Below are 57,671 nucleotides of genomic sequence, written 5' to 3'. Positions count from 1 at the left end.
GATACCTTTGTATTCTCATTTCAGATAGGTGATGGAGATATTAATTATGTTACAGCAGATGAAATTTCGCCATTAGTTGAACCAGAAAAATTTCTTGGCACAGAGACACATTCTTTATCCAAACTGGATGCATGGAGAAAAGCAGTAGCATCCGTAAGGAGAAAGAATGCAGCAGATGATGTGCCATATTTATATATGCTTTCGACAGATGGATTTTCCAACAGTTTTGTGAACGAAGAGGAGTTCCATAAAACCTGTAGAGAGTATTATAAAATGATTGGCGAGCATGGATACGAGGCGGTAAGAGATAATCTTGAAAAGTGGCTCAAGGAGACAAGTGAGCTTGGATGCGGTGATGATGTCACTATGGTTATGGCTTATATAGACAAATAAAGGAGGAAGCGGATGTGATTGTAGACCGCTACTATTATGCACAACTGAATAAGCAGGAACAAGCGGTTTACAAGGCTTTCTACAATGGATTGATGGCTCATGAGGACGTCATTCCAATTCCAATCAAGGGACAGTTAACAAAAGAAGTATTCAACAAAATATTCCGAGCAATGACAAGGGACAATCCGTTGATATACTATGTCAATCAATCTGCCTGCAACTGGGCGACGGATGCATTTGGTCATACAGCAATCTGTCCACAGTATTTTTACAGCAGGGAAACCGTCCGAAAGTACAATCGTAATATAGAAAACGCAGTGAATAATCTGGCTGCACAGTTAAAACTGACAGAAGGCACAGATTATGAGAAAGAAGTAAGAGTCCATGACTGGTTCTGTAAAAATGTGAAATATGATTTTAAAGGCTCAGACATGGACGAACCGACTAGAGTAGTTCTCTCACATAACATTGTAGGAGTTTTTGCAAAGCAGAAAGCCCAGTGTGAGGGAATTGCCAAAGCTGTAAAAGTATTGCTGAACGCGGTGGATATTAAGTGTATTGTGGCTACTGGAGAAGCAGAGGCAAATGGTAAGAAAGAACACCATGCTTGGAATGTTATTGATATTGATGGGAGTCCATATCAGGTGGACGTGACATGGGATATTGGAGCTTCCAAGGGAAGAATTGCATATGATTATTTCAATGTAACAGATGAGATTATAAGCAGAACACATAGCTTTGAAGATGAGATGCCGAAATGCATTTCATTAAAAGATAATTATTTTGAAAGAAACAGGCTGACATTTAGAAGTAGAAGTCAGTTGATAGCATATATAACACAAGAGATAGAGCAAGGTCGGAATAAATTATATTTTCGGATAGATGGTTTATTTCCGAAACTAAGACGGTCAGAGCTTGCAGGTATGGTTGCAAAGATTGCAGCAGGAGGACAGAGCAGAGCAGTTAAAGTCCAGCAGATTCCAAATGAGAAGGTGGGAACTTACTGGATTAGAATATATTGAAAAATGATACTAATGAAATTACATTAGATGGAGGAGATAGAGAAGATGGAATACTGCGTTTTGGGAAAAGATAATATAACCGGTAAATCTGCAGAACAGGTCATAACATTAATGTTGCATGAGTATTCTCGTCAGTTATATGGATTTACACGTGCTGAGTTTGATAGCATAGTGGAATATGATGTACTAATTATTATGGCATCTTACTATACTAAGATAAATGCACAGCAGAAAAAGGTAATTATAAGTGCTTTACAGGAAGAGTTTAGCCTTTGTGATTTGGAAAGTGTTTTAGAAAATTTGGCAATGTATATAGATGACAAATTATATATGCCACTTTCCTGTAAGCTAATTGATAAACTAGGCGATAGCAGAGCGACAACAGTTATATATGAAACTTTATTTAAGTGTTGTTCAAATATGCTAAATGGATATTGGAATCAAAGTAATTCGTATTCCAATTATTTAGTTCTGCTTAATGTTGGTTTTTTTAATGCTATAGCATATAAATTACATTTAAGAGATAGTTATTCAGTTTCTATGGAAAATCTTTATGACCAGACAGGATATGATGAATTTGTAGAGTCATTGTATGAAAAGCATCTGGATGATATTGGATGGGATGCAGATGTGGAACTGGATGTTATAGATGAGCTGATTAATGATAGTAAAATAACTAGTACTTTTGATAACGGAACTCAAGAAGAATACATGCATGCTGTTGAATCAATGAAGAATATTTGCAGAGAGCATGTGGTTACTATACATAAAGAAAATGAAGCAGAGGGTTTTACTCGTATTGTACAGAAAACTGGTATTCGTGAGCTGAAGAGTATGGATATTCAAGGTTTTGAATGTCATTTTTGTGAGGCAAAATTTAGTGATGAAAAATACATTATTGTATATCAGAAGAAAACTCATATTAATGAAATCATTGATAAAGAGGATGAATGGAGCAAGTTTCAAAAGGAATTATATTATGATGATATACGTCAGGATAACAGCAAGGCGATGGTATATATCGTCTATATTTTAGATGATAATTCTGACAATATTCCAATTCAGATTATTGAGAGTAACAAGACCTACGGAAGAAAGTATGTATTTTCTGAGGATGAAACAATTACATTTATTAATGGAATCGTGAAAACATCCAATGAAGAAATTGGAGCCTCTCCGGTGCAAGAATGGGATCGTATTTTAAGAGAAGAACATTTAACAGCATGTTTAACCGAATCATATGCTGCAAAGAAAGTAGAGAATTACTTGTCGGGGCAGCGATTTGATGCAGATTATGTGCAGGATGATGATTATTCTATTATGAATCATTCTGAGGTTACGCAGATAAAGTGGGTTAAATCTTTGGATACAACGGGATTTAGAGATTTTTGTTTTGATAAAAAGAACATGACATTTGGTCAGATTAATCTATTTTATGGTGCGAATGGTTCGGGAAAAACATCAGTATTGGAAGCTATTGAGTATGCACTTACATCAGAAGTGCGACGGGTGAAGGATTTTAAAGTTAAAATGCCAACGGATAGTTATCCTGAGTTACATGTATATGATACAGAGGCTGGAGTGCGCACATTTACACCTGGGTTCTCAAAGAAGAATAATAAAGAAATAGAGCGTGTGTGGTATGGTGTTCCAATAGGAAGAACGAAATCCAATCTGAATGAAAATTTTAATCGTTTTAATGCATTTGATTCAGAAGCAGCTTATAAGTTTATCCATGAGTCTGATAACAGTGAGGATAGTTTTGCTTCAATGTTTGGAAATCTCATGTTTGGTGAAACTGTTGTTGATCATGAGAAGAAATGGCAAAGATTTAAAAGAGCATTTAACGAACGATATACAGAACTGAGAAGTGAATTAAGTGAAGCTCGGAATATGGCGCAGTTCTATGAGGATAGTCTTGCAAATAAAACAGATAATTCTAAGTCGGAAGAGATAGAAAAAGGAATTATTACTCTGAAAATGCGTGGTCGTGCATGTTTACCAAGAGGAGCATTTGATAGATATTCTAAGATTCTAGAAGAGATGAAATCAATTCGTAAATATGTGGATGTATTATCGGCACATAACTTGGAAGAGATGACTTTTGAGAGTATTGCTATGCAGACAGCTGAGACAAAGAAAAGGAATCTTCTTTATACAAGACAACGCAAAGATAAATCTGAGAAAATCACAAAGCTCACAGAAGAAAATGGAATTATAAAAAAGAAGATTTTTGATGAAAGTGAGAAGCAGACTGAAATTCAGCAGAGGATAGATCGTGTTAATATAGATATTAATAACTGGACAATTGTTCAAAATGTGCTAAGCCATAAAGAAACTATTGAATTAGTAAACGAGCTTTTAAGCGAATTAACACAGATTGAAAAGGAAATGTATTATATTTCTAAAATTGAACAGAAACCTGTCATTATTAAATTTTTAAAGCTTGACGATTATGAAGAATTGTCAGATGAACAAAAGCAACAGTATGAGGAGGAACTGAACGAGACTAAAGAAAAAAGACGCCAGATTGAAAATAGATACAATGAAGAGAAAAAAGCATTTGGTGAAAAAGAACAGCAAGCAATTGAACTTAGAAAAATCGGTAAAATCCTTGTGACCGATGCAAAATGTCCTCTTTGCGGTCAGGAGTACGATAGCACACAGCAACTGCTTAATATCATTGACAGTGCTGTAGTTATTGATGATAAGATGGATGCATTAATTAGAGAAATTCAAGAACTAAGTACGCATATTATCAAATTAGAGAAAATTCTAGATCGACAGCAATTGATTGATAAAGCGAAAAAAGAACTGTTGGAACTGGAAACCGTAGTGCCAATGGTAGAAAAATGTGGCTCAGACTATAATAAATTGTATGACTATGTGGCATCTAGGGCTGAGAAGGAGAAAAGAAAAGAAGAAATTATTGAGCAACAGACAGCTCTTGATAATCAAGGCTTTTCAGTAAAGAACATAAATGCATGTAGGGAGTACACGAGTACAGATTCTACATACCTCGAATATAAAAAAGTGGGGAAAGGTACCTATGTAGATTTTCTTCAGAGCAGATTACAGCAAATTCAGAAAGAATTAGCATTATCTGAGGCGACTATTGAAGAACAGAAAAAGAAGATTCAACAGAATGAGCAAGCAGAAGAACTTTTTAGAAATGAGATTCATACTTTAGAATCACAAATAGAAGCGCTTGATGTGGATAAGAATCGGGATATTGAGCAGGCACTGGAAACAATAAAAACAAAATATGAATTGATGGATGAAGAGATTTTTGACAGTTGGCTATCTATATATCATTCAGTATATGACAAGTGTGAATTAGAGGTAGAACGTCTGGAATCTGAAAACTCAATTGCATTTGAAAGACAGATGTTAAAAGAGTATAAGGATACAATCAAGAAAACTGAGCCTATGGTTGAACGTTGTGCAAGTGCAGTACAAGCTTTTGAAAAAATGCCTTCTCTAAGTTCATTCGTAGAAAAAGGTATTCGTAGCAATATTCAACAAATTAGCAAATTCTTTAAATGGATGCATCATTCTGGGGAGTTTGAAAAGTTAGATATCGACGATAAGGGAATTTATGCAGTTCGTGGCTTAAATAAACAGGAGGTAAGAACATATGAAATGAGCACAGGGCAGAGATCTACTATTGCTATGGCTGTAATGTTTGCATTACATATGGCAGCTCCGAATGCACCACAGTTCTTACTTTTGGATGAGCCATTGGCAACAATGGATGATACACAGGTATTAAATGTCTTAGATATTTTGAAATCTATGGCAGAACAAAACACACAGATTTTCTTTACTACTGCGAATGGTATAATGATTAATCTGTTTAAAGAGTGTTTTAAGAATACTACATTTGATTATAAGGAATATCAATTTGTAAAAAGGGTAAATCGTCCTTCTGAGATTAAAGAAAGCAGTATTAATGATACAAAATCTATTGAAGAACTTACTTTGGATGATCTTACACTTGATTTCCATCAATTTGAACAGATTAGAAATATCCTTCGTAAAAATCAGGAAAAACTGGTTGCACGTGAAGATTGGGAAGAGCTTCAAGAAGAGACTGATGTGGTTAGTGAGACTGACTCACAGGTACAGCCACAGATAATTCAAGAAAAACAGGAAAACTTCTATATGATTTTAGAGAGTGAGGAAAGAAGAGTTCTGGATGTACTGGTAGCAGATCAGCCTGAGAGTGTAGCAACATTTTTGAAGTTAGTTTCTCCATTCCCAAATTATAAAATAATTTTGGAACACATCAATGAAAAAGCTTTGGACTTCTATGAGGAAACAGTCATTAATACAGATGAAATATTGCCTTATGTAGAGGAAGATTATCTAGCAGAGTTAAAAGAACAGCATGATGCTTATTATAATAAAAATAAGGCTGAGCTGATGATTGAAGAACAGCGTCGTTTTGCTGAAGAAAAAAGTGCTCAATTGGAAGATAAATTGAAAAAGTCCGAGACAGAAAGGCAGAGGCTTGAAGAAGAACGCCGTGTCGCAGAAGCACGTCGAGAGTTGGAAGAAACAGAACGTACAAAAGCAACTGAGGCACAAAAGCGTGCAGAAGAACAGAGACTCCGATTAGAAGATGAACTTAAAAAGGCAGATACCGCCCGTCAGCAACTTGAAGCCGAAAGGAAAAAAGAGGAAGAGTTAAGAAAGGCAGAAGAAGAACGTAGCTCTCAGTTGGAAGAAAAACTGAGAAAAACCATAGAAAAATCTCGTCAAAAAGAGGAACAGCGTAAAGCAGAGAAAGTACGAAAATTAGAAGAATTGCAACAGGCAGAATTAACTAAGGCTAAGCAGGAGGCTGAAAAACAGAAGATGCATTATAGACAGATGAATGTTTGCCAGTATTGTGGTGGCTCATTCATCGGATTATTTAGTAAAAAATGCAAGGTTTGCGGAAGACCAAAAGATTATACGTAAAAGAGGTGTATTTTGATATGGAAAGGCATATACCTAAAAAAACATATAGAAACATCATGAACTCTCTCGGGGGCGGTACTGTCCCTCGAGAGGGCTTAGGTTATATTGCTGTGGGAAGAGAACAAGAAATTGATTCTCTTCTTCGTGATACAGAGATTATTCAAGATGGTGGAGCTACATTTCGCTTTGTAGTAGGTGATTATGGTAGTGGGAAAACTTTCTTGCTCCAGACAATAAAGGAATATTGTGTAAAAAATGATTTTATTGTTGCAGAAGCAGATTTATCTCCTGATAGGGCATTGATTGGCAATTCTACAAAGAAAAAAGGACTAGCTACATACCGAGAATTAATGTCAAATGTATCTAATAAGACAAATCAGTCGGGGCGAGCGTTAACAAAGGTGCTAGAATCTTGGGTAAATAATATGTTCGCACGTGCCGCAGCTCAAATGACTCAGAATCCTTATGGCGAAACAAATATCGAACATATAGCAGAAACACTTATGCTGGAAGACTGTGCAAAATTACAAACTTTAGCATATGGATATGAGTTTACAATGGGATTGAGACTTTTTTGGAAAGCAAGCAGAACTTCAGATATTAATGAAAAGATGACTGGTCAAGAAAATGTTCTCAGATGGTTTAGGGGTGAATTTAAGACAAATCAGGAAGCAAAAAAAGAATTGGGAATAAATGCAATAGTAGAGGACGGAAATTGGTTTGATTATATTATGCTGTGGTCGCAATTCTTTGTCCTTGCAGGATATAAAGGGTTCATTATCCTGATAGATGAACTTGCATATATTTGTAATACTGCAAATGGTATAACTCGCCAGAACAATTATGAAAAAATCTTAATGATGTATAATGCTGCACTTCAAGGTAAGGCAGAGTATCTTGGAATAATAATGGGTGGTATTCCGAAGAGTATCTATGATAAGAAAAAAGGTATTTTTAGTTATGAAGCAATGCGTTCACGTTTGTCTACAGGTTCTTATCAAGATACGGGAATCATAAATATGATGACTCCGATTATAAAAGTATTTCCTCTGACTAAAGAAGAAATGTATGTACTTTTGGAAAAACTTGCTGAAATACATGCCCAGTTGTATGAGTATGAGAAAGTGATTACAGAAGATGAAATGATTGATTTCGTGAAACTGGCATATCTGAAAAGAGAGACGACATTTATTACACCACGAACAATGATACGAGATTTTATTCAAATTCTAGATGTGAAACGTCAAAATCCGGATAAAGGAATTAGGGATATTCTTTCTGCATATAAGTTTGCAGTTGATGAAGAACAGACCTATGAAGACAATGATTGAAAGAAGGTGTGTTTATGAAAATTGCAGATTTCAATATATCAGCAAGAGCGAAAAGTTGCTTGTTAAGGGCAGGCTATTCGGATATTGAGGATTTGCAAGGAATAAGCAATGATATACTTTTGAATATTAAGAATATAAATTTGAATTGTGTATCTGAAATTCGCAATGCTATAGATAGTCTACAGTCCATGAAGGACAAAAGAGATTGCACAAGGTCAGATTGAACTTAATAAACTAAGTATTGGAGAGTGAACATTATGTGGCATACAGCAGAAATGGTTAAAATATTTGAGAAAATGACAGAAGGATACGGATACGATATATATCAGAATAGAAAACTGTGTGTCGCATTATGCAATGATTTATTTGCCGATTATTCAGTAGAAAAGAATATTATGCAGATGCTTTTTCGGGCTGGGCTTGGAGAGGCTATGAAGGGAGTCCCATTTAAGAGTGAAAGAGAGCTTAAAATGGGACTTTCTAATATCGAGAAGTTTTTAATGGCGCAGGCGATTGAGAGTAGTGTCAGGGATGATGTATTGGATGTAATGCGACTGGCATTTGTGGAAAAAGGAGTAAATTCCGAAGTAAAAAGTGCATATCAGCCCGTGATTTCAAAGAATTTCAATGATTCACATTTTAAGATGACATTGCCTGTAATAAAGGAGTTTGCAGATAGAATAGAAGCATCATTTAAGTTTCTCTATGTTAATAAGGGTGAAGAAGTGGATTCAGTTCTCGAAAAGTGCATTATAACAGATAAATTTGGAAAAATGCATTCTTCAAGAATGGATTATGAGTTATTGACACATGATAGGTCAAAGAATGTAACGATTAGTATTCCGGAAGATGATAAGAAAAAATTTATAAGTGGATCAACAATCGAATTTATCTTTCTGTGCAGCAATCATAAGAAAATTACGACATCCTATAAAATTAACATATCTAAGACAACTATGTTGATGCAGGTAGCAGTGTGTCAGATGACAGAAGCAGAGTATAATAGGACAATTGATATTGTTGGATTGCTTATTAAAACAATGGACAATGGAGCAAAAAGTACAAATACCATTATGGCAGATGGAAGCAGTATGTCTGCGACTAATGAGCAGCCAGCATATACTTCATCAGATATAAAGGAATACTCTGATGCATTAAGAAGAGAAATTCATTACCTGAAACAAGGAAAAGGTAAAAAATATAAAATTGTAAATGGAAACAAACTGGTCAAAAGTGATAAAGGAATCTACACTTATCTATTTGAGATGGAAACAGAATTGCATCTGCCCGATGATGCACCGGTTGTAGTGGAGGCAGCAGGTGGATTGAGAGCAGTAGGTTCGGTTTTATCTTGCGAAGATTTTCAGATACTTTTGTTGTTGGACAGAGATCTGAATGATAAGGTAAGCTCAGCATATCTGATGGTAGAGCCTTGGAAACTTCTTGAAGCGTTAGGCAAGAAGATGAATTCCCTTAATCCTAATATTAATAAATTGGCAATTAAAATAATGGAAGAGGGACCGGATTTATCAACTGACACAGACATTGCAAATGTACCGAAAGGACAGCCGGCAGTAGAACACAAACTTGAGACAGATGATATTGTGACAGTTTGGGGACCACCGGGAACCGGTAAAACATATACAATGGCAAAGATTGCAAACAGTTATATTGCACAGGGTAAGTCTGTTCTTATTGTATCTCATAGTAATGTATCAGTCGATGGTGTGATTAAGCAGGTTGTGAAAATGCTTGGAACGGACAAGCAGTCTGTTTTGGAGGATGGAAAGATTTTGCGTTTTGGATATGTAAGAGACGATGAACTTTCTCAGAATCCATATGCTACATCATTCAATTATGCACTTAGTAAATGTGACAGTTATGCGCAAAAAGAGTCTTTAAATGAAAAAGAGGAATCTTTTGTAAATAAATGAATATACAGGGGATACTAGGAGGATTATATTATAAAAAGTAGTAAAATATTCAAAAGGGACAGAGACATATTATTTAGCAAAAACAGAAGAAGATTAGCAAAGAGAAAATATCCATGCAAATATTTGTAGACGCAGATGCCTGTCCGGTGGTGGACATCATAGAAAAAATTTCTAAAAAACATCATATCTCCGTAACCCTGCTATGTGACACCAATCATGTCCTGCACTCGGATTACAGTGAAGTGATCGTGGTGGGTGCCGGAGCAGATGCGGTCGATTATAAATTGATCAGTATTTGCCATAAGGGAGACGTTGTCGTGTCGCAGGATTATGGGGTGGCTGCAATGGCGTTAGGAAAAGGAGCGTATGCCATTCACCAGTCCGGTAAATGGTACACAGATGACAACATTGATCAAATGCTGATGGAAAGACATCTGAATAAAAAAGCCAGAAGAAGTTCGAATAAGAATCATTTTAAGGGAACGAAAAAACGGACAGAAGAGGATGATGTGAGATTTGCACAGTCATTTGAAAAACTTCTGCTGATGGCACAGGAAAGAAGAGAGTCAGAATGAGAGAAGTGAAAACCGGAAGATATGGAGGAATTTAAGATGATGCACGAAAATGAGAAAAAAGAACAGTTCAAATCCTATGTGAGTTTTTATAAAAGTATTATAGATCAGGACAGATGTGCGGTTGTGATCTGCAATCTCAAGCATGAGATTATTTATATGAATCCGGCGGCAGTGTTGAATTATGAGAAATGGGGTGGGGACAAGCTGCTCGGAAGAAGTCTCTTAGGGTGTCATAATCCAAAGTCGGGAGAAAAAATCCAGCAGGTGCTTGACTGGTTTGCAGCGGATGGAAGCCACAACATAGTTTACACATCTCATAACGAAAAGCAGAATAAGGATGTGTATATGGTGGCATTGAGAGATGAAGGAGAATTGATCGGATATTATGAGAAGCATGAATACAGGAATGCAGAGACCATGAAACCATATGATCTGTGGTAAAGCGAAAAATGCAATGACATAAACAGGGGAGGCAGTTCAATGCAATTACCATATTCTGAGGAATTGAATATTGAGTATTTAGGGCAATTATTCAGGAATACAACGGAGTGTTACAAATTTTTCTGGTTTAAAGCAATTGTGAAAAAAGTAACAAAAGGAAAACTGGAATTGACCTATGAAGAGTTAGTGGATGAGATGATCGCGGACGCGTGGTACATGGTAACGGAGTATCATCTGAATCTCGGACCAAAAGATACATTAGAGAGTCTGGTCACGCTGATAAAGCAAAAGAATCCGGAGTTAAAATCCAAAGATGAAAAAACGGTTATTATAGATTTTTTGAAAAATACGGAGGACAAAGAGCTGATCAGTAAAAAGCGGGCATTGACCTATAATGTACCGTATCGTTTGCAGTCTCCTTTTTTAGAAAATCTAAAAGGAAAGGATTGGAATGTTGGAGAAACTAAGTTAATAGAAAAAATCAATCAGGAAAACCGCCTGATCTATTATTTTACAGCATTGAACGGTCTTGCAACGAAAATTATCATACAGAAAGACTGGGCAGAATATATCGTAAAAAATCAGCAGATTATCTGGGGCTGGCTTGAATACAATATGATCTTATACATTCAAAAACGCAATCCGAATGTTCCGGGAATTGCAGATAAACTGTATCCGCCAAAGGAGCGTAAACTCGAAAAAATAAAGAACTACTGGAAACTTATTTTATCCTTAGAACCGATCCGTGAAATCTATGGGGATGAGATATTGACGGTGCAGAACATTTCTATCGATCATTTTGTACCATGGTCCTATGTGGCACATGATGAAATGTGGAATCTGAATCCTACGACAAAGAGCATCAACAGTTCTAAAAGCAACAATTTGCCGGATTGGGATACATATTTTAAAAAACTTGCACAACAGGAATACCATTCATATCAGTTGATGTGGAAAAATGACATAGTTCATAAAGAATTTGAAAAATGTGCAAAAGAACATATCAACAGTGACGATATTCGCTATCGTGTTTATAGAAGAGGACTGGAGTATCCTGTATTTGCAGAAGAATTGAAGTCCATTATTTTGCCGGTATACCAGTCGGCACAGAACTGCGGATTTGGCAGGTGGAAGTATTGAAAAGAGAAATATTAGAAGAACTGGATACAGAAATCACCATTGGAGAGTTAGTGGAAACGATAGAATAGACTATCCGACATTTCATCTTTCGATGGATTGCTTCTGGTGTGAGGTAATAAAAGGGGATTTGGTGTTAAAAGAACATCAGGCAGCACGATGGTTAGATCAAAATTCTTTAAATGAGGTCGAGTGGCTGCCGGCAGATATTGCACTGATTGACAGATTGCAGAATCGGGATGGACTGAGATAGGGAAATCTTTGGAATAAAACATATAGCAATCGACAGATTGAGTTGCCAATTGCTATATGAAAAAAATATTTCATATGATCATTAGTCAAAGAAGGACAAATCTAATCGGACATTTTCATCGTCAAACACCAGGAACGGTTTTGAAACAAATTCTACTTCCTGTATTTTACCATCTTCAACGGTAAGAGAGGAAATGAGATTGCTGGAACCCCAGCCGTTTTTAGCCCCCCATTCTAACATTACTGAAAAACTCTCGGTTAGAGGAGCGGTATTTGTCAAAAATTGATGTAACTTATACACAACGGAATTGGCATCAGCAGGATGGTTTTCGCTAAGGATGACCGGTTGACCCAAAAGGCTGCTAAGGAAAGGATCTGCTGTCTGTTGTGGAACATTACAGATTGCCGTGATGATCTTAAAAATTTTATTTCGAAATACAAAGTAATTTCTTTCTAAATCAATGAATTTACCGCCAAATGATTGAACAACTAGGTTTTTTGAGTTTTTCTTAATATCAAACGCAATACGATCTGCGGTTATATTAAAATAAAACGATTTAAGAAGCTCTGTTTCGCTTTTTTCTAAAAATAGCATATGAATATGTTCCCTAAGAAACAGTTTATCAATAGGCAATTGCATGTGTTTCAAAGAATATGAGGTTGCAAGTTCAGGGAATTCCTGGAGGCATTTGGTTTTAAACTTTTGTATAAAAAAAACAGTTGCATGCATTGTCAGTTGCTCGAACTTTTCTGCTGATATTTTCAACAACAGGTAAGTATATTTTCTCCTTGTAATGTATTTTGCGAGTGTCGTGCCAATGGAAAAATCAAATACATTTCGGATGTGAACGAGGGAATATCCCAGTGTTTCCTTAAGTTGGGCATATACTTCATTATTGCTCAAAAAGGAAGATTCTGGAATCATATATTCCAAGGTGTCGATAACATCACAGGTTAAATTGTATAAGGTGTCAGGAGAGAGTTTAAATAAATTCATATAGTCATAGCTCCTTTCTTTTTATGTTTCAATTTTGCCATGATGTACGGGCTGATTTTGTGGAACTTTTTTGCGCAGATTTGTCCGAATAACGTTAGATCCTGGGACAAAATAAATTGAAAAACTCTGTGCATAAAAAATCCGAATGCCAAATAAAAAGAAAAGTATGTTATTTACTTGTTTACATAAAAATAGTTTTGGAAAAAAATGTTTTTTTATTCGTCTAACTGATAAAATTAAAATATTATTGAGATTATGTAACAGAAGTTATATAATAAGAATTACATAAAGGAGCTTATATATGCCGCCGAAAGTAAAGATAACAAAAGAAATGGTTTTAAATGCTGCATTTGAAATTACAAGAGCAGATGGAATTGAAGCAATCAATGCAAAAAATGTAGCAGCTTATTTAAAATGCTCTACGCAGCCGGTCATGTATAATTTTGCAACGATTGAAGAACTGAAATTAGCAGTCTTTGATCAGGCATTTGAATATATGAAAAGGAAGGTTGTTTTTCCAAAAGGAAAAAAGAGCGAATATCCAATGAGAGAAGTGGGACTGGACTACATTGCCTTTGCAAGAAGCGAACCGAACATATTCCGATTACTTTTTGAATCGTCTTATGCAGAAAGGTGTCCGGTAGATGATCTGGGGATTGATCTGGATTTTCAGCCGGTAATTGAAGCGTTTGCAAAATTTTTAAATATAAGCATCGAGGAAGCAAGAGCAGAGTGGCTGATACGTTATTTTATGGTCCATGGACTTGCCTGCCGGATAGTAAATCAAAAGGTGGACTATTCGGATGAACAGCTTTTAGAATTCATGGTTCGATTTGATGCAGGAAGGCAGTAGGATGAGGCGAAGATAAAGAGAGACATGGCAGATTGTAAATAGCCAGACGCTAAGACGCAGAGCTGAAATCACAGAGGTGATTCGGTGCTGCGTTTTTTGTTTTTAATAAGTATAAAAGTGATGCTAGTCAGACTAAAATAGGAATTTTTAAAAAGCGTAGTTAGAAAATATGAAAAATTCTGTAGGTACAACAGAAAAAATTAAGACAGAAGAAAGTGAGGATAACAAAATGAAAAACCTTAAAACATTACAAACTCTTTCTAAGATGGGGAAAATATTGAGCAGGATAGCATTTGTCTTTGCGAGAATAGGAGCCTGCGGCTGTATTATAGGGCTGCTCAGCTGTAGTTATGGTGCGGAGTTGTCAGGAGAAAAGCAGGAAATGGAAGAGGAGTAAAGTTTTAGGATATAGCTAAAATATAAAACTGCTTTGGGGATTTGGGGAGATGTTAGTGATCAGAAGAATTTTGTAGAAATGCAGAATCCTTTTTTGATTGAGGAAGCATTGAATAGTGGATAAAGAACGTAGATTCGAAGTCCGAGGGGTGATTATGGGACACCTTCATTTTTATAATAGGAATCAGATAAAAGCGAACTGCTTTCTGATCCTTATTTTTTTAGGATAAAAGAGGCGTTAAAGGGTAGGTTAGGAGGTGCCTATGGGAACAGATTCTTTGTACTACATTATGGATTATAGTGGAAATTATTATAGAACAAACCAGGCAGACCAGCTGGTATCCGTAGTCAGTCAACAGGATGCAATGGTATTTACATTTGCGCAGGCAAACAGCCGGATATGTGTTGGGAAAAAGGCAGCATTTTATTGCATGATACCGATAGAAGATAGCGAAGATGAAACAGATGCAGCAGAATGTGAAGAGGTTAGTCCTGCTGAAGAAATGGGAGTGAATGATATGGAAAAACAGGAAAATACAGGTGTCGAGGAATATTTTTCACCGATAAAAGAACTGACATATGATGAATTGACGGAACAGGTTGAGAAGGATGTGTCCTCGTATGATCTGTCTGAGATTGACTGGGCAGAGTATTTGACACATTTTACTTATCTTGTGGAGGGACTTAAGGATTATCGGGAGGATCTGGCAAGTAAACACTCCGATATTGATCAGAAAATCTGTGATATTCTCCATTATATCGAACTGTGTGAGACAAATGATGAGGAAGCTATAGATCTGATCGAGCTGCTAAGAGTTTGCCGGGAAAACAGAAGAGAAATTAAAGACGAATTGCAACGTATAGAGTATTTTCAGAATAATTTTGGAACAAGTGCAAATGCGGCAAAAGCAAAGCAGGCTCTTAAATGTATAAAAGGACTTGAGAACAGAAAGTACAGGCCAAGAAAATATGAGAAGTTATTTGAAAATTGTATTTTAAGGGATAAGGATCCGAGCAAAGCGGAATTGCGCGGAATGCAGATAGGTTATGAAGACAGAAAACAAAAGTTTAGCATGGAACATACATATACATACGAAGGTGGTGAAGAAACAATGTTTGAGGAAAGAAAGGAAACGCCCTATGATGGAAAAGAAAATGACTGGCTTGCATTTGCCAAACAGCAGGCAGAATTTTATAAAAATGCCGGGCAGTATATAACAAATCTCCAGCTGGATATAAGAGAGCTTGATGATGAGATTGAAGCCATCCTGCTTAAAGCAGAGGATGCCCATTGCAATGCGGCACAAGGATATAAAGTATTCAAAAGGCTTAGGGAACTCAGGATAGAGAAGAAAGCGAAAACGAAGGAATTGAACTGCCTGTATGCTCTGACAGATTATATGGATTGTGATGCTCTTGCTGATACATGTGAGGACAATCTTGCTGAGATAAAGGGCATTATGGAAGTACAGGAGGCAAATGATGTGACGAGGATACAGCCGGTAGAGAATGGAGAAATACAGGTGGTTGCAAATATTAAAGATATGGTTGGATAAGAGGGGAGAGTAACTATGACAAACAGAGAATTACTAAGAGAAATCTACAAAGAGAGTAAAGCGATTAACAGAAATATTCAAAGGGTAGCAAATGTTGGGTTGCTGGGAATATTTGAAAGAGTTGCCAAAGAGGCAGAAAAAAATGATGATGAGGATGGAAAGTTTATTGTAAAGGTTGGAGCATCTTTAATTGTTGTAACTGAAATATTTTTGCTACTCAGGGATATTATGGATCATCAGAAATTTAAAATGGAAGGGGAATAGGTTAATGAAGGAAAAAAGAGAACTGTATCGGAGAAAAATGGAAAAAACAATATATACGGATATAATAGCAGAATTGGAAGAAGCGATTGTATTAAGTAATAGTGGGAAAGAAAAGGAATCCAATGATGCTGTAAACGCTATAAAAGAAACATTGGAAAAAAGAATATATGAAATAGAAAAAATGAAAGAAGCAGAGTCAGTGAGGAATATTGATAAAATATTTTTTCCGTATCATGGAGAGGTATTTGCTGCAAATGACAAAATATGTATACGGGTCATTCAAGAAAGCGAGAAAAATGATTACATAGCTGTTTCCTATGAATATAGTTGCATGAAAGGTGTATTTAAAGAAAAAAATTTCAGAGATGAATTATGGAAAAGTTTTATGAGTAAGCAATCCTTTGTATGTAGCATATATGATCAGGCTACAGGCAATTATTTAGGGTATTGCTCAATAAAAGATTTAAGAAAACAAGACTGGGAACTTGCAATTGAATTAAAATCAGAATGGTGTCATAGAGGATATGGAACAGAGGCAGTATCTTTATTTTTAAGAAAATTAGGAGTCCTTACGGGAAACAGATTCTTTCGGGTGAGGGTGGACATTGATAATTATGCCTCACAGGCACTAATGAAAAAGCTGGGTGCATATCCAAATGGAATCAGCGAATTTTTGCTAAAGGGAGAGGAATTAGAAAAATTCAGAGAAAAGAATAAGGCTATGATAGATGATAAGATACGGGCTGTTGCAGAAGAATTCTGTATGAATCCGGAAGATATCCTTGGCTATGTTTTGGAATATCGTATAGATATATCGGTTTTGATGCTGACAAGGAAGAATTGAAACAGATGGAGAGGTTACGAAAGGTATAGTCGGAGAAGTAAAAGAAGAATGACATGCTAATTTATGGTTTGGATATTTTTCTATAGAAAAACAGTAATATATTAGTGGCATTTTGGTTAGAACACTTGTCGAGAAGTTTGCTCTTTCTCAGCAGACGGGATATTTGGCTTGTGAATATCTTGATGCAAGACTTATTCGTTTTGAGGCAATTGAATATTTTGTTTTGAGTCGGAGAAAATTTTATGATTTATTGAATAATACGGATGGAGAAGATTTTCTGGCATACTACGGAGAACGCAAATTGATTCTCAGTGTAGCTTTTGAAAGGTATCTGCGTAACCATCCAGAACTAAGGAGGCGGGTATAATGGCAAAGGCAGGAAGAGGGCAGACAAGGCGAGATTCCAAACGTAGAGTATTAAGACCGGGAGAGAGTGTAAGAGCAGACGGAAAATATTAATGTACAGATGCCCAATATTACCCTCATGTATGCCGACACACCTATTGTTCGAACATGGCAAAATCGGGAATGAATCCCAAGACGTTACAGTACCTCATGGGGCATTCGGATATATCGGTCACAATGAATGTGTACACACATATCCGATTCGATGATGCAGAGGAAGAATTGAAACGAATGAAAGAGTTTAGGAAAGCACAGGCGGAGGTTGAGCAGAAAAAAGAGAAAACGATGATGTCGCAGAAGATGTTTAAGGTAATTTAATATGGAAGATAGGTAACGCTCTGGTTTTATAGCTGGGGCGTTTTTTCTATGGAAAAGAAGAGAAAATGACGATATAATATAATATAATAAGGGTGTGGTTTTGATATGAGATAGTAAGAATATTTAATAGAGGTAAGGGAAAATTAAAGTAAGAAAGGGATTGTTTAGCATGAAAAATAAATATGATGAATTTTATTTTGAGAATGATACAAATTACCCAGCAAGTGTTTATTGGGATTTATATGATAAAAATCAGATGGAAGCAATAAGAAAATATGACGGGCATATGTTTTGCCCTATTTGCAAATTGGCTCCGCTTACTGTTGCAAGAGGAAATCAACGAAGATACTTTAAAGTGATAGAGTCAGATACGGAAAAGCATGATATAGATTGTCCTTATAGGCATAAAATGGCATCGAAAAAGGAAACAAACAATTTTTATAAGGATTTGGACACAACAGATATTAGAAATCGTTTGATAAGTTGTTTAAATAGGATGCTGAAAAAAGTTTTTAACAATATGGATGGTAATGGTTTGCTGGTGCGAGGAGAGAAGAAAAGCAAAAATAATTTCTTCGATTTTAATGGCAATGGTGGTGAAAGAAAATATTTGCCACATAAGAATTTTAATTCTGGGAATTTGAAAGAGGATATGGATATACAGAAAATTTATTATGGAAAATGTGCCTTGTACATTTACAAATATATCCCTAAAGGTGGGGCAGATATAAAAATGTATTATCTTAAGATTTTAAGTAGGAATAGTAAAAAACAGATATGTGAGATATCAATATCTCCATATGTGTATAATTACTTAAGCAATGAATTAACTGATATCCCAGAGGAGAGGGATGAAGCATTAAACTATTATCTTTGCTTTTCTGGAATTTTGGAAAAAAATAAATATTCTTATAAGTGCAAACTGAAGGACTCAAGATTGTTGGTATTAGAAAAAAAATAACGTTCTGGTTCTGCTGGAGCGTTTCTCTGTAAAAAAATGTTGTAATCTTATAATATATTTTACAGATTGTTATGCAAAAGGGGTGAGAAACATTAGGTACTTGTTTTGGAATATGTATAATAAGAATCTTATCGGTCCGTTACAAGATTTGATATTGGAAAATCAAACAGATATTGTTGCTTTGGCTGAGGCAAAGAAGATAGATATTACTTCACTTATAAATAGTCTAAAAACAAATGGTAAGGAATGGAATGATATTCGGATTAGTACACAAAATGATATAAGAGTATTAGCTAGGAATGGAATAGATATAATTCCATTTAAAGAAGAAAATCATTATTCTATTTATAAAATTAAAAAGAATAGTAGAGTAGATTGTTTGCTTGTTGTTGTTCATCTTTTAAGTAAAAAGTCAAAATCAAATGAAGCACAATATAATCGTGCCAATCATATAGCAAGAGAATTGAATAAATATGAACAAGAAATATTTAAGAGTATGGAAAAAAGAACAATTATTGTGGGAGACTTTAATATGCAACCATATGAAGCAGGAATTTGTAGTGGTTATGGATTTAATGCGACAATGTCAGCAAACCATGCTGCTAAAATAACGCGTGAAGTTGATGGCGAAATAGTGTATTTTTACTACAATCCAATGTGGTCATTGATGGGGGCTAATAAACTTGTTCAAGGCACATATTATAATTCTAGTGACAAAGATGATCATGCAATATATTGGTATTCTTTTGACTCGGTTTTACTAAGACCATGTTATATTGAAAAATTTAGTTGGAACTATTTTGAAATAGTTGAAAAAACAAAAAAATATAATTTTGTGCCAAATACAACAATAGATAAGGAAAGATTTTCTGATCATTTACCAATAAAGTTTGAAATATTAGGAGGTTGAAAAATGGCTATAGATTTATGGGGATTTAAGGATGTCAAAGATTTGGAAAAAAATACAAGTGATTTTCCAGAAACTATTCTCAAGGAGCAAATTTCAGCTTTAGGTGATAAAACGGGGTTTGTGTTATATGGAAAACCACTTTATATGAAAGTTAATACTTATGAAATAGAATATAAAGCGGCAACAATATTTAATGTAGTAGTTCCAGTATTAGATGATTATAGCAAGACTATCATGATTATGTATTCAAATTTTGAATGCAATTTTCCAGTAGCGATTACGGTAGGAAAGGATTTTACAGATGATATGGAGTGCTTTGAACCATCATATGAATGCAATAATATTGATGAATTTAAAGAGGCATTGAAGAAAATTTTATGCTCTGATGAAGTAATGAGTGTAATTAAAACATTATATTCTAAGGCAAATATGTTGGGAAATTAAAATCGAACCCAAAGACATTACAATATATTATGGGACATTCAGATATAGGAGTTACCCTTAATACATATACTCATTTACAGTTTGAGGATGCCTTAGAAGAGATGAAAAAGGTTGTGGGCTAAAAGGTTTGAAAATAGCCCAGTATTTAGCCCAAACGAAGGAAAAGTTATGCAAAGTTATTCCAAAATATTCTAAAAATGTGAACAAAAATACTATCATAGAAATATTGCGGAATTGTTGTAAGTGCTGAAAATACAGTAAAATCAAGCATTTTAGGAGGTTTAATATAGATGATAAAAATACTATTTGTATGCCACGGTACTCCAGTTTTATGATAATGCATACCTTCGCAGACTGGGGCAACACAGGGCAATATATGGCAGAAAGCCTTGGAATTACTACGGTTTAGACTACTAAGGCTCATGGGCGGAATCGAGATAAAGGCAAAGGTGTTGGGATAATTCCTTAGTAGTAATGGACTACTAAGCGATGGCACACATACAAAACTTTGAACATAAAAAGCCACAATCGTTGGGAGCATTGCTGCCGGAATTGTGGGCTTTTTATACGTTATAAGCGTTTGAGCTTTTTGTAACTAAGAACTCGTTTTAAAGATTTTTTTAATATTACAGTTTACGTCCAATATCAGCAAAATAATATTACCATCTATTTTAAAGATGGTAAAAAATCAATTTGCACTGTGACAAATGATACCAAACCAGGCATGGTCTATAGACATTACATATATTCCGATCAGGCGTGGCTTTTTATATCTGACAGCCATTATTGATTGGCACAGCCGCTGGGCAGACAACATTATGATTGAGCGCTGGTTTCGCAGCTTCAAGTATGAAGAAGCCTACCTGACACAATACAAGAACATCAAAGATGCCAGAACTGCCATCGGACAGTATATCCGCACTTACAACTTTGAACGGCGTCATTCTGCACTTGATTATAAGACACCGGCTGAATGCTACTATCCGGCAATGCTGTTGCCATATGTAGCTTAGCATAAATGGAACAGGGGGAGAGTTCCTCTACTTTCCCAGTGTTCCCTGTAACTGATCAACCATATCAGTTCATTATAAAAATCTCAGATTTTGTCTTGACAATTGAGCCACTATAAATATATCATTAAAGAAAAAACTTATATGGGATCGAATAAAAATAAAGGTTACGTATATGATGCAGACAGGCTGTATTCCTCTCAAAAGGATAAGGAAAAGCAACTCCAGTTGGAAAAGGAAAGCCGACATGGATGAAAAGCCAATGAAAGCTAGAAGAGGAAAATTGACGGTGTAACTTATTTGCTGGTTCCGATGTCTGCTACTTCAGATATTTAGATAGATGGTATAAGATTAAGATAATTTTGGAGGACTTTATGAAGAAGAAAAATATTTTTGCAAAAAAATAATCGTAGCTATTTTGATAATGCAGATGATAGTTATGACCTGTTTATCAGTGATGGTAATAATGGAAATTACTAAAAATAGCAAAAATACTGCAATCAACAATCTGCAGACAATCGTACAGGAGAGAAGCCAGATTGTGGATAATTATGTACAGGAATCCGAGGTGATTCTGTCAGCATACAGTAAGGCAGGAGAAGTTTTGAATGTCCTCAAAAATCCGGAAAATAAATCAGCAATTGATGCGGCACAGAAATATACGGAATCTTTTTCTAAGGATATAAATAATCTGGAGGGATTGTATACAAGTGAATGGAATACCCATGTACTTGCCCATACCAATGCCGAGGTGGTTGGTATTACTACAAGAGAAGGAGATTCGTTAAAAGCATTACAGGATACACTGATTGCTACGGATGGGGTATATAATACAGGAATCATTATATCACCGGCAAGCGGCGATCAGATTGTCTCCATGTATCGGGCAATCTATGATGAAAGTGGGAATCCTGCAGGACTTGTTGGGGGTGGAATTTATACTAAGGGGCTTGTGAATAAGCTGGACAGCCTTGGAATGAATGGAATGGAGCATGCGACTTACTGCATGATTAATGTAAAGGATCATAAATATATTTTCCATAATCAGGCGAAAATGGTTGCCAAAGAAACAGATGAAGAGTATCTGCTGCAGTTATGTGAGAAATATAAGGATACTGCGAATAGTGCCGGTGGTTATGTAGAGCACAAAGAGAATGGAAAAGACTATATTGACTCTTATTATTATATGGCAGACCGTGGATGGCTGTTTATGATTAATGATGATGAAGATGAATTATTTGCGGCTGTTGTTTCTGTAAGAAATCAGTTGTTGATTATGTGTGCAATCATATTACTGATTCTTGGTATAGTATCCGCTGTAATTATCACCAGAATGATGTGTCCTATGATGCCTATTGAAAAAGGTATAATAAAGTTACAACAGTTTGATTTAACATCTAACGATGATATTAAACAGCATGAGATACATAAGGACGAACTTGGAAATATTTCAAAAGCTATAGGTAATTTAATTACATCATTAAGAGGTATGGTACAGACTTTGATGGAGTGTTGTGGCACTTTAGAAGAAAATGCTCACAATCTTCATGGTTCTGCAATTGAAATGGTAGATAGCACAACAGACCAAAATGCTGCTACACAACAATTATCGGCATCACTAGAAAATACCAATAAAACTGTAGATAATGTATATAAAGAGGTAAAACATATTAATGATATTGTAGAAGCCATCGCTTTACAAATTACAGAAACATTGCAGATGAGCAAAAAGGTGAAACTGGATGCGGACGATATGTGTAATAATGCACAGCAGGCATATGAAAATGGAAAACAAGAACTTGACAGCACCAGATTATCCGTAGAACATGCCATTGATAGTTTGAATGAATTATCTAAAATTAATCAATTAGCAACTGAAATCCTAAGCATCGCCAATAAAACGAATCTTCTTTCCCTGAATGCTTCGATTGAAGCAGCAAGAGCAGGAGAAGCCGGAAAAGGCTTTGCGGTTGTAGCAGAGGAGATCGGTGCATTGGCAGATACTTCAAAAATGACCGCAATAAATATTCAAACGATAAGCAATGAAGCAAACAATAGTATTGAGGTGGTAAACAATTGTTTTTGTAAGATTATAACTTATATGCAAAACAGTGTTGTAGGACAGTTTGAAAGCTATGCAAAACAGTCTGATAACAACAGTGCAATAGCAGAAAATATCCAAAACTTAATGGAAGAGATTACAAAATCCATTGAAACAATGATTACTTCTACATCCCAGATTAACAATCATATGGAAGAAATTCATGATATTACAGCACAAAATCAGAATGCGATCGATAGTATTGTAGAAAAAAGCGAAAAACTCTCTGATGTTTCTGATACAATTCAGCATCAGGTAACACAGAATCAAACAATTGCAAAACGAATTTCTGATATTGGAAATAAATTTACAATAAATTAACAAGCAATAATAATTGAGCTACTTAAATAGACCTCAGAAAATATAGAGAAGAATGAGTCTTTCGATTTTTAAAGACCTAACAAATGCAGAGGATGTGTCAATAAACATTTCAAATAAAAGATGTTTAAATAGACAAACTATCTCTGATATGCCAATCGAAAATATGAGACTGTTTCAAGTTTTGTGTAAACGTTAAAAACTGATATAAGATTTGTGAATAGTTACAAATGGGCAGAGCCGATTTTCCGGATTCTGCCCATATCTGCATTGTATAACTATTGTGAATTAATAACAACACATGTAATAAAACAAATGAAAAACAATGATAAAACAAAACAGGTGAACTTTACAATCGCCATTTATATTTGTAGAGAATATCTCCGTAATAAACGCAATTTTAGTCCACTTGATGTGATTAACCTAATAGAAAAGCATGTATTACCAGTAAGACCTGGTCGAAAAGACCCTCGCAAAGTCAAACCCCAGGCACCTGTAAGCTTTCTATATAGAGTGGCTTAATCATAGATAATTATAAGTTTTTTTGACAGATAAACAATCTGTCTTTTTGTTGTACTGCAAAATAGACAAAAGAAAAAAACACATCATATTTATCAAACAATTGCAAATATGATGTGTTTTATAATTATGTCAAAATTCTTAACTTAATGACATTGCCAGGACTGCCCTCCTGGTCTTTTTGTTGTTGTTCCACTTGGATCAACTTTTATCATTCATTGCCTACTGGCATTATAGCATATGCAAAAAAGTAATTCAATATGCTTTCTGGAATGGTTTTAAGACTGAAAAAGCAATCAAAAATGTTTCTATTTCCGAAATTCTACATATACCACAGATGTGCATGGAAATTCCAGCTCTACAAGCAGTCTTTACATTGACATCAGCAACATATGCATGGTATGGTACAAATAATAAGGTAGAGAGGCAACTATCACGAAGAGCAGTCCTTCATCTCTATTGATTCAAAGAACACAGGAAAGGGAAGAGTAATTTTAGCTATGAAAAAGAGTCTGAGAATGACAGAGGGAAGTATCTCCCAAAAGATCATTTTTTTTGCAATTCCATTGTTTCTGGGAAATCTGTTCCAGCAATTGTATAATACTGCTGATTCCCTGATCGTAGGAAATTTTCTAGGAAGTAATGCACTGGCGGCAGTCAGTTCATCTGGAAATCTGATTTTTCTGATGGTAGGTTTTATTAACGGCATTGCCATGGGTGCAGGTGTTGTTATTGCACGATATTACGGAGCCAAAAAAAGAGACTGCCTGCAAAAGGCAATCCATACAACGGTTGCATTTGGACTTGTGACCAGTGCTGTGCTGACAGTTTTGGGAATGTTTCTGGCACCAAAGATCCTGGTATTGATGGGAACTCCTGCGGACGTGCTCCCGGAATCTATTGTGTATTTCCGTACATATTTTGCAGGGTCTATGGGTGTTGTCATGTACAATATCTTTGTTGGAGTTCTGCAGTCGGTCGGTGATGGACGCCATCCACTGATATATCTGATTATTTCTTCCTGTGTCAATGTCGTTCTGGATATTTTCTTTATCGCAGGTCTTGGCATGGGAGTCGGATCAGCAGCACTTGCAACCGCAATTTCACAGTTTGTCAGTGCACTGCTCTGTATGGTTCATCTGCTGCGTGTGGAAGAAGAATACCGTCTGGAATTGCGAGAGATTCGTTTTGACAGTTCTATGCTGAAGCAGATCATCCAGAATGGTGTACCATCCGGTTTTCAGAATTCAGTGATCGCGATCGCGAACGTCTTTGTACAGTCAAATATAAATGCATTTGGAAAAATGGCGATGGCAGGATGTGGTTCCTACTCCAAGATAGAGGGATTCGCCTTTTTGCCGGTGACCTGTTTTACAATGGCTCTGACAACCTTTGTCAGTCAGAATCTGGGTGCAAAACAGTATGACCGGGCGAAAAAGGGAGCAAGATTTGGAGTTCTCTGCTCGATTACTATTGCAGAGTTGATCGGTATTATCATATATGTGGCAGCACCGGTACTGATCACAGCGTTTAACAGAGATCCTGATGTTGTACATTATGGAGTCATGCAGTCCAGAACAATTGCGTTATTTTATTGTCTGCTGGCGTTTTCTCATTGCATCGCAGCAGTACTTCGTGGATCAGGTAACGCATCCGTTCCGATGATTGTTATGCTCTGTGACTGGTGTCTGTTTCGCGTAATCTACATTACTGTGGCAGTTCGTATTCTCCCGGATATACGAGTGATTTTCTGGGCATACCCATTGACTTGGGGTATCAGCTCCGTGATTTTTCTGTATCTGTTCTTACGTGGAAAATGGGTTTACGGATTCGAGAAATCCTAATCGCAAGATTTAGTACAAGTTAAAATGAGAAATTTCTCCCCATTTTAACTTGCCAGAAGCTCCGCCTTAGTGTGTGATCTTTCATATACTCGTTCGAATTCATCTGGTGACATAAAGTCGCAATGGCTGTGAATTCGTTTCGTGTTGTAAAAAGCTTCCAGATATTCGAAAATCAACCGGTAGGCTTGCTTGTAGTCGCGGATTTTAAAGCGATTGAGCCATTCACGCTTGATAATAGAATGAAAGGATTCAATGCATGCATTATCCCATGGGAATGCTTTCTTCGAATAACTGCGCTGCATGTTTTCGGTTGCTTTTTTATATTCCTTTGCAACATACTGGCTCCCACGATCTGAGTGGATGATTAATGGTTGATCAATATTTCGGCGGGCTTTGGCTTTGTTTATAGTATCAATCACGCAGGATACTCCCAGTGTTTCTGAAAGTGTCCAGGCAATGATTTTTCTGGAAAATAAATCCATAATACTGGTCAGATAGACAAATCCGTCTATTGTCCAAACGTAGGTGATATCCGAACACCAGACAGCATTCGGGCGATCAGGATTAAACTGTTCATCAAGGATATTTTGTAATTCTGTGCTGAAATCAGAATCTTTTGTAGTGATTGTCCATGGTTTGCTCCACTGAGCACGGATTCCCATTTGGCGCATATATGTACCAACAGTTCTTTCCGAAATGACTTCACCGGTTTTTCGCAGTTCTGCAGTGATTTTCGGAGCACCGTAGTTCTGCTTGGAATCATCATAAATATCCTGTATTTTTGCTTTTACAGCTTCACGACGTTTTTCTGTATCAGAAGGTACGTGGTGGAGCCATGCAAGATATCCTGAGCGAGAGACACCTAAAAATTTCAACATTCCGGAGACGGAAACCCGGCGTCTGGCCTTTTTGGCAGCTTCCGTCTTCTCAGACACTTCAAGGTAAATGGCATCCGTCATTTTCCCAGAATGTTGATTGCTTTTTTTAATACATCAAGTGCATCTTGGGCATCACGTAATTCACGCCTGAGGCGGGCGATTTCTTTCTGCTCATCAGATGCGTAATTACCAGAACCGCGGACAGGAATATCGCCTGATTCCCGGAAGTCTTTCAGCCATTTTGTTAATGTGCTGTATCCAATGCCAAGATTTTCTGCACATCCACGTACACCGAGTTCTTTGTGATCCTGATAGTACCGGACTGCATCAAGTTTAAATTGTTTGTCATGTTGCTTTGCCATATGAGATCCTCCTTCAGCATGTCTCTATTGTATCATGCTTATGTGTATTTGGAATTTCTCATTTTGGCTTGTACTATTTATATTCTAGCACCAGAGAAACCAAAGACCAAGAGTCAGGAAGCAAGTTTATAAAGGTTTATGGAAAGAGCAGGTAGCAATCTATCTGCTTTTCCTGTTATGTGGTTATCGTAAGCCGAGAAGGTTAAGTGACGAACAAAGGGAACAGGCAAGGTTACGGATGGAGAAAATCAATTCAGATGATAATTGTCGGGAAGATTAGAGTCCAGTCGCAACATTCAGAAGTCCAGTCACAACATTTCCGAATTTAAAGAAAGAAATCTGCCGATAATATAAATGAACAATAGATGATGTTATCCATATTTGATAATGAACCATGAAAATGAGGTGGAACAGTTGAACATAGCAATTTGCGATGATGAGGAAAATATACGCATTTACATACGCAAGCTGATACAGAAGCAGGAACCTTTTTGTAAGATAACAGAGTTTTCATCGGGCAAGGAATTATTGGAGTTTCAGGATGAGACAAATGCAGAAGAAATAGACATACTTTTTCTGGATATCTCTATGGGAGATGAGGATGGAATGACTGTGGCAAAGCAGCTCAGGAGCCAGATGGAAAGCAAGAAAGAAGCAGTGTGGGGAAGCCTGCCGCTTCTGATATTTGTAACGGGATATCCGGAATATATGCAGGAGGCTTTTTCCGTTAATGCTTTTCAGTATATTGTAAAACCGATTCAGGAAAGCAATTTTGAGCAGGTTTTTGCACAGACCATACGGGAGTATCAATATTTGATGGCAAAGAAAAAGGAAAAACCAAAAGAAGTATTAGTTCGGAATGGAAATAGAACAAGAAGTGTTTCAGCAGATGATATTTACTATATTGAAAGCAGTAATCGAAAAGTGACCTTGTATTTGCGGCATGAAAAAATTGAATATTATGACAAGATCAGCTCACTGGAAAGCGAGCTTAAGCCGGATTTTTTCCGTATACACAAAGGGTATCTGGTCAACATAAAATATGTGGAACGATATGACCGGACAGAGGTGAAAATGAGAAACGGGGACAGTCTGCTGATATCCAAGTATAAATATCAGGACTTTGTAAAGCGTTATTTGGAATACATTTCGGAGGAAAGATAATTGAGTCAGGTTACATATGAAATCATTCGCAAGCTTTTTGAAATCTATCCTATTATTCTGCAAATCGTTCTTTTTCTGGTATTGTGGAATGTATTTTTTCGGTGGGAGAAAGGGATATGGATTGTTGCAGGAATATTGGCAGTGATGAATATCTGCATGGGGCTATGGCTGGAAAAGCCGGGGGTAATACGATATACAATGTCCGCTGTCATTGTGTTGGGATATTGTTTTTGCAAATACCAAAAACATTTGGAAAATGCGGTATTCATACTGCTGCTGTTTTACAATTTTCATGCGTTAAGTTATTTGATTGCAGACAGTATTTATCAATGTACAGTGGAGAGCATATTTAGAGGGTTGGATGTTCTGAGTGAGGAATATATATTTCGGGTTTATCTGGGTATGGCGATAGGTATGGGCATCCTGCTTTTATCGTACACGTTGGTATTCCTGATTATGACAGGTGTCGTGATAAAAATCGTAAAGAAACCGTTTATGCTGAGATGGCAGGAAACGATATTCCTTTCAGTACTGAATATTGTAGGGAGTATGATTGTAGGAATAAGCGTAGACCTTTCCGTAGTGCAAATCGAGGGTGGAGTTTTTCTGTTGTATGATGACAAGCAGGAAATGTTGTGGAAATTACCGATAATTGCGGTTCTTATCTATGTGGGGGAAATTTCGGCAATATACATCTACCAGAATTACAGGAAGCTTCAAAAAGAACGGCAGAAACATTTTGTGGAAGAACAACAGGTCAAAGCCATGAAGCAGAGACTGGAAGAAGCAGAGAACTTCTACGGGAGCATTCGCAGAGTAAGGCATGAGATGAAAAACCATATGACGAATATAAAAGGGCTGGTGGCAAGTGAGAAATATGATGCAGTAGAGAATTATATCGAAAAACTGGATGAAACCATACAGACTATGGACTATAAATTCAATACAGGAAATGCGGTCACAGATGTGATTATCAATGATAAATACCAGAAAGCGGAAAATGCAGGTATTTCGTTTCAAGTAAAATTTAACTTGGGGGAAACAGACACAATTTCTGCATTTGATATAGGTATCATTCTGAATAACCTTTTAGACAATGCCATAGAAGCCTGCGAGAAACTGGAGCAGGAACAGCGATATATCAATCTGACTTTAAAGAAAAAGAATCATTTCCTACTGATTGAAGTGGAAAACAGCTTTGATGGGAAAGTGATATGGGAAGATGGAGGTATCGTCCCGATGACAACGAAACAGAGCGATCTGCCGGATATTTTGATGGAGCATGGAATAGGGTTAAAAAATGTAAAGAATGTGGCAGACCATTATCTTGGAGATATGGATATCAAAATAAAAAACGATGTGTTTAAAGTCACAGTAATGCTGCAGCAGAAGAAAATAAAATAAAAAAATATGAAAAAGGAAGGAGAATGTAGTAATGGATGTAGGTTCAGTTTATGGCAGTTATTATGAAACAGCAAAGAGTTACATGGGTTTGAGGAAGGAGGAAAAACAAGCGGGATTTGCGGAAAAGGTCACAGACAAAAGTCAGGTTTCCTCGGAAGATATGACCTTGGAGGAATACAAGGAGTATTTTAATGAAAAGATGAGTGGCTTGTATACCCACCCTTCGCAGCGGAATAGAAATGATATTATAGATATTACGGATGCCGCTTATAAAAGAATGCAGACTGATCCGGAATATGAGAAGAAAATATTAGACGCTTTAGCGAAGAATAAGGCAGTTAATTTTGGAAACTATATTCCACAAATATCATATATGCATATAGATGATACATATGAGAAATGTTACGGCTATACGCAGGGCATGAAGGAGAATGACGGTTATTCCGGGAGTTCCTCCGCAAAGGGAACTGATGCCGGACGGCAGAAAAAGGCAAGGCAGAAGGAACTGCTGGAAGAATATTTGGAAAAGCGGGCGCAGATGAAGGAATTTCAGCAGGAGGCGTTGGAAGAAAAGATTGCAAAGCAGGAATTGGAGAGGAGCAGGCTGACAAAGGCATGGAGCAGTAAGAGGCAGATGGCGATGGCTTCCAATGCTTATGACGCAAATGTTATGACGGAAACCGCGACAGGCAGTGAGGTATAGTGTAATGAATGGTGTATCATTATCAAACCAAGTAATCCATTGGAATGAGTCAAACGCTGCATCACCAAGAAATGTTTTGGGATTAATAAGCGGATGCTTCACAAAGAAGTCTTTTAGTGTAGGAATGAGTAATTTAGCATCATGAACGCACTTATCTTCATCAGGAGAATCAGATTTCTTTTCTACCACGATTTCAGGATGTGAGATCATAAAGTTTTTGTTATAAAAAGATATATGCCGGATGATGCCAAGACCATTGGTGACAATGCCAAACTTGAAGACATAGCAAAAATGACCATTAATGTATAACTGCTTAATTTCAGGATTTGCGGAAGCGTGTGTTGGCATAGAACCATAAGCTGCTTTGTAAGGATCATAATTCTTATCAAAGTTGTTAGCTTTGGCATAAGCTTTGAGCTGCTTGATAATACGATTTGCGTATTTCGGATTATTTTCAGCAACGAAAGCCTCAATACCAGAAGAATCAAAGATAGTCATATCCGCTTTGGCAGAATCAATAGCATGACAGACTGGTTCGGTTAAATCAACAAGGTTATCAAAAACAAGCTGAAGGTCATCAATAAAGTCCTGTTTGAAGCGGGTGATTTTAGAAGCATCCGGAACTTTGGTGAAGCCACAGAATTCACGCAGCGGTTTTGAATAAGCAAGAAAAGTTAAAAGAAGCTGGTCTGTGGGAATAGAAAAAATATGCTGAATAATCAAAGCCCATAGCAAAGCGTTTAAAGGGTATTTACGGGCTCTGCCCGTTGATGCATAGAAATGATTTCGAAAAGAAATCGGAATAATCTCATCAATATCGATGTGGTTTTCTAATAGAGATAGAAATACAGGTTTGTCATTTTCAAATTTATTTTGGCAATCTGAAAAAATATCTGCCAAAGAAAGCTGTTTATATGGTATCATAGATGTCAGAATAACTCCTTTCTTGGATGTATGGTTTATAGTTTCTGGTCAACTCTATTATACCATATCCGGTGAGGGGTTATTTGTTTTTTGTAGTTAAAAAATGCCGTATTTATGAGGCTTGTGGCGTTTCACAAACGCCTATCAAATTATTCTATTAAGGAGGGCGAGTTTATGTCAAAAATCACAGATTATGGATTTTTGTTTCAGCAAATGTTTGGAACAAAAGGCACAAAAAGTACAAGTGCAATAGGTAGCTTTCAGCTGTCGCAGTTAAACAGCAGCTCTATACAGTCGCAGTTAAAAGCGGCGGGTATTGATACGAACAGTGCCCAATATAAGGCTGCAATAAAGCAGATGATGTCAAATGCAAATGGGTTAATGTACACAAATATCCAGAGCATTAAAAATTTGATGAAAAGTTACGACAAAGATGGAGATTACATTGATCCAACAACGGGATTAGCAGGTCTTTTGCTAACAGATGAAAATGCAAGTAGTCAAAAACGTATTATTTCCATTCCGGAAAGCAGCAAAGATGAAATGTTTGAGCAAACGAAAAAGGAATTTTTGCAAGAAAATGGCGTCCTGAATGGAGATACGACAAAACGATCAGATGTATATACAAATATGTATCGCAAGGTACAGAAAAATGACCAATTAGCAGCGGGATATACTATGCAGCAGTATGAGCGTGCATATCGGCAGGCATTTATATCCGCAGCAAAAGCTGCTGATCCAGGTTGGGAAATAGGGAAGCCAGTCTCATCTGGGACATTAGACGGTATCACAAGAGAATCCGTGGAAGCTAATTTAAAGAAATCAGGCAGTTCACTGGCACAGGTGTCAGTGGATACAAGGATATAGTAAATTGGTTTTATGTGGCATATATTTCACTAATTATTTCAAATTAGGTAATTGCGAAACTCGCGATGCTCGTTCGCAATCTCGAACTAAACGGGGAAGAATTCGTGCAGAGCACGAATTCTAAGATAAGAAGTGGATAACTACCAGTTTTAGGCGTACTTTAATAAGCCATAGGCTTTATAAAGTTGGTAAGACCTAAGCAATGAGTGGTTTCAGACTTCGTATGTATTCATGATGTTTGATTTTGTCTGCAAGAACAACTGTAATGAGTGGACTGTCTAAAATGGCAGGATTAGTAAATGGTCAATCATACGAGGAGAAAAATGTATGTCAATTAGTATTTCCAATTATCCTGTACATTTGCAGGATGGCTTTAAACCTAATAGAGAATGTTTGAAATCTCAGGGAAGTCAAAGTGAATACCAGAAAGTATTTCATAGGGATTCCTTAGAAGTTTCCCAATTATCGAAAAACAGGGAAATCTTAATGGATAAAATTAAGCATACAGTGGTGCAGTCGGCGGCATCACTCAGCGATATGAGAGCTGGAATATTAAAGGAAATCAGGGAAGAAAAAGGGCAGTATGGCTATTCGGATGTTGTGAATGCTTGTGGGCTGAGTTATGCAAGGCTGTATTCTGAAATTGAACAGCGCTATGAAAATGAACAGTATTATAAGGTAGATGGGACGCCGCTGACAAAAGAAGATGAGATAGAGTGGCTGGATATACAATTTGAGCAGGAAGTGGCATGGCAGAAATCCTGTGCCAGAATAACAGCCCAGGGGCAGGTCATTCAGGGGAATATTCCTGAAATGCCAACAGAGGAGATGGAAGAATTGGAGGACAGCTTTTATCAGGCTAAGGATGCCTATATGAAGCTGTACCGAGAAAACAGACGGGCAGAGAGACCGCTTGTTTTGCAAAGTTATATGTTTGGCAATAGCCAGATGTATCAAATATTGAATAGACTAGGAAATTTACAGGAGAGGGTGGTATAATGCAAGTTAATTCGTCCAATGGTTCATTACAACAAAGGTTCTTTTCTGGAACAGGCAGTATAGGCGGCATCCATCTGCCGGACTTCAATGACAAATATATTTTCTCTAAAAAGAAAAGCGGTGTTAGTGATAAAGAATACCGGAAGCAGATCAGGGAACAAGCTTATGAGGATTTTGAAAAAGGGCAGTTCCAAAACAAATCCGAAGGATTTAATAGGCTGATGAAAAGCTACACATCGGAAGTGTCCCCGGACAGAAAAGGGATTATTACTTCCGGGCTGAAAGCTATTTCAAGGAACAGACAGAATGTGCTGAAGCCAATAGATTTTGTGGCAACGCTGCTTGAAGGGAAAGTGAAATATCAGAAATTGCCGTCAGGCAACAGCGATTACATAGAGTTTTACGATAAGAATGGGGAGATGGTCGCGACTTATTCCAATAATGGGTGGACGATGTATACCACCAATGCGGAGGCATCCAGACAGACGGAAATGTGCATGATCTACAATGAAGCATGGGGGAATGCAAAGAGAGGGATTCCGCTGGCAAGTGAAGAGACGGTAAATGTGGATAATATGCAGAGTAGCTTTGATGCCAAGGCATAGCAGAAAATTATCCCTAATAAGCCACAGAGGACGGGCAGGGCAGTTCCTGCAACAATGAAATAGAGCTGTCTGCCGGATGTGCTGATGTAATGAAGAAATTGTTGTTACTTGTAGTTCTCAATCTTGGTTTACTGAAAACATAAAAGAATGTGCCACAGAATTAAAGAGTGAGGGAAAGCAAGTAGCATATATCGTATGCAACGAAAAAGTAATTTCCGTTATAGGATATATGGAAAATGAATAAGAAAAAACAAACAGCAGATAACATACTGCTTGGCTGGATATGGGAATCATTCTTTTGAATTTTCCAGAACTTAGGCAGTATATAAAAGTAATAAGGCAGGTGATGTGTATGGGAAAATGTTAGTTCTGACATTTGAAGATAATGAGGATGATATGATGAAGCGCATTTTATCGTTGATAAATACCAGAGAAGAAGTCATTCAGATGTCAGGTATGAACGAGCATCTGTTGAATTTCAAAGGTCTTATGATAGATGAGGTTCAACGGGTAATCATTCGGGAAAATCAGGAGATAGAGCTTACATATACCGAGTTTGAAATCTTGAAGCTTTTTGCAAAGCATCCGGGAATAGTGTTCAGTAAGGAACAGATTTATGACATTGTGTGGAAAGAATCCTATTCCGGCGATTACAACATCGTCATGAGCCATATCCGGAATATTCGGGAGAAGATAGAGGATAATCCTAGCAAGCCAAGCTATATACAGACTGTTTGGGGAGTTGGTTATCGGTTCAATAAAAATTTAATAGCATAGAAACAGGCAATTAAGAAACAAAATCTTGGTTGTCTTTTTTATTTGTAAAAACATTTACAGTGACAGGTGCAGAAAGGAGACAGGAGTACATTGCAGAAATCAAAACGAATACGGGCAGTAATGATAAAGGTTTATAAGTGAATATCGTAGTTATGCAAAGGCAGTCAATAATGGCTGCCTTTTGTCATGCAAAAAATAAGCAGATGGAGGAAATACTATGGCAGAATCTAAAACAGAAAAACAGAAAGTACAGGAAATAACGGAGAAGCTAGAGCAGGGTATCAAGGAGCTTTTTGAAAGCGAGAAGTACAAGACTTATCTGAATACCATGTCAAAATTCCATAATTACAGCTTTAACAATACTATGTTAATTGCGATGCAAAAGCCAGACGCTACGTTAGTGGCCGGATTCAAGGCTTGGCAGAAGAATTTTGACAGGCACGTTAAGAAGGGGGAAAAGGGTATTCGTATCCTTGCCCCAGCACCCTATAAAATCAAAGAGGAGAGGGACAAGATTGATCCGGTCACACAAGAACTTTTACTTGATAAGGACGGAAATCCGCAGAAAGAAGAAGTCGAGATAACAATTCCGGCATTCCGGGCAGTATCCGTTTTTGATGTGGCGCAGACAGACGGAAAGCCGATACCGGAACTTGCGGCAAAGGAGCTTCTTTCAGATGTGGAAGGGTATCAGGATATGATTCGTGCAGTAGAAGCCATTTCACCAGTACCGATTGAACTGGAGGAGATAGCCGGAGATTCCAAAGGCTACTATGACAGGGAAGCAAAGCGGATTGCGGTGCAGGAAAACATGAGCGAGGGCCAGACCTTAAAGACCATGATCCATGAGGTGGCTCACTCCAAGCTGCATAGCAAGGAAGTGGAGCAGGATGAGCAGATGAAAAAAGACCGCAATACCAAAGAAGTGGAAGCTGAGAGCATAGCTTATACAGTATGTCAGCATTTTGGAGTGGACACTTCCGATTATTCCTTTGGATATATTGCCGGATGGAGCAGTGGCAGAGATACCAAGGAACTGAGAGCTTCCATAGATACGATACGGAGGACAGCTTCGGAGTTGATTACCGGGATAGAGGAACAATTACAGGAATTACAAAGGAACAGGGAAGTATCACAGGAACAGACAAAGGAAAGTATTCTCCTCATACAGAATACTGACCTTTCAGAGTTCAGTCTGCTTGATGTATATGGCATGGACAGACCGGAACTGATGCAGGCATTGTCAGAAATGACAGACGATGACAAGTTGAGCATACAGGCATATTTGGAAAGCAGGGGTGCATGGACAACGGAAATCGGCAATCAGGATTCCAGAGAGTACGGAGAGTATCATCTGGATGTGCGTTATAACACAGATACAGATGAGCTGATTGATATGAAGGAGAGAAAGGCGGTCTATGATAAGGCAATGGAGCCGATCAATGCCGATGATGTGGTTGTTAAGTTCGCTTCAATTTTTGAAAGCGAATGGGAGGTTTTGAAAATCACAAATATGTTGAGGGATGATGTCAGAAAAATGCTCAAAGATATGGCTTCTCTTGATGAAAAAGAATGGGATGGCAATTACCTTTCATATATGGAAAAACAGGGAGCGGAAATCACGTTACTTGCGTCCAGTAGTAAGGAATTAAACGGAAATATGCCGGACTTTTGGGATTATGAATACGATTTTGATGCAGGTCTGACGGATGCGGAGAAATTGTCTGTCATTCAACAGGCAGAGCATATCATTAACCGGTTGGAGCATGGACAGCCTGCCTTTTCCGATGATGAAAGAAATCTGATTGTAAATTATGCTTATAAGCTGAGTAATGTGGAGAAAACAAGGGAGCTTGCAGAACATATCTACGCACAGGAAGTGGATGGAAATCAGGATGTTGCATTAGCAATGTTTGATGCACAGGCAGAAATCGACGCACTGCCGGATAGCATGGTCGGAATATCTGAAATGCAGGAGTATGGCTATACATGGATTGAAATGCTTCCACTAACACAGGAAAGGGCATTGGAACTATTTGACCATGACTTGCCTGTGTATCTTTTGCATACGGATGGTTCCGAGAGTACTGTAGCTGATAGAAAACAGATTTTAGAGCATGATGGAATGTGCGGAATAGAAAAAGGGGACTGGCAGAATGAACGGAAACTTCTCATGATGCAGGAAGAACTTACAGAGAGTAATTCCAACAGGGAAGCACTGCTTTTATATGGAAATACCGATAAATACGGTATTTACCAGTTAAAGGATAATCCCGAACTGGACAAGTTCCGCTTTGAGGGAACGGAAAGCCTGAAGCGTATGGGAATAACCAAAGACAATTTTGATGCGGTATTGCCGGAAAATTATAAGCTCGTGTATATGGGAGAACTGGCAGAATTGCAGGGGCAGACACAATCGGAAACATTGGAAGCAATCTATACAAAGTTCAATATTGACCACCCTGCAGATTATAAGGCTCATTCGCTTTCCGTCAGCGACATTGTAGTATTGCATGAGGACGGCGAGAACAGCGCACACTTTGTTGATTCTTTTGGATTTACGGAACTGCCGAAGTTTATGCTGACATTGGAGGGCAGGGAGAACGAAATACAGACAGAGTTTGCGGTACATATCGCAGACCGCTATATCCTTATGCACGAATGTGATGGTGGATACGATTACTCCATTCTGAATGAGCAGTATCATTTACTGGATGGCGGTGTATATGACAATCCGGATATTACCATTCAAAGAGCAATGGATATGGTCATTGCAGACCTGAAAGAACCACGCTTTTCAGCGGTTACAGAGCAGTATTATCGTGATGAGTATTTGCAGGGTGAAGTATATGTGGGTTCTGAGGTTGAGATTGTAGATTATGAGGAGCTTTCAGAAAAAGCGGAGGAAGTGGAACAGGCAGACTTGGAAGCAAAGCAGGCAGAATTTAGAGAGAACAATCCGGATGTGGTTGCAGATTTCCGGGCAAAGACAGAAGAACTGTTTCATAGTCTGGACGGACAGAGCGCAGAGGATATAGAAAAGACGGTATATGCTTATGTGCAGTCGCAGATTGACGAGTACGGTCTGGATGCAGAAATTGTGGATGTGGTTGTGGAATACACCGGTTCCACCAGAGAAGATGACCTTTTCAATATGCTGCATGAGGACAGCATTTATATTGCAGGCATTCAGGTAGATATTAACCCGATTACGGAGGGGAAAACCGGAACGCTTGCAACTTATCTTCTGGCAGTGGAGAGCTATCTTGCAGAGAAACAGGCAATGCAGAAAGCATCTGCCGTGGGAGCCATACCAGAGAAAACCGTTACCTTAACGGTTGCAGAGTGCGGCGAATTTCACAGTTTGGGAGAGTTTCATGAGAATATTGCAAGTGTGGAGAAAGCAATCGCTGTGTGGAAAAGCATACCACCGGAGCGCATGAACGGGATTCCGAGCATCGGCATCAACATACATACCGAGGGAACCGAGCGTTATGAGGATGTGGAAATGAATATTCTCTCCGGCAAGGTCATTGACCTGGATGTCTTGGATTATGTACCGGACATAACAGACGATCCGAAAGCAATCGAGGTCATAGCGGAGCTGATTGACAAGTTACCGGACATTGAGGTGCGTGGTTCGCTGGAGAAGTGGCAGGCAGCTATCCTTGCTTTGGAGATAGACCAGTTTTCCTATGACTATGACACCTATCAGTATCGGGATACGGTTGAGGACAGGGAAGCACAGGTTGCCAACATCACTGAGGACATCAGAAATGGAAATACCGGGTATCTGAATGACTTTCTCAATGCGGTCATTTCTGAAGGCGTCAGAGAGGGTATTACAGACATTTTCGGGCAGGGTGTGGAGCTTGATGACAGCGAAGCGGTTCAGACTGCGAGAAGGGCAAAGGAGCTGCTTGACAAGCTGGCAGAATACAAGCCGCTTGCAAAGTTGGAGGAGCTTGAAGAACAGAATTACAACATGATTGATAATGTCCTGAATAACGGAGCGGAGAAAAAGGAACATGAGCAGACCAAAGGCAGAATTTCCATACGGGAGAAACTGACAGAGAAAAAGGCAGTCATAGAGCAGAGGGACAAGTCGGAGCGTACTTTACAGGAAAAGGAAACCGAGAAAAAATCACAGAGGGAGATGTAAAAAGATGAGTAAATTCGCAGTAGAAGAAATCAATTTCATGTGTGTGTTTGAGACACAGGACAGGGCGGATATGATTGGACAAATCAGACAGGTAATGCCGCACATAAAGGACAGCGATATGGAGAAGCTTGGAGAGCAGGTGTTAGGTAAGCTTCAGAGCATGACCGATGAGGAATTTGCAGAGGTTGACTTAGAAGTGGTAGAGTAAAAAAGTAGTCAATCGAATGTCAAGCATTTGATTGACTACTAATATGAGCCATATAGTATATTGTTTTTGATGTTATGATTCATGTTAGGGAAATAGAGGTGAAATTATCTGTAGATAATTAGTTATAAGTTTGTTGAATGTTGGTAAAATTTAAAGAATTTACCCCAAATTTAATTTAAAAATTCACTTTACGAACACATTACAGTTTAATATTAAAGTATAACAAATAAAAACTTTACTTTCTCGAACAATTAATATAACATATTAATAAAAATATGTATATATATTAAAAATGAATGACGACAAGTGATGTAAAATAGCTATAGGTAGGGATAAAGAGGTAATTTTATGTTGGTATCATATAATGGGTTATGGAAGTTGCTAATTGATAAAAATATGAAAAAAATTGATTTGGTCAATGAACTCGGGATTAGCAGTAGTACTATTGCAAAGATGACTAGAGGCGAGTATGTATCGATGGCTGTTTTAGGAAAGATATGTAGTAAGTTGGATTGTGATTTTGGAGATATAGTTCATTTTGAAAATGTAGATGATTCAGCTATTTAGCAGACAAATGTGGAGTGATATCATAAAGATACAAATGTTGGAGGAAGCTATATATGAACAGAAAGTATAGAAGAAAATATTTATTTGAGTTTGCAAAAGAAAAGACAAATTATAAAAATAAATTTTATAATATAGTTTTTCATGCTGAGAAAGATGATATATTCCGTATTATAAGAACAGTAAGCAATAATTCTTCGATGAAAATGAGAGTAGAAAAGATATTATTTCCTAAAACCATACATGATATGTGCAGTAATCGAATTGTGATAAATACAGAGTTAGATGTGGATTATCTGCGTTCATATTGCATAAGAATATTTTGTGAATATAAACAGTATATAGAAAGCTACATCGATATGAAAAATCAATATGAAAAATTCCTTTTTTCAGAACAATATGCAGAGGCATTGCATGTTATAAATAATATAGAAGAAAAAATGGGACTTTCTGTATGGAGCATATCCAAGAGAATGTATTTATATGATAAAATATATGGATTGGAAAAGCATAAGAGATATTTATCTGAACTACAGAACAATGTGAATAACAATATTTTGCTAAGTACTTTGTTTGAACTGGAAAGTTATTTTGCAGAATCAAATACAAGTTATTCTGCTTACAAGAAAAGGTTAGAAAGTTATAATGATATACTTCAAGAGAATGCTATCATTAGAATGTATTTGGACTATAGATTTAATGTAGAGCGCAAATTTGAACTTGAAAAGATTCAGATTGCATTTATGTTTGATAGCCAGTTATCTATTGTCGATATGTATGAGACTTTTGTTTTGGCAGAACAGATAATGTTTACTGAAGGAATTAGAAATAAAGAGAAACTTGATACAAGTGACTTTAGACTATGTAATCTTAATTTGATAGAAACACCTGAACGGATATGTGATTATAACGAAGAGTATTACAAATTATTAGAATTATATACTTGTGGGAAATATCAGGAGTATATTGAGCGGTGCGAACAATACTTATTAAAAGTACCACAGGATTTTCAGAGTATAATTCTTTTAGTTAAGTCTTACATTCTTTTAAATAAAAAAATGGAGATTGGGAAAAATTTATGTAAATGGTTATATGACGTATATTCTTTGAATGGAAAAGAAGCAGAAGCTATTCAGGAGTTGTTTTCATATCTTAAGGTAGTGAGATTTACTAGTTGGGAATATAAAATTATGGGCTTTATCTCGAGAAAGACGACTATGCCTCAGAGAAAGAAAATGAGCTTTTTATCCGTGATTAATGATGTTTGTATATCTCCTAATATTGTAAATAATGAATGCTTTAATGGGGATGTTACAGAATTTTTAGATTCCTTTGCTAATATATGCCCTATAACTCAGAAATTATACCTATATAAATTGGGGATAGGTGTATTTCCAACAGCAATATTAGATGAAAATAGAAGTTTATTTTTCGAAGCGGATAAGCTTATTGATGCAAGTAAAAATGATGAAGCCCTTGATATTCTTACAAGGATCTCTCGAACAGATAATTATTTTTTAGAGCGTGTTCTTCGTAGAAAAATCAGAATATATGAGCAGAAAGAAGATTATTTAGCTGAAGTAGAATGTGTAACAAATGCAATATTGCAGAATAATAATTTACAAAAAAGAATTGACTTATCCGAAGTGTTAAAACATGTAAATAGTCATTTGTCAAAGGATATTAAGAGAAGCATTCAGTATGTGGTATTTACATATTTATGCATGCCAGGTAATTATAATAAGCAGAGGATAGCTTATTCCAATTATATGGATTATAACAGATATAAAAGTATTGATGATATTGTATCCAATGAAGAAAAAAACGCTGTATTGATTGAATTTTTGAGTAAAGTATGTATACAACACATATTAAAAAGAGATATTATTTTAAATCCGGGTGGAAACAAGGCTGATGAGTTGCGTGTTGAAATACTTAAAGTACTAATTGATATTGATGAACAAAATAGAAAGAAATATTATGCAGAGATTGCTGCAATTACAAAGCAAAAAAGTATCAAAGATAGAATTAAGCAGATAAATCAAAGCCGTGTCTATGTTGATACTGATAATATTAAAAAAGAAAATGAGAGCACATTAAGAGAAGATTTTAATCGGTATTTAGCTATGAAAGATTTAGATGAAGGGCTAATATCATATGATATTTATAGTGAAGATTATATTAGTGATCTGAAAAAGATTGTTGATGAAATCAATGAAAAAATCAAAACAAATGTGGTATATTCTCAAAAGATGATTATTCTCAAAGGAATTATTACAACAATTACTGAAGAATTCTTGTTTAATGAGAAGTATGGATTAAATACTTTTTTGAGCTCACGTATACGGCATGGGTATTGTAAAAAACAGCTTACGACAGTATTTCAAGAATATAATTTACTTTCAAAAAAGAAGAAAAATAATAGTGAAGAATATTTGATAAATGAATATTGGGATGGAGTTTTGCCGAAAAACACAAGGGGAAGTGAGGAAATAAAAAAGTATTTGTCTAAATTTACGCTAAATATAGAAAAAAAGGTGGATGATATAAAGAAAAATTGGTTAAGCATAAAATACAGAGAGGAAAATGAGTCTATATTAGACTATACATTATGTGTTAATCAATGTTTATTAATAGATATGGATAATATTATTGATTTTAACACATTTTATGATGAAATAATAGAATTACTATGGAAATATACCTTGGGGCATTTTGCAGCATTACGTGAAAAAATACAAGTCGAACTTTTAGCCTTCTTCCAAGATGAGTTGACCATGTTATTAGAAAAGATAGGAAAGATTTCTGATGTGAATGTGAAAAATGAGGTTAAAACCATATGCAATAACATAAATTTGTGTAAGTCAAAAATAGGAGCAACGACAAAAGAGTTTGCAACGGTGTACAAAGGGAACATAATAAAAAACTTAATAATGGACTGCCAATCTTACACAAAGTACCGCCCAAACGAGACTACGGGCGGTATTTTTGTATCATGGCGGAGAAAGGAGGAACTTCCCACGGGGGCTTGACTGAAAAGTTGAGCCCCTTTTTTCATGCCAAAAAACAGGAGGTAAATGCTTATGGCAGATGATAAAACCACAAAAACGCCGGAACAGCCGGTAACGGATAGCGGGCCGGGCAAGGAAACGCCTCCCGCTCCCCCAAAAGAGCCGGGGAAGGTTTCCGTTTCCCCGAAGCCGGAAAAAAAGACGGAACCAGAGGTAAAGAACCCACAGGTTTCTGTCTATAACTTCGCTGAAATTATGAAGGAAAAGAAAGTCGAGGAACGGGCGGCAGCTCCCGGCGTGGAAAAGCCTGACCCGGCAAAAGCGGAGAAACCGGAAAAGCAGCCGGAGGCTCCGAAAAAAGCAGAGGAAAAACCCAAAGAGCCGGAACAGCCGAAGCGCCGGGGCCGTCCCCCGAAAGCAAATAAGGACAAGGACGCAGCCCCGAAGTCCAAAGCTCCCGCACAGAAACCGGAAAAGGCGGTCAAAAAGGAACCGGAGAAAAAAACGGCTCCAACGATACAGGCCGCTCCCGCTCCGAAAGGACCCGAAAAGCCAAAGGATGCTCCACGCCGGGGCAAGGAGCAGATCGTCTATATCAAGCTGAACGAACTCCACGCCTTCAAGAACCATCCCTTTGAAGTCCGGGATGATGAAGAAATGCGGGCTATGGTGTCCAGCGTCAAGGACAAGGGCGTGACCCAGCCCGCTATCGTCCGTCCCCGTGAGGATGGCGGCTATGAGATCGTGTCCGGCCACCGCCGCCAGAAAGCCAGTGAGCTTGCCGGATATGCGGATATGCCCTGTATCGTCCGAAACCTGACAGATGATGAAGCCATCACACAGATGGTGGAGGACAATCTGAACCAGCGTGAAGAAATCCTCCCCAGTGAGCGGGCCAAAGCCTTAAAAATGCAGCTTGAAGCCATCAAGCACCAGGGCTCCCGCACTTCGGGCCAGATTGACCCGAAGGACGCAGGTAAACGCTCCAACGAGATCGTGGCCGAGCGGAACAAGATGGCCGTCAAGCAGGTGCAGCGGTATATCCGTCTCAATGAGCTGGTTCCAGACCTGATGAAGCTGATGGATGAAAAAAAGCTGGGTTTTACTACGGCGGTGGAGCTTTCCTATATCGGCAAGAAGAACCAGAACTATATCGCCGTCGCCATTGACAGCCAGCAGTCCTCGCCTTCACAGGCGCAGGCAAAGCGTATGCGTGAGTTGGACGAAAAGAAGCTACTCAACGGGGACGTGATCGACGGCATTATGATGGAGGACAAAAAGGAGGTAGACAAAGTGATTTTGACAGGTGCGGAACTGAGCAAGTATTTCGGCAAGGAAACTACGCCGAGGGAAATGAAGGACCAGATTATCAAGCTGCTGGACGACTGGAAGGGCCAGCAGAAGGAACACGAAAAGCCGGAGAAGAAAAACGAACAGGAAAAGTAAGCCGAAACTTCGGGTCAACGTGGCCCGAGGATTGGGGGGGGGGGGGGGGGGGGGCCCCCCCCCCCCGCCCCGAAGCTCTGGAGATATAAATTATTCCCCGTCGCCAGTTATTCCGTAGCATAGCCGGGAAAATCAGTCAAGGGCAGCGCTGCCGCAGGCGGTGCCAGAGGCACCCTTGACGGATTTCTCCCGGTTATGCTTTTTCCCGATCAAGCGACGGGGATATAAATTCTCCAGAGCCGTTCCCCTTCCCGGGGGAAGGGGCGGAGGGGTTGGGCGATACCTTGCTTTTCCCTAAACCAAAACAGAAATGGAGGTTCAACCAATGAAACGACCTTTAGCATACCTGACCGCCGCATGGAGCGGCGAGCCGGATGTTGATATGGAGCTGGCGACCCACTACTGCCGCCTTGCTTATGAGGCGGGCTTTTCCCCGATCTGCCCGCTCTTGTATCTGCCGCTGTTTTTGAATGACAGCGTTCCCGAGGAACATAAGGCCGGGATCGATATGCGCCGGGATATGCTGCGGCGCTCCCACACCCTGATCGTCTGCGGCAGCGCTGTGGACGAGGATGTGAAAAACGATATTGCGGTTGCCGGACGGCTGGGCATTGCGGCGACAACGCTGGAAGGGGTGCTTGCCGTGAAGGGACACGGCACCCCGGGCCATGCCGGACATTAAGCTGGGGAGCCTTTTCGACGGGATTGGCGTGTTCCCTCTGGCTGCTTCCCGGTGCGGTATCCGTCCGGTCTGGGCCAGCGAGATTGAAAAAGCGCCCATCTCCATAACCAAAAGGCACTTTCCCGACATGGTGCATTTGGGGGATATTACGAAGGTGGACGGCGGGAAAATCCCGCCGGTCCATGTGATAACCTTCGGCTCTCCCTGTCAGAACCTTTCTCTGATCGGCAACCGCTCCGGCCTTGCCGGGGCAAAATCAAGCCTGTTCTATCAGGCGTTTCGTATCATACAGGAAATGAGGGATGCTACTGATAACCTATATCCAGCTATCGCTGTTTGGGAAAACGTCATGGGAGCGTTTTCTACAAATGACCGGATGGACTTTAGAGCCGTCCTATCCGCCTTCTCGGACACCGAAGTTCCAATGCCTCCTTCGGGAAGATGGGGAAACGCCGGAATGGTGCGAGGGGGAACGCCTGATGTGTGCTGGCGGCTCATGGACGCCCAGTATTGGGCAGGCTCCCGAAGGCTGGCACGAAGGCAGCGGATTTTCGTCGTGGCGGATTTTGGAGGCAGACGTGCCGCAGACATACTATTTAAGCCCCGTCCAATGCTCCCACTTCCTCCGCCTTGCGGAGAGGGCGGGCGGGCCGCCGCCGAAGGAGATCGAACAGCTTCTTTTGAAACAGGGTGGCAGATACCAGTCATCCACCCCTTTCAGTGCTTCCGTATGCGGGGAGCGGCAAAAAGGCAGGAAGAAACGGCCTTCCGAAACAGCTTCGGATTACCAACTGACCCTTTTCCCACTCTTTTAGCCAGTGATGTAACGCCCTTTGCCTTCTGGTATGAGGGCGACCCGGAGGGTGGCTGTATCCGTTTTCTGACGGAAACAGAAAGCGAACGGCTGATGGGGCTGCCGGAGGGCTGGACAAAGTACGGGGCGGACGGCGTGGAGATCCGGCCTCTGCAACGCTACAAGGCGCTGGGAAATGCGATTGCCCTCCCTTGCGCCGATTACATTATGGCCGGTATTTATGAGGTGCTGGCTGACCGGGCCGGAAAGGAGGAATAAGCCCATGTTTGAAGCCTATATAACCAATACAGCCCTGTACCCCTTAATGGGGATCGAGGTAGGGACAACGGTACATTTCCCCATGACGACACAGGAGTTACAGGCCGCCCTTGCCAAAATCGGGATAGACGGGAAACGGTACAGCGAAGTGTTCTTTACCAGCTTTGACAGTGATGTGCTGGGGCTCTACGATCATCTCTACGAATGTGAGAACATCGACGAGCTGAACGAGCTGGGCCACGCCCTGCTGGAAGTACGGGATAAGGGCGGACTGGAAACCTTTGAAGCCGCTCTTGTCTTAGGAAACCACACAAGGAGCGTGAAGGATTTGATAAACCTGACGCAGAACCTTGACCTTTACCGCTTTTACCCGGATATTTCCGATGATGAAGGGCTGGGCCATCTTTACGCCGACGAGCTGGGGACCATCGACATACCGGAGCACATTCAGAACTACTTCGATTATGAAGCATACGGGCGGGATGTGCGTATCAACGAGGGCGGCGTATTCGCTCCCGGTGGGTATGTGTCGGCAGTCCCGGAGGGCTTCAAGGAGTATTACCACGGGCCGCAGGACATTCCGCCGGAACACCGGATATTTGCCTATCCTGAAAAGGCCGAGCCTGTCCACTCCATTCTCGCTGCACTCAAACGGTTTCAAGAAGCCCCGCCCGCTCCGAAAAAGGACAAGGCGGGGCCTTCCCATGAAGAACGGTAAGACTTCGGGCCAGCATGGCCCGAAGCATGAAGGAGGTGCATACCATCAACTATTACCCTATCAATGAAGGAGCCGCCCGCCGGGCAAAGGAAATGAACAGCTTTTCCGACTACAAGGAAGGGAGCGCAACGGCGGAATACCGGGCAATGGTGGACAAGGCCGCCGCCATAGCGGAACAGCAGAAATCCCGGGTGGACCCCATGTACCATGAGAAGATCGACCATCTGTTAGACACCTACGCCCGCAAGCTGGCCGAAAACATGAACCAGGGCTTTGCCATTGACGCAAGGGTTCCCTCTGTGATGATCGCCGGACCGGCCAATTTCCCGGTGGGAAAGAAGGAAAAACAGAACCGGGCCCGGGACAGCAACATGGAGGAATGGCGGTATATTCAAGGGCTGCTGGATAAGATACGCAGTACCGGCATGGGCGGGATCAGCGCCGATGACCCGGCAGCGATTGAAAAGCTCCAGAAGAAGCTGGACGGGCTGGAACGCTCCCAGCTCATTATGAAGGAGGTCAACGCCTATTACCGCAAGCATGGCAAGCTGGATGGCTGTGCGCTGCTGTCGCCGGACCAGATCGAAAAGCTGAAAGCAAGCATGGCGGCAAACTGGCGGAGCGACCCGAGGCCCTTTGAAAGCTACCAGCTTACCAACAACAATGCGGAGATCCGCCGGGTAAAGACGCGTATCGAACAGCTCTCCAAACAGGCGCAGCGGGAGTTTTCCGGCTGGGAGTTCGACGGGGGCCGTGTGGAGATGAACCGGGAGGACAACCGCTTGCAGGTATTCTTTGATGGAAAGCCTGACGCGGACACCCGGGCCGAGTTGAAAAGCAGCGGTTTCCGCTGGGCTCCCAGTGTAGGCGCATGGCAGAGGCAGCTCACGGACAACGCCATCCGGGCGGCTGACCGTCTGGAATGTATCAAGCCGCTGTCCGGCGAAAAGCCCTCCCAGCTTCAAAAGAAGCCCTCTATCTTGCAGACCATGCGGGAACAGGGCGAAAAAATCCAGACGGAGCCGGAAAAGAAAGCTCCGTCCGGCAGAGATGCCGAGCGGTAAGCCTCGGGCCACATTGGCCCGAGGTTTTCTGTTCCCCGAGATTGTACGGGGGCCTCCCGGATAGCGGGAACCCCGACGGAAAGGAGGTTTTATGCAGGAAGAAGTAAACCAAAAAACGGTTGCCCTTTCGATCAGGACAACGAAGCTCACGGGAAAAGTGCTGGCTGCCGCTCTTGGGAAGGTAGCGCGGGCGCTGCAAAAGCACCACCGGAAGGCGCTGACCCCGCAGGGACGCCAGAGTGTAAAAAAGCTGATGAACCACTATGGCGGCAAAAGCGCCATGCCCTATGTGGGAGCCCCAAAGGATTTTGACCGGATCGCAAAGGAGTTCCATGTGGACTACGCTTTCCATAAAGTGAGCCCCGGTCATTACCTGCTGTTTTTCAAAGCCAATCAGGCGGACGCTATCACGGCGGCCTTCCAGAAGTACAGCGCAAAGGTGCTGAACAAAGAGCAGGACAAGGCTTCCATCCTCGGCCAGCTTCGGAAATTCACGGAGCAGATCAGGACGCAGGCAAAGGAAAAGCAGCGGACCAGAGAGGCGGTGAAGGACGGACGTTGAGTGACAAGATTAGAAAATATGTGCTCCCAAACCTGCCGTACCTCTTTGTGTTCTGGTTCTTCTCCAAAATCGGGACGGCCTACCGGATCGCCCCCGGCACAGACTTCGGGACAAAGCTCATGGGGATGCTCGATACCTTCCCCAAAGCCTTTGAAACCTACTGGCCGGGGCTTGGCGGTATTGACCTGCTGGTGGGCCTTGCCGGTGCGGCTGGGGTGTATCTGCTGATACAGTCAAAGATCAGGCAGGCGAAAAAATTCCGGCGGGATGCAGAGTACGGCACCGCCCGCTTTGGAACAAAGGAGGATATAAAGCCGTTTGTAGACCCTAAATTTCAGAACAATGTCATTCTGACCGGGACGGAGTTCCTGACCATGAACACCCGTCCGAAAATACCCGCCAATGCCCGGAACCTAAACGCCTGTGTCATCGGCTCGTCCGGTTCGGGTAAGACAAGGTTCTGGCTGACCCCGCAGCTTCTTCAAGCTCATTCCTCGTATGTGGTGGTAGACCCGAAGGGCGGCACCCTCGATCAGTGCGGGCGGTTCCTGCAACGGGAGAAATACAGGGTGCGGGTGTTCAACAGTATCGACTTTTCAAAATCCATGCACTACAATCCGCTGGCCTATATCAAGACGGAAAGCGATGTTTTGAAATTCGTTACTGCTCTGATCGCCAACACCAAAGGCGACGGCAAGGAGGGCGACGAGTTCTGGACTAAAGCTGAAACCCTCTTGTACTGCGCCCTTGTGGCCTACATCGTCTTTGAGGGGCCGGAGGAAGAACGCAACATGAATACGCTGGTGGAAATGATAAACAGCATGGAAGTCCGGGAGGATGACGAAACCTTCAAAAATGCGGTGGACTATATGTTTGACGGGTTGGAACGTCGCAGCCCCCAGCACTTCGCCGTGAGGCAGTATAAGAAATACAAGCTCGCCAGCGGCAAGACAGCCAAAAGCATCTTGATTTCCTGCGGTGCAAGACTGGCTCCCTTTGATATTCCCCAGCTTCGGGAGATCATATCTTATGACGAACTGGAGCTGGATAAGCTGGGGGATGAAAAATCAGCGCTGTTCTTTCTTATCAGCGACACGGACACCACCTACAACTTTTTGGTTGCCCTCGCTTTTTCGCAGATGTTCAACCTTCTGTGTGAACGGGCTGATAACACCTATGGCGGGCGTCTGCCCTACCATGTGCGGGTGCTATGGGACGAGGCTGCCAACACCGGGCAGGTGCCGGGGCTGGAAAAGATCGTGGCCGTCATTCGTTCCCGGGAGATCAGCCTGACGCTCTTTTATCAGGCTATGAGCCAGTGCAAGGCATTGTACAAAGACCATTCCGAAACCATCATGGGAAACATGGACAGTATCGTGTTCCTCGGAGGCCGGGAGGCTTCCACCCTAAAGGATATTTCGGAAAACTGGCTGGGCAAGGCCACCATCTCTATGCAGACCGAGGGCCGAAGCCGGGGACAGTCTGAAAGTTACAGCCAGAATATGCAGCGGCTTGGCCGGGAACTGATGACCACCAGCGAGATCACCACCATGCCCGGGGATAAATGTATCTTGCAGCTTCGGGGGCTCCCGCCCTTCCTGTCCCCGAAGTATGACTTGAAAAAGCACCCGAATTACAAGTACACAGCCGAATTTGATAAAAAGAAAAACGCCTTCCGCTTGGAAAGCCTGTTCCGCCACCGGCCATTGAGACTAAAGCCGGAGGACGAATACACGGTGTACGAAGTGGACGGCTCCGACACGGACGAAGAAGCTGACCTGTTGAATTTCGATGATCTGGACAGCGACGAGTTTGTGTAACTTCGGGCCATGATGACCCGAAGCGCCGCCGATGTGGGCGGCTTTTTTTGTACCCAAAACCATCAAACAAACAAAATGGAGGAACATATATGGAATTTTTCAATCAGGCAATCGACATTCTCAAAATTCTGGTCATGGCTCTTGGCGCCGGTCTGGCGGTATGGGGCGTTATCAACCTTCTGGAAGGTTACGGGTCGGACAACCCTGCGGCAAAATCACAGGGCATTAAGCAGTTCATGGCTAATTAGTTGGAACAAAAAACGAAAGGAAAAGCACAATCCAGACGGTATCAGCGGCAGGCTACAAGAATAAATTGTGATTTCACAAGATTGGTGCTATAATAAGAGAAAAGTTCCTGCCGGGGCAGCCGCCCCGGTGGTATAGATAGAAAGGCAGGAAAACAATATGCACATCAGCTATAAGCCACTCTGGCACACACTGTTAGAGCGTGATATGAGAAAAGAGGATTTAAGGCTTGCCGCTGGTATGACAACAAATATGATTGCCAACATGAGCAAAGAGGGAAAGCACATCAGCATGGATACATTAGCCCGTATCTGCGAAACGCTGAATTGTGAGATTACCGATGTGATTGAGTTAGTACCAGACGAGCCTGCTTCCACAGGAGGTAAGGAACATGAGCGAATTGAAACCAAGAATAACGGAAAACGGAATTGATTATATCCTTGTCGGAGATTATTACATCCCGGACTTGAAACTGCCGGAGGAACACCGCCCTATCGGAAAGTACGGACGGATGCACCGGGAATATTTAAGGGAAGTCCACCCAGCCAGATTGAATACATTGATACTGACCGGGGAATTGTGGACATATCTTGCAGACCTGAACGAACAGGCACAGGAACGGTTAGACACCATCATGGAGCAGATGAAAACTGCCGAGGGCGTAACCGAGGAATTGAAGCGTACCCACCAAATGGAATGGGTGCAGCGTTGCAATAACATTCATAACCGGGCAGAAGAAATTGTTTTGCATGAGATGATTTATTCATAACGGGAGCAATTAAATCGGAGGTATATAAGATGATTGAAATTGTATTTGGTGAAAGTGCCTGTGGAAGTTTGAAAATTGCCCAAACTTACGGCAAGGGAAAGTATAGAGGAAGTGCTGTTTCAATATTTATGAGGCATGAAGACGGGAGTGTTCCATCTTCAGATGAAATGAAAAAAGCACAGCTTCAAGCACAGGAACAAGAACGCATTGCTTGGGAGAATGCTATTCCATTGGGAGGCAAGAGCTGTGATGTTTATTGTTTTGATATGGCTCTTAGTGTGGGAGATATTTCTGATAATGGAATTGGCGAACAGCGGAAAAATGTTTTCAAGAAAATGCTGTCTGTCTGCTTTGTAGAGGATTTAGATTATCAGGTTGAAGAAAAAATACAGAAAATTAAAACTACATTGACCTCAGTGATTGAACGATATGTAGCTGGGGAAGAAATTCGCATTTGGTATAGCTATAATCCAGATGAGCTTTGTGGTATGTATTGGCTTATGAAACAACTTCAACCCTTAAACTGCCAGACAACAATTTATTTGGTTAAGTTACCTACATGGGAATATGGAAAAGAAAATACTATGACATCCAAAATAGCATGGGGCGAGGTCTCTCCTGGCGAATGGGGAAACTATATAACTCTACAAGAGAAAGCTAATCCTGTATTTCTTTCAGCTTGTGCTATGAAATGGAATCAACTTCAAAATGAAAATGCACCTTTGCGTGCAATGTTAAATGGTAAATTGCAAAGCGTTTCAGAAGATATATATGATAGTTTCATTCTTCGTGAAATTGCGGAACAGCCAGAGCAATTCAAAATGGCTATTGTCATAGGTAATGTTTTAGGAAAATATCAACTTGGAATTAGTGATGTATGGATTTCCAATCGCATTGATAAAATGCTTGAAGATGGTGTGTTGGAAATTATACAGGACGCACCAAAGGGAGAAACAAATTATCGCCGAATATTAAGAAAACGAATGAAGTAATAACCACAGCACAAACCGCTGCTACATGGAATCCAACAAACCATGCAACAGCGGTTTTCCTTTACCGTTTTTTCCTCTGGTTGATAGGCGTTCCCGTTTTCTTTGATTTTTGGAGAATCCGAATAAGCCAGCGAAATTCTTCATCTGACAGATTTTTATAGTTGATACCGAGCTGCTTGCAGTAAAGCACTGCCAGTTTTTCCAAACGGCTGCCCTTGAAATTTTCGACCGCTTCCAGATTTTCTTTCAGTTCATTGGCAACAGTGGTCTGGGGCGCACTCTCACTATCCTTTTTATGGGTTTCCCGAATATCCCGGATAATCAGGTTTAGGTCATCCAGAACCATGTGGCTGAAATATTCATCATCACTGATATGGGCGGCTTGCAGCACTTTCAAATGTGGGTCATCTTCGCCAGGGCGATACCGTTCTATGATTTCATGTCGGACAGTATCGACAAGGGTGTTGAGGTTTTGAATCTGCATGGTGGCAATCCCATCCACATAAATCTCAATGTCCGCAAGAAACTTGATAAAGTCCTTATGGGTGGCAAGTTCGCAGAGCAGACGGTTGTTGATCCGACCGCTTTTCAGAAGTGCAACCATTTCATCGTTCAAATGCAGCTCCGTCAGTGGCGTGTTGATCTGCTCCCTGTTCTCTGTCCGGCACAGCAGATAATCGACGGAAACCCCATAGAAGTCTGCCAGCGTGATAAGGTTGCCATGATTGATTTCCTTAAAATCTTCTTTTTCATAACTGCCAAGGGCTGATTTAGAAATACCCGTTAGTTTTGATAGTTCTTCCAGATTTAAGCCTTTGTCCTTGCGGAGTTCCCAAAGGCGTTCCTGTATGCTTGTTGCTCCTTTCATGGGCACACGCTCCTTTCCAACGGTTTCATTGCTGCCGCTTATCTGGATTATATCACACTTTCCGTAATCGTGGAAATTTCTGATTTTTACCCTTAATTCCTACTTTGTGGACATACGGCACAGGGCACAAAAATGTTCTATGATACAGGTAGTTCATCGATGGATTATTCCAATCGAATGACCAGCCTGTGTGGGATATGCTTCCCCGGCGATGTAGCGCCATGAATTTTGGCAGGGATATGGAGGAACCCTGACCAAAACGAGCGTACCAAAGGGAGCGATACGCCGCTGTGAGATTCAGGGGAGGAACGACACCGGGGAGAACTGGCGAACTGACACCGAAATGATACCGAAACACAACAATCTGATAGGGGGACAGTCTACCCTATCGCTGATACTTCGGGAGATTTTAAGCGGCTCTATGGCTGTAATTTTACCGAAAATCGCCCCGAAACCATACACTAAAACGGGAGGAAGCGCAATATGCCGAGAATGAGCAAAAAGAGGAAGTATGAGCTTTCCTTTTACCTCAATGACCGGGGGCGTGTCACTTACAACGAATTATGCCGGAAATGCCAGCATGGGTGCAAGCAGAGCTTCCGGGCGGTTGTGATTGACTGCCCCTGTTATTTATCCAAACGAGCAAAGAAAAAGGAGGAACACACAGAATGAATTTTGAATTTATGACGATAGACACACCATTGCCGCCCTGTATGCCTTTTCCCAGAGCGTTGACAGGATTTCCAGTCAGCAGCACCGCAAAGGTCATGTACTGCCGGATGCTGGACGCTATGCTCTCCAATGGGCAGGAGGACGAGAACGGAATCCTGTTTGTCTGCTTCCCTGTCACAGCCATTGCCGCAGTCCTGTCCCGCAGCTCTATGACGGTCAAGCGTTCTCTGAATGAACTGGAAACCGCCGGACTTATCATGCGGGTGCGTCAGGGCGTTGGAGAACCAAACAGGATTTATGTGCTGATACCGGGAAAGGAGGACGCTGCCCTTGCCTGATACCTCAAAGCTGGAAAAACTCAATCGGGAGTTGGAGAAAAGCGAAAAGAAACTGCGGAAAGCCATCAATGATGAAAAGGCATTGCAGCACCAGTTAAAGCAGCTTACCCAAAAGGAACGGACGCACCGGCTCTGTACTCGTGGCGGTATGCTGGAAAGTTTTCTGCAAGAGCCGGAACGCCTGACAGATGATGATGTCATGGTGTTGTTGAAACTCATTTTTCACAGACAGGACACGCAGGAACTATTGAAAAAACTGCTGGAACGGAAGAAGCCAGAAACCCCTTAGTTTACTAAGGGCGCAATTATACACCACCCAGAGGTTGGTGCATTGCGTTCTCCGAAGGCTCCTCGCCGGAGGGCTGTGATTTTCCGCAGTCATGGTCTGCTCCAAATCAAACAGGGGACGCTACGCTTCCCCTGCGCTGGCTGCCGCCAGCTACCCTTTTGTGGACTTGCCATCTGGGGACACCTTGCGCTGCAAGCTGTTCCCAGCCGACAAGTTTTACAAAATCTCTCTATACTTTGACGGTCGGGTAAAGTATAATGAAGTTAACAGCAAAGCGGAAGTTGATTGTGAGAAATTTTATATTGCGAGGAGGAAATAACAGTGCTTACATTACAGGAACTCCTTAACGGAGTGAAATGTTTAGATGAAAATACACTGGCTGAATTGTCGGATAAATTATGGGAATTGGGGACATTAGATGATATAAAAGAAAAAGTGACCCCTGAACTTTTTACCTTGCATATTTGTATGAATATGGTGGGGAATTGGCAATGTGATGGTTGGTGGTATATTATTTGTGAACAGGTAAAATTAGTTCCGTTTATCCCAGAAGCATTAAATGCTTTAGGATTATTCACCCTGAAAACAGCATTTGAAAAGGTTATATCCTGTTTTCCCCAAGATACAATTTTTACTGATGATAATAACTATATTGACACCGTTAATTTTCTGCAAAATAACAGGTTTAAGGTATCAAATAAAAAATTAAATTCAATCTCTCTCGAAAAAAGAAAAGAAATGGTAAAAAAGACTCGTCATTGTATTGAAGAATTAGAACAGTTAACAGAGCCTTTATGGGGATATGCCAGTGAAAATAATGGGTGGAAAATTGTGCTTGACTACATTTCCGCTCATAAATAATATAAATTAACCAGTTCCAGTTTGCCACCCACACATCGGGTCAACTTGTCCTGAACTTTTACAACTTAATACCCGCCGCCCACACAGCGGCACACCAAGCAGGAAATCTGAAAAAGGTATCCTGCTTTTTTTCTGCCCAAAATGAGGTGGTAAAACGCCACCCCATCCACCAATCACAGAAAGGAGGAACACGAAATGCCCTGTCCACACAACGAAATCACGATTGTTCAGCGCAGCCAACAGCAGTCTGCGATTGCCGCCGCTGCTTACCAAAGCGGCGAAAAGCTGTTCTGTGAATACGACCAGCAAGTGAAGCACTACCCGGAAAAGCGTGGTATCGTCCACAATGAAATCCTGCTCCCGGCAAATGCCCCACAGAAATATGCAGACCGCAATACCCTATGGAACGCCGCCGAAGCGGTGGAGAAACAATGGAACTCCCAGCTTGCAAGGCGGTGGGTGCTTACCATCCCCAGAGAGATACCGCCTGACCAGTACGCTGTCCTTGTCCGGGAGTTCTGCCAGCAGCAGTTTGTTTCCAAAGGCATGATTGCTGATTTTGCAATCCATGACCCCCATCCGCCGGGACACAATCCCCACGCCCATGTCCTGCTCACTATGAGGGCAATGGACGAACATGGGAAATGGCTTCCCAAGAGCCGCAAGGTTTATGACCTTGACGAGAATGGGGAACGGATCAAACTTCCGTCCGGCAGATGGAAAAGCCACAAGGAGGATACGGTTGACTGGAACGACCAGAAGTATTGTGAAATCTGGCGGCATGAATGGGAGGTCATCCAGAACCGCTATCTGGAAGCCAATGACCGCCCGGAGCGTGTGGACTTGCGTTCCTATGCCAGACAGGGGCTTGATATAGTCCCTACTGTCCATGAGGGAGCTGCTGTCCGGCAGATGGAAAAGCGAGGTATCCAGACGAATATCGGAAACCTGAACCGGGAAATCAGAGCCGCCAACAGCCTGATGAAGTCCATCCGGCAGCTCATCCACAACCTCAAGGGCTGGATTGCCGAGCTGGGCGAAAAACGGAAAGAGCTGCTTGCACAAAAAGCGGCGGAGGAAGCAACGCTTCTCCCCAACCTGCTGATGAAATATATGGAGATACGAAAGGAAGAACGAAAAAGCTGGACGAGGGCTGGACAGAACCGGGGGACTTCACAGGACTTAAAGGCAGTCAGCGAAGCCCTGTCCTATCTCCGGCAAAAGGGGCTTTCCACTGTGGAGGACTTAGAAGCGTTTCTGGAATCTTCCGGGAAATCAGCCGCCGATTACCGCAATCAGATGAAGCCAAAGGAAGCCCGAAGCAAAGTGATTGACAGGCTTCTTGCCAGCCGGACAGACTGCAAGGAATGTAAGCCTGTCTATGAGAAGTACCAGAAGATATTTTTCAAGAAAACAAAGGAGAAATTCAAACAGGAACACCCGGAGGTTGCCCGGTATGCGAAAGCCGCCGCCTACCTTGCCAAGCACCCGGACGATAAGGACAGCACCCAAAAGGAACTGCAAGAGGAGCAGGAAACGCTTCTGGAAGAAATTGCAGCCCTGAAAATACCGTTGACCGAGGTACAGGAGGATTTGAAGAAGCTGCGGGACATCCGCTACTGGGTACGGAAAGCCACCCCCGGCACAGAAGAAAGCAAAGAGCCGCCCAAGAAGCAGCCCCTCAAAGAAGTCTTGCAGGATAAGGCGGACGAGAAAAAAGCACAAAGAACTGTCCCGGCACAGACGAAACACAAACAACAGGATATGGAACTTTAACAGGCACTTGCCATTTTCAGATTGAGAATGATAAGTGCCTTTTCTTTTTTACAAGGAGGAATTGATTTGAATGTATTTGAAGCTGTGAAGCAGTCCGTTACGACAAGACAGGCTGCGGAGCATTACGGAATCCGGGTAAACAGAAACGGGATGGCTTGCTGCCCGTTCCACAACGATAAGACCCCCAGCATGAAGCTGGACAAGCGTTTCCACTGCTTCGGATGTGGTGCAGATGGGGATGTGATTGATTTTGTAGCTGCCCTGTACGGGCTGGGGAAAAAGGAAGCCGCCGCACAGTTGGCGAGTGACTTCGGGCTTGCCTATGAGGACTGGAAGCCACCGGGCAGGGCAAGGAAGCCCAAGCCCCGGCAGAAATCCCCGGAAGAACAGTTCCGGGAAGCAAAGGCACATTGCTTCCGTGTCCTTGCCGATTATCTACACCTCTTACGGGTATGGAAAACCGACTATGCCCCGCACTCCCCGGAGGAAGCGTTTCATCCCCGGTTCGTGGAAGCCTTGCAGAAGCAAGCCCATGTGGAATATCTGCTGGATGTGCTGCTGTTCGGGGAGACAGAGGAAAAAGCGGTTTTGATTATGGACTACGGAAAGGATGTGATACAGCTTGAACAGCGAATGGCAGAGCTTGCAGCCGCAGACGCAGCAAGAACTAAAAAACACCATGAACGCCATGCAGCCGCCCCAGAGCGTTGAGGAAGTAAAGGCAACTCTGGAAACCACCGAGAAAGGCGGCGTCCGCCAGAGCATACGGAACTGCCTGACCGTATTCCAGCGTGACCCTGTGCTTGCCGGGGCAATCGCCTACAACATCCTGACCGACCGCAAGGACATCATAAAGCCCATCGGTTTTCACAGAGAAAGCACAGCCCTGACCGATACGGACATGAAGTATCTGCTTCTCTATCTGGAGGAAACCTACGGGCTTACCAGTGAGAAAAAGATTGAAACCGCCATCGGGATTGTGGCGAATGAGAATAAGTACCACCCCATCCGGGATTTTCTGAACAGCCTTGCATGGGACGGGACTGAGCGCATCCGCTTCTGTCTGCGGCACTTTCTG

General features: G+C 40.6%; 52 protein-coding genes and 4 pseudogenes (2 of these 56 cut by a window edge). 51 read left to right on the top strand and 5 right to left on the bottom strand.

Annotated elements, in window-relative coordinates; all coding sequences use genetic code 11:
• The 10 genes and pseudogenes from WMO43_RS04570 to WMO43_RS04525 all read left to right on the top strand — a co-directional run.
• On the top strand, nt 1-393 hold the end of the coding sequence (locus WMO43_RS04570) for a PP2C family serine/threonine-protein phosphatase (protein ID WP_353530226.1). Its footprint begins 438 nt before the window's first position; only the last 393 of its 831 coding nucleotides appear in the window; the start codon falls outside the window, past its left edge; the stop codon is at nt 391-393.
• 14 nt (nt 394-407) lie between these two features.
• Nucleotides 408-1,415 carry a transglutaminase domain-containing protein gene (locus WMO43_RS04565; protein WP_353530225.1) on the top strand — a complete coding sequence of 336 codons (1,008 nt, stop codon included), beginning with the start codon at nt 408-410 and terminating at the stop codon, nt 1,413-1,415.
• Nucleotides 1,416-1,460: 45 nt separating this feature from the next.
• Complete coding sequence (locus tag WMO43_RS04560) at nt 1,461-6,380, top strand: AAA family ATPase (RefSeq protein ID WP_353530223.1); 4,920 nt, start codon at nt 1,461-1,463, stop codon at nt 6,378-6,380.
• Between the two features lie 17 nt (nt 6,381-6,397).
• Complete coding sequence (locus WMO43_RS04555) at nt 6,398-7,711, top strand: ATP-binding protein (protein WP_353530221.1); 1,314 nt, start codon at nt 6,398-6,400, stop codon at nt 7,709-7,711.
• Nucleotides 7,712-7,725: 14 nt separating this feature from the next.
• A complete protein-coding gene (locus WMO43_RS04550) occupies nt 7,726-7,935 on the top strand; it encodes a DNA-directed RNA polymerase subunit alpha C-terminal domain-containing protein (protein ID WP_353530219.1) in 210 nt (69 codons plus the stop codon).
• Between the two features lie 33 nt (nt 7,936-7,968).
• Nucleotides 7,969-9,645 (top strand): AAA domain-containing protein, encoded by a 1,677-nt coding sequence (locus tag WMO43_RS04545; protein ID WP_353530217.1) that lies wholly within the window; start codon nt 7,969-7,971, stop codon nt 9,643-9,645.
• Between the two features lie 113 nt (nt 9,646-9,758).
• Nucleotides 9,759-10,220, top strand: a complete 462-nt coding sequence (locus tag WMO43_RS04540) for a YaiI/YqxD family protein (protein ID WP_353530215.1) — start codon at nt 9,759-9,761, stop codon at nt 10,218-10,220.
• Nucleotides 10,221-10,256: 36 nt separating this feature from the next.
• Nucleotides 10,257-10,661 carry a transcriptional regulator gene (locus tag WMO43_RS04535; RefSeq protein ID WP_353530212.1) on the top strand — a complete coding sequence of 135 codons (405 nt, stop codon included), beginning with the start codon at nt 10,257-10,259 and terminating at the stop codon, nt 10,659-10,661.
• 39 nt (nt 10,662-10,700) lie between these two features.
• Nucleotides 10,701-11,801, top strand: a complete 1,101-nt coding sequence (locus WMO43_RS04530; RefSeq protein ID WP_353530210.1) for an HNH endonuclease domain-containing protein — start codon at nt 10,701-10,703, stop codon at nt 11,799-11,801.
• Nucleotides 11,792-12,051, top strand: a pseudogene (locus WMO43_RS04525) (NUDIX hydrolase); the annotation flags it as partial. The gene WMO43_RS04530 and the pseudogene WMO43_RS04525, both read left to right, overlap by 10 nt.
• 81 nt (nt 12,052-12,132) lie before the next feature.
• Here the strand turns inward: WMO43_RS04525 and WMO43_RS04520 are convergent.
• Nucleotides 12,133-13,047, bottom strand: coding sequence for a hypothetical protein (locus WMO43_RS04520; RefSeq protein WP_353530209.1), 915 nt, complete (start codon nt 13,045-13,047; stop codon nt 12,133-12,135).
• Between the two features lie 301 nt (nt 13,048-13,348).
• On the opposite strand from WMO43_RS04520, the gene WMO43_RS04515 reads away from it, so the two are divergent.
• The 13 genes and pseudogenes from WMO43_RS04515 to WMO43_RS04455 all read left to right on the top strand — a co-directional run bounded on the left by WMO43_RS04515 (nt 13,349) and on the right by WMO43_RS04455 (nt 25,790).
• Nucleotides 13,349-13,900: a TetR/AcrR family transcriptional regulator gene (locus tag WMO43_RS04515; protein WP_353530208.1), complete on the top strand. Its 552-nt coding sequence runs from the start codon at nt 13,349-13,351 to the stop codon at nt 13,898-13,900.
• A gap of 229 nt (nt 13,901-14,129) precedes the next feature.
• A complete protein-coding gene (locus tag WMO43_RS04510) occupies nt 14,130-14,297 on the top strand; it encodes a hypothetical protein (protein WP_353530206.1) in 168 nt (55 codons plus the stop codon).
• A 262-nt stretch (nt 14,298-14,559) separates the two neighbouring features.
• A complete protein-coding gene (locus tag WMO43_RS04505; RefSeq protein ID WP_353530205.1) occupies nt 14,560-15,852 on the top strand; it encodes a hypothetical protein in 1,293 nt (430 codons plus the stop codon).
• A 15-nt stretch (nt 15,853-15,867) separates the two neighbouring features.
• Nucleotides 15,868-16,116, top strand: coding sequence for a hypothetical protein (locus tag WMO43_RS04500; protein ID WP_353530204.1), 249 nt, complete (start codon nt 15,868-15,870; stop codon nt 16,114-16,116).
• 4 nt (nt 16,117-16,120) lie between these two features.
• The gene (locus tag WMO43_RS04495) at nt 16,121-16,960 is read left to right on the top strand and encodes a GNAT family N-acetyltransferase (RefSeq protein ID WP_353530203.1); all 840 of its coding nucleotides are present in this window, start codon (nt 16,121-16,123) and stop codon (nt 16,958-16,960) included.
• Nucleotides 16,961-17,326: 366 nt separating this feature from the next.
• A complete protein-coding gene (locus WMO43_RS04490; RefSeq protein WP_353530201.1) occupies nt 17,327-17,419 on the top strand; it encodes an integrase DNA-binding domain-containing protein in 93 nt (30 codons plus the stop codon).
• 1 nt (nt 17,420) lies between these two features.
• Nucleotides 17,421-17,683, top strand: a pseudogene (locus WMO43_RS04485) (tyrosine-type recombinase/integrase); the annotation flags it as partial.
• Between the two features lie 169 nt (nt 17,684-17,852).
• Nucleotides 17,853-18,644 (top strand): hypothetical protein, encoded by a 792-nt coding sequence (locus WMO43_RS04480; protein WP_353530200.1) that lies wholly within the window; start codon nt 17,853-17,855, stop codon nt 18,642-18,644.
• A 154-nt stretch (nt 18,645-18,798) separates the two neighbouring features.
• Nucleotides 18,799-19,554 (top strand): exonuclease/endonuclease/phosphatase family protein, encoded by a 756-nt coding sequence (locus WMO43_RS04475; protein ID WP_353530198.1) that lies wholly within the window; start codon nt 18,799-18,801, stop codon nt 19,552-19,554.
• Between the two features lie 3 nt (nt 19,555-19,557).
• Entirely contained in the window at nt 19,558-19,998 is a 441-nt protein-coding gene (locus tag WMO43_RS04470) for a hypothetical protein (protein WP_353530196.1), read from the top strand.
• Nucleotides 19,999-20,711: 713 nt separating this feature from the next.
• Nucleotides 20,712-21,011, top strand: a pseudogene (locus WMO43_RS04465) (integrase core domain-containing protein); the annotation flags it as partial.
• A gap of 436 nt (nt 21,012-21,447) precedes the next feature.
• Entirely contained in the window at nt 21,448-23,430 is a 1,983-nt protein-coding gene (locus tag WMO43_RS04460; RefSeq protein ID WP_353530191.1) for a methyl-accepting chemotaxis protein, read from the top strand.
• Between the two features lie 1,016 nt (nt 23,431-24,446).
• Nucleotides 24,447-25,790, top strand: a complete 1,344-nt coding sequence (locus WMO43_RS04455; RefSeq protein WP_353530189.1) for an MATE family efflux transporter — start codon at nt 24,447-24,449, stop codon at nt 25,788-25,790.
• 44 nt (nt 25,791-25,834) lie between these two features.
• Here the strand turns inward: WMO43_RS04455 and WMO43_RS04450 are convergent, their stop codons facing one another.
• Together WMO43_RS04450 and WMO43_RS04445 are read right to left on the bottom strand one after the other, a co-directional pair.
• Nucleotides 25,835-26,749 carry an IS3 family transposase gene (locus WMO43_RS04450; protein ID WP_353530188.1) on the bottom strand — a complete coding sequence of 305 codons (915 nt, stop codon included), beginning with the start codon at nt 26,747-26,749 and terminating at the stop codon, nt 25,835-25,837.
• Nucleotides 26,746-27,030, bottom strand: coding sequence for a transposase (locus tag WMO43_RS04445; protein WP_353530187.1), 285 nt, complete (start codon nt 27,028-27,030; stop codon nt 26,746-26,748). The genes WMO43_RS04450 and WMO43_RS04445 overlap by 4 nt, the downstream gene beginning before the upstream one ends.
• 405 nt (nt 27,031-27,435) lie before the next feature.
• Here WMO43_RS04445 and WMO43_RS04440 point away from each other — a divergent pair, with 405 nt between their 5' ends.
• Both WMO43_RS04440 and WMO43_RS04435 read left to right on the top strand, forming a co-directional pair.
• On the top strand, nt 27,436-28,194 hold the full coding sequence (locus WMO43_RS04440; protein ID WP_243080962.1) for a LytR/AlgR family response regulator transcription factor: 759 nt from the start codon (nt 27,436-27,438) through the stop codon (nt 28,192-28,194).
• Nucleotides 28,195-29,598: a sensor histidine kinase gene (locus WMO43_RS04435; protein ID WP_353530186.1), complete on the top strand. Its 1,404-nt coding sequence runs from the start codon at nt 28,195-28,197 to the stop codon at nt 29,596-29,598.
• A gap of 742 nt (nt 29,599-30,340) precedes the next feature.
• Here the strand turns inward: WMO43_RS04435 and WMO43_RS04430 are convergent.
• A pseudogene (locus tag WMO43_RS04430) lies at nt 30,341-31,225 on the bottom strand (transposase family protein); the annotation flags it as partial.
• Between the two features lie 174 nt (nt 31,226-31,399).
• Here WMO43_RS04430 and WMO43_RS04425 point away from each other — a divergent pair.
• The 19 genes from WMO43_RS04425 (at nt 31,400) to WMO43_RS04335 (ending at nt 51,789) form a co-directional block, all read left to right on the top strand.
• Nucleotides 31,400-32,092 carry a DUF3879 family protein gene (locus tag WMO43_RS04425; protein WP_353530185.1) on the top strand — a complete coding sequence of 231 codons (693 nt, stop codon included), beginning with the start codon at nt 31,400-31,402 and terminating at the stop codon, nt 32,090-32,092.
• A 327-nt stretch (nt 32,093-32,419) separates the two neighbouring features.
• Nucleotides 32,420-33,091 (top strand): hypothetical protein, encoded by a 672-nt coding sequence (locus tag WMO43_RS04420; RefSeq protein WP_117464706.1) that lies wholly within the window; start codon nt 32,420-32,422, stop codon nt 33,089-33,091.
• Nucleotides 33,091-33,696, top strand: a complete 606-nt coding sequence (locus tag WMO43_RS04415; protein WP_055288220.1) for a hypothetical protein — start codon at nt 33,091-33,093, stop codon at nt 33,694-33,696. Before WMO43_RS04420 ends, WMO43_RS04415 begins: the two co-directional genes overlap by 1 nt.
• Nucleotides 33,697-34,056: 360 nt before the next feature.
• A complete protein-coding gene (locus tag WMO43_RS04410; RefSeq protein WP_353530184.1) occupies nt 34,057-34,473 on the top strand; it encodes a winged helix-turn-helix domain-containing protein in 417 nt (138 codons plus the stop codon).
• Nucleotides 34,474-34,690: 217 nt separating this feature from the next.
• A complete protein-coding gene (locus WMO43_RS04405; RefSeq protein ID WP_353530183.1) occupies nt 34,691-38,635 on the top strand; it encodes a YodL domain-containing protein in 3,945 nt (1,314 codons plus the stop codon).
• Nucleotides 38,636-38,639: 4 nt separating this feature from the next.
• Nucleotides 38,640-38,843: a transposon-transfer assisting family protein gene (locus tag WMO43_RS04400; protein ID WP_353530182.1), complete on the top strand. Its 204-nt coding sequence runs from the start codon at nt 38,640-38,642 to the stop codon at nt 38,841-38,843.
• A 348-nt stretch (nt 38,844-39,191) separates the two neighbouring features.
• Nucleotides 39,192-39,410: a helix-turn-helix domain-containing protein gene (locus WMO43_RS04395; protein ID WP_353530181.1), complete on the top strand. Its 219-nt coding sequence runs from the start codon at nt 39,192-39,194 to the stop codon at nt 39,408-39,410.
• Between the two features lie 53 nt (nt 39,411-39,463).
• Nucleotides 39,464-42,439: a hypothetical protein gene (locus WMO43_RS04390; RefSeq protein ID WP_353530179.1), complete on the top strand. Its 2,976-nt coding sequence runs from the start codon at nt 39,464-39,466 to the stop codon at nt 42,437-42,439.
• A 51-nt stretch (nt 42,440-42,490) separates the two neighbouring features.
• Entirely contained in the window at nt 42,491-43,864 is a 1,374-nt protein-coding gene (locus tag WMO43_RS04385) for a ParB/RepB/Spo0J family partition protein (RefSeq protein WP_330589520.1), read from the top strand.
• A gap of 325 nt (nt 43,865-44,189) precedes the next feature.
• Nucleotides 44,190-44,546 (top strand): DUF7768 domain-containing protein, encoded by a 357-nt coding sequence (locus tag WMO43_RS04380; RefSeq protein ID WP_173015368.1) that lies wholly within the window; start codon nt 44,190-44,192, stop codon nt 44,544-44,546.
• Nucleotides 44,533-45,618, top strand: coding sequence for a DNA cytosine methyltransferase (locus tag WMO43_RS04375; protein ID WP_348583844.1), 1,086 nt, complete (start codon nt 44,533-44,535; stop codon nt 45,616-45,618). The genes WMO43_RS04380 and WMO43_RS04375 overlap by 14 nt, the downstream gene beginning before the upstream one ends.
• A 4-nt stretch (nt 45,619-45,622) precedes the next feature.
• The gene (locus WMO43_RS04370) at nt 45,623-46,336 is read left to right on the top strand and encodes an antirestriction protein ArdA (protein WP_109258336.1); all 714 of its coding nucleotides are present in this window, start codon (nt 45,623-45,625) and stop codon (nt 46,334-46,336) included.
• 14 nt (nt 46,337-46,350) lie between these two features.
• The gene (locus WMO43_RS04365; protein ID WP_154251804.1) at nt 46,351-47,400 is read left to right on the top strand and encodes a DUF8626 domain-containing protein; all 1,050 of its coding nucleotides are present in this window, start codon (nt 46,351-46,353) and stop codon (nt 47,398-47,400) included.
• A 91-nt stretch (nt 47,401-47,491) separates the two neighbouring features.
• The gene (locus WMO43_RS04360) at nt 47,492-47,962 is read left to right on the top strand and encodes a PcfB family protein (RefSeq protein ID WP_015567070.1); all 471 of its coding nucleotides are present in this window, start codon (nt 47,492-47,494) and stop codon (nt 47,960-47,962) included.
• On the top strand, nt 47,959-49,782 hold the full coding sequence (locus WMO43_RS04355) for a VirD4-like conjugal transfer protein, CD1115 family (RefSeq protein ID WP_113993203.1): 1,824 nt from the start codon (nt 47,959-47,961) through the stop codon (nt 49,780-49,782). The genes WMO43_RS04360 and WMO43_RS04355 overlap by 4 nt, the downstream gene beginning before the upstream one ends.
• An 89-nt stretch (nt 49,783-49,871) precedes the next feature.
• Entirely contained in the window at nt 49,872-50,030 is a 159-nt protein-coding gene (locus WMO43_RS04350) for a Maff2 family mobile element protein (protein WP_003500126.1), read from the top strand.
• Between the two features lie 157 nt (nt 50,031-50,187).
• Nucleotides 50,188-50,460 carry a helix-turn-helix domain-containing protein gene (locus WMO43_RS04345; protein WP_002593556.1) on the top strand — a complete coding sequence of 91 codons (273 nt, stop codon included), beginning with the start codon at nt 50,188-50,190 and terminating at the stop codon, nt 50,458-50,460.
• Nucleotides 50,420-50,797: a TnpV protein gene (locus WMO43_RS04340; protein ID WP_005927690.1), complete on the top strand. Its 378-nt coding sequence runs from the start codon at nt 50,420-50,422 to the stop codon at nt 50,795-50,797. Before WMO43_RS04345 ends, WMO43_RS04340 begins: the two co-directional genes overlap by 41 nt.
• Before the next feature lie 29 nt (nt 50,798-50,826).
• A complete protein-coding gene (locus WMO43_RS04335; RefSeq protein WP_005927687.1) occupies nt 50,827-51,789 on the top strand; it encodes a DUF3658 domain-containing protein in 963 nt (320 codons plus the stop codon).
• A 61-nt stretch (nt 51,790-51,850) separates the two neighbouring features.
• On the opposite strand, the gene WMO43_RS04330 is transcribed toward WMO43_RS04335, so the two are convergent.
• Complete coding sequence (locus tag WMO43_RS04330; RefSeq protein ID WP_005924756.1) at nt 51,851-52,657, bottom strand: helix-turn-helix domain-containing protein; 807 nt, start codon at nt 52,655-52,657, stop codon at nt 51,851-51,853.
• 483 nt (nt 52,658-53,140) lie between these two features.
• Here WMO43_RS04330 and WMO43_RS04325 point away from each other — a divergent pair, with 483 nt between their 5' ends.
• From WMO43_RS04325 to WMO43_RS04295, 7 genes are all read left to right on the top strand, one after another.
• Nucleotides 53,141-53,329: a hypothetical protein gene (locus WMO43_RS04325; RefSeq protein ID WP_005927683.1), complete on the top strand. Its 189-nt coding sequence runs from the start codon at nt 53,141-53,143 to the stop codon at nt 53,327-53,329.
• A complete protein-coding gene (locus WMO43_RS04320) occupies nt 53,326-53,667 on the top strand; it encodes a replication initiator protein A (protein WP_349085419.1) in 342 nt (113 codons plus the stop codon). The genes WMO43_RS04325 and WMO43_RS04320 overlap by 4 nt, the downstream gene beginning before the upstream one ends.
• Nucleotides 53,660-53,956 (top strand): DUF3847 domain-containing protein, encoded by a 297-nt coding sequence (locus WMO43_RS04315; RefSeq protein WP_349085418.1) that lies wholly within the window; start codon nt 53,660-53,662, stop codon nt 53,954-53,956. The genes WMO43_RS04320 and WMO43_RS04315 overlap by 8 nt, the downstream gene beginning before the upstream one ends.
• 321 nt (nt 53,957-54,277) lie before the next feature.
• Nucleotides 54,278-54,817 (top strand): hypothetical protein, encoded by a 540-nt coding sequence (locus tag WMO43_RS04310; protein WP_349085417.1) that lies wholly within the window; start codon nt 54,278-54,280, stop codon nt 54,815-54,817.
• A gap of 195 nt (nt 54,818-55,012) precedes the next feature.
• A complete protein-coding gene (gene mobQ / locus WMO43_RS04305; protein WP_349085416.1) occupies nt 55,013-56,593 on the top strand; it encodes a MobQ family relaxase in 1,581 nt (526 codons plus the stop codon).
• Nucleotides 56,594-56,659: 66 nt separating this feature from the next.
• Nucleotides 56,660-57,304, top strand: coding sequence for a CHC2 zinc finger domain-containing protein (locus WMO43_RS04300; protein WP_025544160.1), 645 nt, complete (start codon nt 56,660-56,662; stop codon nt 57,302-57,304).
• Nucleotides 57,273-57,671, top strand: the 5' end (the start) of a protein-coding gene (locus WMO43_RS04295; RefSeq protein WP_008394605.1) for a virulence-associated E family protein. Its footprint extends 939 nt past the window's final position; 399 of the gene's 1,338 nt are visible here — the first part of the coding sequence; its start codon is at nt 57,273-57,275; its stop codon lies off the right edge, out of view. The genes WMO43_RS04300 and WMO43_RS04295 overlap by 32 nt, the downstream gene beginning before the upstream one ends.

It is taken from the genome of Maccoyibacter intestinihominis, assembly GCF_040096355.1.
GTDB classification, from domain to species: Bacteria; Bacillota; Clostridia; order Lachnospirales; family Lachnospiraceae; genus Maccoyibacter; species Maccoyibacter intestinihominis.
Note: the sequence above shows the minus strand (reverse complement) of the source record. Positions and strands in the feature narration are given on the sequence as shown.

Coding starts and splice junctions, on each gene's coding strand:
- WMO43_RS04460 (WP_353530191.1), top strand. CDS start 21,448: ATGACCTGTTTATCAGTGATGGTAATAATGGAAATTACTAAAAATAGC.
- WMO43_RS04320 (WP_349085419.1), top strand. CDS start 53,326: ATGAATTTTGAATTTATGACGATAGACACACCATTGCCGCCCTGTATG.
- WMO43_RS04335 (WP_005927687.1), top strand. CDS start 50,827: ATGATTGAAATTGTATTTGGTGAAAGTGCCTGTGGAAGTTTGAAAATT.
- WMO43_RS04390 (WP_353530179.1), top strand. CDS start 39,464: ATGAACAGAAAGTATAGAAGAAAATATTTATTTGAGTTTGCAAAAGAA.
- WMO43_RS04530 (WP_353530210.1), top strand. CDS start 10,701: ATGCAATTACCATATTCTGAGGAATTGAATATTGAGTATTTAGGGCAA.
- WMO43_RS04415 (WP_055288220.1), top strand. CDS start 33,091: ATGCAAGTTAATTCGTCCAATGGTTCATTACAACAAAGGTTCTTTTCT.
- WMO43_RS04380 (WP_173015368.1), top strand. CDS start 44,190: ATGAAACGACCTTTAGCATACCTGACCGCCGCATGGAGCGGCGAGCCG.
- WMO43_RS04385 (WP_330589520.1), top strand. CDS start 42,491: ATGGCAGATGATAAAACCACAAAAACGCCGGAACAGCCGGTAACGGAT.
- WMO43_RS04375 (WP_348583844.1), top strand. CDS start 44,533: ATGCCGGACATTAAGCTGGGGAGCCTTTTCGACGGGATTGGCGTGTTC.
- WMO43_RS04410 (WP_353530184.1), top strand. CDS start 34,057: ATGTTAGTTCTGACATTTGAAGATAATGAGGATGATATGATGAAGCGC.
- WMO43_RS04505 (WP_353530205.1), top strand. CDS start 14,560: ATGGGAACAGATTCTTTGTACTACATTATGGATTATAGTGGAAATTAT.
- WMO43_RS04350 (WP_003500126.1), top strand. CDS start 49,872: ATGGAATTTTTCAATCAGGCAATCGACATTCTCAAAATTCTGGTCATG.
- WMO43_RS04540 (WP_353530215.1), top strand. CDS start 9,759: ATGCAAATATTTGTAGACGCAGATGCCTGTCCGGTGGTGGACATCATA.
- WMO43_RS04550 (WP_353530219.1), top strand. CDS start 7,726: ATGAAAATTGCAGATTTCAATATATCAGCAAGAGCGAAAAGTTGCTTG.
- WMO43_RS04325 (WP_005927683.1), top strand. CDS start 53,141: ATGCCGAGAATGAGCAAAAAGAGGAAGTATGAGCTTTCCTTTTACCTC.
- WMO43_RS04360 (WP_015567070.1), top strand. CDS start 47,492: ATGCAGGAAGAAGTAAACCAAAAAACGGTTGCCCTTTCGATCAGGACA.
- WMO43_RS04490 (WP_353530201.1), top strand. CDS start 17,327: ATGGCAAAGGCAGGAAGAGGGCAGACAAGGCGAGATTCCAAACGTAGA.
- WMO43_RS04500 (WP_353530204.1), top strand. CDS start 15,868: ATGACAAACAGAGAATTACTAAGAGAAATCTACAAAGAGAGTAAAGCG.
- WMO43_RS04330 (WP_005924756.1), bottom strand. CDS start 52,657: ATGAAAGGAGCAACAAGCATACAGGAACGCCTTTGGGAACTCCGCAAG.
- WMO43_RS04455 (WP_353530189.1), top strand. CDS start 24,447: ATGAAAAAGAGTCTGAGAATGACAGAGGGAAGTATCTCCCAAAAGATC.
- WMO43_RS04555 (WP_353530221.1), top strand. CDS start 6,398: ATGGAAAGGCATATACCTAAAAAAACATATAGAAACATCATGAACTCT.
- WMO43_RS04365 (WP_154251804.1), top strand. CDS start 46,351: ATGGCCCGAAGCATGAAGGAGGTGCATACCATCAACTATTACCCTATC.
- WMO43_RS04395 (WP_353530181.1), top strand. CDS start 39,192: ATGTTGGTATCATATAATGGGTTATGGAAGTTGCTAATTGATAAAAAT.
- WMO43_RS04480 (WP_353530200.1), top strand. CDS start 17,853: ATGAAAAATAAATATGATGAATTTTATTTTGAGAATGATACAAATTAC.
- mobQ (WP_349085416.1), top strand. CDS start 55,013: ATGCCCTGTCCACACAACGAAATCACGATTGTTCAGCGCAGCCAACAG.
- WMO43_RS04405 (WP_353530183.1), top strand. CDS start 34,691: ATGGCAGAATCTAAAACAGAAAAACAGAAAGTACAGGAAATAACGGAG.
- WMO43_RS04495 (WP_353530203.1), top strand. CDS start 16,121: ATGAAGGAAAAAAGAGAACTGTATCGGAGAAAAATGGAAAAAACAATA.
- WMO43_RS04370 (WP_109258336.1), top strand. CDS start 45,623: ATGTTTGAAGCCTATATAACCAATACAGCCCTGTACCCCTTAATGGGG.
- WMO43_RS04345 (WP_002593556.1), top strand. CDS start 50,188: ATGCACATCAGCTATAAGCCACTCTGGCACACACTGTTAGAGCGTGAT.
- WMO43_RS04545 (WP_353530217.1), top strand. CDS start 7,969: ATGTGGCATACAGCAGAAATGGTTAAAATATTTGAGAAAATGACAGAA.
- WMO43_RS04400 (WP_353530182.1), top strand. CDS start 38,640: ATGAGTAAATTCGCAGTAGAAGAAATCAATTTCATGTGTGTGTTTGAG.
- WMO43_RS04515 (WP_353530208.1), top strand. CDS start 13,349: ATGCCGCCGAAAGTAAAGATAACAAAAGAAATGGTTTTAAATGCTGCA.
- WMO43_RS04510 (WP_353530206.1), top strand. CDS start 14,130: ATGAAAAACCTTAAAACATTACAAACTCTTTCTAAGATGGGGAAAATA.
- WMO43_RS04520 (WP_353530209.1), bottom strand. CDS start 13,047: ATGAATTTATTTAAACTCTCTCCTGACACCTTATACAATTTAACCTGT.
- WMO43_RS04425 (WP_353530185.1), top strand. CDS start 31,400: ATGTCAAAAATCACAGATTATGGATTTTTGTTTCAGCAAATGTTTGGA.
- WMO43_RS04535 (WP_353530212.1), top strand. CDS start 10,257: ATGATGCACGAAAATGAGAAAAAAGAACAGTTCAAATCCTATGTGAGT.
- WMO43_RS04445 (WP_353530187.1), bottom strand. CDS start 27,030: ATGGCAAAGCAACATGACAAACAATTTAAACTTGATGCAGTCCGGTAC.
- WMO43_RS04560 (WP_353530223.1), top strand. CDS start 1,461: ATGGAATACTGCGTTTTGGGAAAAGATAATATAACCGGTAAATCTGCA.
- WMO43_RS04470 (WP_353530196.1), top strand. CDS start 19,558: ATGGCTATAGATTTATGGGGATTTAAGGATGTCAAAGATTTGGAAAAA.
- WMO43_RS04420 (WP_117464706.1), top strand. CDS start 32,420: ATGTCAATTAGTATTTCCAATTATCCTGTACATTTGCAGGATGGCTTT.
- WMO43_RS04340 (WP_005927690.1), top strand. CDS start 50,420: ATGAGCGAATTGAAACCAAGAATAACGGAAAACGGAATTGATTATATC.
- WMO43_RS04450 (WP_353530188.1), bottom strand. CDS start 26,749: ATGACGGATGCCATTTACCTTGAAGTGTCTGAGAAGACGGAAGCTGCC.